The organism is Plantactinospora sp. B5E13, from assembly GCF_039871775.1.
GTDB lineage: Bacteria > Actinomycetota > Actinomycetes > Mycobacteriales > Micromonosporaceae > Plantactinospora.
Genome location: NZ_JBDPLT010000025.1, coordinates 1 through 55,170, shown reverse-complemented (window position 1 = coordinate 55,170; position 55,170 = coordinate 1). Strand labels below are relative to the sequence as shown.

Here is a 55,170-nt window from a genome sequence, read left to right as displayed (position 1 = left end):
TCGGAAGGTGGGAGCGCCGATGACGTCGCCACACGCCGCGGCGGTGCCGCAACGGTCCGGCGCAGAGTCGGAGCTGCTCGGCGACGTCGCCGTACCCCGGGCGGTGCCGCGCCGGCACCCGGCGGTGCCGCCGGCCCCGGACGAACCGCTCGCGGTGGTCGCCGTCGGCCCGGCCGGCGCCGACCGCCGGGCGGTCCTCGCCGGACTGCTGGGGGTCACGGTCACCCCCTCGGCGATGCGGCTGCCCCCGGAGAGCTTCCAGGTCTTCCGGTACGCGCCGACCCTCGACGTCACCGTCCAGGTGCCCGGGCTGGCCGGCGAGGCACCGGGGCGTCCACCGCGCCGGATCGACCTGGCCGGGCCGGAGCCGCTGCTCCGGCACTTCCACCTGGTCAACACGCCGGATCCGGAGACCCTGGGGGTGGCCGGCCGGCGGATCGTCCGGGACACCGTCCGGCGCGGCGGCGCCCTGCTGTTCGTCCTTCCGGCGGACCAGCAGGTCACCCCCGCCGACGTCGAACTGCTCGGCGAGGTGGCGGGCGAGGCGGCCATCTTCCTGGTCGGCACCCCCGGCGGCGACGACACCTGGCCGCCGCCGGCGGCCGCGTGCGGGGAAGTGCTTGTCGGTGAGGTGGTGGACGGGGACGACGGCGGTGCCGCCCTGGCCGCGTACTGGGCGGAGGTCGACCGGCGGCGGGCCGAACTCGTCGATCGGGTGCCGGCGCTCGCCGGGCTGTCCTGGCTCGACCTGGACCCGGCCGACCCCGCCTACCTGCGCCGGGCCCTGGTCGACTGGGCCAGCGCGGAGGGGCTGCGCCGGGCGAGCCGGGTCCCGCCGGTGGTGCCGGGCTTCGGGCGTACCGTCCGGGTGGCGCCGGAGGCGTCCGCCACCGGCTGGGCGGACCGGTTGGACCGCCGGGTCCGTACCTGCACACACCGGCTCCGTCGGGAGATCGCCCTGGAGGCGGCAAGCATCCACCTGCGCGGCGTTCAGGAGATCGTCGACGGGGCGGGGGTCGCCGGGCTTCCCGGATTCCTGGACCGTGAGCTGGAGTCGCTGGCGTTGGACGTGATGGCCGCCTGCGACACGGAGGTGGACCGGATCCTCGGCGAGTCGCTCGGGTTGGTCTTCGGCGAGGAGCCGGACGACGCCGTACGACTGCGTGCCGCCGCTGCGGTCGGCCAGGCGCTGACCGACCGGCCCGGCGGCGGGGCACCCCCACGTGTGCTGCTGCTCGGTCGGACCGCGGCGATCGAGCCGGTCGACGCCGCCGGCACCGCCCGGGCCCCGGCGAGTTATCCCGGCTGCACCGCCGCCGCGATCCTGCCGCCGCTCGGGCTCGGCCTGCGCGGGGAGTGCTACGGATACTGGCGGGAGCCGGGACACGCCGACCCGGGCAGTGCCCGCTCCTGGCTGCAGCGGGCACTGCGGGAGATCGAACTGGAAGTGTCCCGCGAGGTGACCGGACGGTTCGAGGCAGTCCGTGCCGCGCTCACGGTGGTCCTCACCGACGCGATCCGGCACGGCCGGCTGCGCGGCTGACCGGCGGATCCGGTGGTCGGCGACGGGGTGTGGTGGGCCACTCGGGCAGCCGCTGACGGGGCGTCGCGACGCGGCCGGGCGTCGATTCTCCGGTTCGGCGCCGACGGTGGCACGATGGGGGGCATGGCGGCTCCACAGGTTGCACCGGTCGAAACGCCGGACACCGACGAGGTGCCGGTCACCGACCGGGCATGGGTGACGATCGTCTGGGACGACCCGGTCAACCTGATGTCGTACGTGACCTGGGTGTTCCAGAAACTCTTCGGCTACAGCCACGAGAAGGCCGAGAAACTGATGCTCGACGTGCACCACAAGGGCAAGGCCGTGGTCTCCAGCGGCGCCCGGGAGCGGATGGAACACGACGCGTCCCGGCTGCACGCGTACGGGCTGTGGGCGACCGTGGAGCGCGCGTGAGTACCTTCCGCCGGCAGGGCGAGCACTGCGTGGCGACCTTCGCCGCCGACGAGGTACGGGTGCTCCGCAAGGTCGCCTCCGAGGTGGTGGGGCTGCTCACCGACGGTTTCGACCACTCCGACCCGGTTGTCGGGCGGCTCTTCCCGGACACCTACCCGGAGGATCCGGAGGAGTCGGCGGAGTTCCGGCGGTACACCGAGGGCGATCTCAAGACCGGCAAGATCGACCAGGCGGGTGCGGTACTGGCGGCCCTGCCGCCGGCCACCGGCGGGGAGGTACGCCTCGACGGCGAGGCGGCCGAGGCGTGGCTGCGCGCTCTCAACGACGCCCGGCTGGCGATGGGGGTACGCCTCGACATCTCCGCCGACACCGACCTCGGCGACGAACTCGACGACGCGGTGCTGCACGACCCGACCTCGACCCGGGTCTTCCAGCTCTCCGTCTACGCCTACCTCGGTTACCTGCAGGAGTCCCTGCTCCGCGCGTTGATCGTCGACCACTGAGCGGCCGCCGTGCACTGCGCGGTGGGGAAGGGGCCCGTCCGGAACGCCAGGACGGGCCCCTTCCCGACCGGTCAGGCCGTCTGGTTCAGCGTCGCCAGCTCGGCGGCGTCGAGGGTGAGGTCGACGGCGGCCACCGAGTCGCGGATGGTCTCCGGCCGGCTCGACCCCGGGATCGGGATCACCACCGGGGACTTCGCCAGCATCCAGGCCAGGCAGACCTGCTGCGGGCTGAACCCACGGGCGGCGGCCACCTCGGCGAACGGGGCGAACCGGTTGCCCAGCTCACCGGCCTGGGCGATGCCGCCCAGCGGTGACCAGGGCAGGAAGGCCAGGCCCAGCTCGTCGCAGAGTTCCAGCTCCGGCTCCGAGGAACGGAACGCCGGGGAGTACTGGTTCTGCACCGAGACGAGCCGGTCACCGAGGATCTCCCGGGCCTCGCGGATCTGGTCCGGGTTGGCGTTGGAGATGCCGGCCAGCCGGACCTTGCCGGCGTCGACCAGGTCCCGGACCGCGCCGATCGACTCGGCGTACGGGACCTTCGGGTCGGGGCGGTGGTGCTGGTAGAGCCCGATCGCCTCCACCCCGAGCCGCTTCAACGACGCGTCGCAGGCGGCTTTGATGTGGTCCGGCGAGCCGTCGATGGTCCAGCTGCCGTCGCCGGGACGCAGGTGCCCGCCCTTGGTGGCGACCAGCACCCCGGAGCTGTCCCCGCCGTAGCTGGCCAGAGCCCGGGCGATCAGCGTCTCGTTGTGTCCCACCTCACCCGCGTACAGGTGGTAGGCGTCCGCGGTGTCGATCAGGGTGACCCCGGCGTCGAGTGCCGCGTGGATGGTCCGGACGGAGCGGTCCTCGTCCGGACGCCCCTCGATCGACATCGGCATCGCGCCGAGCCCGATCGCGCTCACCTCGGTGTCACCGATGCGGCGGTGTTTCATCGCGTTGCCTCCTCAGTCTCGGGTTTCCCGCCCCACTCTGCACCGGGTACGGGCCCCCGAATGTCAACTTTCCCTTTCTGCCACATCGCGACCCCGATGGCCGGCGGACACCGGGTGAGGTCGGCCACTCCCGGGAGCCGAGACGGCCCGGGCGCGGTCGGCCGGACAGGCGGTAGGCTGGGCGTCGTGCTGAGCATCGACCGGTCGATAGTCGAGGCGATCGTCGCGCACGCCCGTCGGGACCATCCGGACGAGGCGTGCGGCGTGGTCGCCGGACCGGTGGGCTCCGACACCCCGACCCGGCACATCCCGATGGTGAACGCCGCCCGGTCGATGACGTTCTACGAGTTCGACTCGATGGAACAGCTGCGGCTGTGGCGGGAGATGGACGACCGCGACGAGGAGCCGGTGGTCATCTACCACTCGCACACCGCGACCGAGGCGTACCCGTCCCGCACCGACATCTCCTTCGCCGGTGAGCCGAACGCGCACTACCTGCTCGTCTCGACCCGGGATCCGGAGACCGAGGAGATCCGCTCGTTCCGGATCGTGGACGGTGTGGTGACCGAGGAGCCGGTCCGGGTCGTCGACGCCAGGGTGGACCCGAACGCGGTCCAGTCGTACATGTTCGGGCAGAGCCCGACGACGGTCGACTACGAGTGTTCGGGCAGCTGATCCTCCGGGATCCGGCAGCCGATCCGTAGTCCGTTCCCCCGAATCCGTCGTTCCCCGACTCCACACGTCACAAGGAGCATGTCCATCATGGCCATCGAAGTTCGTATCCCCACCATCCTGCGGAGCTACACCGGCGGCGCGAAGGTCGTCGAGGGGTCGGGCGACTCGCTCGGCGACCTGCTGTCCGACCTGGACAGCAGGTACTCCGGCCTGCGCGGCCGACTGATCACCGACCAGGGCGCGCTGCACCGTTTCGTCAACGTCTACGTCAACGACGAGGACGTCCGGTTCCTCGGCTCGCTCGACGCGAAGCTCTCCGACGGGGACACGGTGACCATCCTGCCGGCCGTCGCGGGTGGCGCGTTCGGCCTCGCCGCGGCAGCGGCGATCATCGGGCACAGCGCCGCGACCTCGGTGGTGGCCGGGCACAGCGCCGCGACCTCGGCGGTGGCCGGGCACGGTTCCGCGGCCTCGGCCCGCTGAGCAGGCCGCCATGACGCGGTACGAGAGCCTGCTCGACGCGTGCGGCGGTACTCCGCTGGTGGGGCTGCCCCGCCTGTCGCCGGTGGTGCCCGACGGGGCACCGCCGGTGCGGCTCTGGGCGAAGCTGGAGGACCGGAACCCGACCGGCAGCATCAAGGACCGGGCGGCCCTGTTCATGGTCCGGGAGGCGGAACGGAACGGCCGGCTCCGCGCCGGTGACACCATCCTGGAGCCGACCAGCGGCAACACCGGGATCTCGCTGGCCATGGTGGCGAAGCTGCGCGGTTACCGGCTGGTCTGCGTGATGCCGGAGAACGTCTCGACCGAGCGGGTGCAGCTGCTCCGGATGTACGGCGCGGAGATCATTTTTTCGCCGGCGGCCGGCGGCTCGAACCAGGCGGTGGCGACGGCGAAGCAGATCGCCGCCGAACACCCGGACTGGGTGATGCTCTACCAGTACGGCAACCAGGGCAACGCCCGGGCGCACTACGAGACGACCGGTCCCGAGCTGCTGCACGACCTGCCCACGATCACGCACTTCGTGGCCGGGCTGGGTACCACCGGCACCCTGATGGGGACCGGACGGTACCTGCGGGAGAAGGTCGAGGAGATCGAGATCATCGCCGCCGAGCCCCGGTACGGCGAGCTGGTCTACGGGCTGCGCAACATCGACGAGGGCTACGTCCCCGAGCTGTACGACGCCAGCGTGCTGACCCGCCGCTTCTCGGTTGGGACCCGGGACGCGGTGCTGCGTACCCGGCAGTTGGTGGAGGTGGAGGGGATCTTCGCCGGCTTCTCCACCGGGGCGATCCTGCACGCGGCGCTGGCGGTGGCGCACGAGGCGGTCAAGGCCGGCCGCCGCGCCGACGTCGCGTTCGTGGTCGCCGACGGCGGCTGGAAATACCTCTCGACCGGGGCGTACGGCGGCACCCTCTCCGACGCCGAGGACGCGCTGGAGGGCCAGCTCTGGGCCTGATCCGATCCGGTTCGGGGCCCGGGCCCCGAACCGGGCCGGACGGCCGCGCGGACCGACCCGGCATCCTTGCCACGAAGGTGACGGAACGTAACGGTAACGGCCGATTGCGGCGACCCGGTTCGTACCGGGCGGGGCGGTCACGACCCGGTGTCACGTTGGCGACAAAGGTCACGGGATCTTTCTTGTGCCCAGGTGTCGCGGCGTAGGCTGCGCACCGTGACAGACGTTTCGGCGATGATCGCCTACGCCTCGGCCGACCGACTGTCTGTGACCATCAGTGATGACGGGGCGACCGGATGCGACTGACGATTCTCGGCTGCGCGGGTAGTTTCCCCGGTCCGGAGGCGGCCTGCTCGGCCTACCTGGTCGAGGCGGAAGGCTTCCGTCTGCTCCTCGATTTCGGCTCGGGATCGCTCTCCGCCCTGCAGCGGTACGTCGGGCTCAACGTGGTGGACGCGATCCTCCTCACGCACCTGCACGGCGACCACATCCTCGACGCGGTGCCGTACATCGTGGTCCGTCGGTACGCCCCGGACGGCCCCTATCCACCGCTGCCGGTGTACGCCCCGAGCGGCGCCCCGGACCGGCTCGCCAACGCGTACAGCCTGGACGAGGGGGTGCTCGACGACGTCTACACCTTCTACGGCCTCCAGCCGGGCAGCTTCCCGATCGGGCCGTTCACGGTCACCGTCGACCGGGTCAACCACCCGGTGGAGACGTACGGCGTACGGCTGGAGCACGACGGCCGGAGCCTCTGCTACTCGTCCGACACCGCGCCCTGCGACTCCCTGCTCCGGCTGGCGCACCGTGCCGACCTGTTCCTGTGCGAGGCCAGTTACCTCGACGGCGTGGACAATCCGCCGGACCTGCACCTGACCGGCCGGGAGGCGGGCGAGATCGCGACCAAGGCGGAGGTGGGCCGGCTGCTGCTCACCCACCTGGTGGCGGCCTGGGGCAGTGAGGCGATGACGCACGAGGCGGCGCTCTCCGCGTTCGCCGGCCCGGTCGAGGTGGTCCGGCCCGGCTGCCGGTACGAGGTCTGACCGCTGCGCCGTGCCGGCTGACCGGCCCGGTTGTCGGTGGCCGGGACACCCTCGGGCGGGGCGATCCCGGCAACACATAGGCTGCGCACATGGCGCGACCTGACGGGCGGCGGCCCGACCAACTCCGACCGGTGACCCTGACCCGAGGCTGGAGCATGCATCCGGAGGGTTCGGTGCTCGTCGAGTTCGGCGACACCCGGGTGCTCTGCACGGCCAGCGTCACCGAGGGGGTGCCGCGCTGGCGCAAGGGATCCGGCCTGGGCTGGGTCACCGCCGAGTACTCGATGCTGCCCCGCTCGACCACCACCCGTTCCGACCGGGAGAGTGTCCGGGGCAAGGTCGGCGGCCGTACCCACGAGATCTCCCGGCTGATCGGGCGGAGCCTGCGGGCCTGTATCGACCTGAAGGCGCTCGGCGAGAACTCGATCGTGCTCGACTGCGACGTGCTGCAGGCCGACGGCGGCACCCGGACCGCCGCGATCACCGGGGCGTACGTCGCGTTGCACGACGCGGTCAGCTGGCTGGCCGACCGGAAGGCGCTGGCCGGCAAGCCGGACAAGGTGGTGCACCGGTCGATCGCGGCGGTCAGCGTAGGGATCATCGAGGGTGAGCCCCGGCTGGACCTGAACTACCTGGAGGACGTGGCGGCCGAGGTGGACATGAACGTGGTCTGCACCGGCACCGGGGACTTCGTCGAGGTGCAGGGTACGGGTGAGGCCGGTGTCTTCGCCCGCGAGCAGCTCGACGCGTTGCTCGACCTCGGCGTACTGGGCTGCGCCGAGCTGACCGAGGCCCAGCGGAAGGCGCTGGCCGGATGACGGCGGAGGGCACTGGCCGGATGACCAGGGTGCTGTTGGCGACCCGTAACGCCAAGAAGCTGACCGAGTTGCAGCGGATCCTCGACGGCGCGCTCGGCGCGCAGCGGATCCAGCTGGTCGGGCTGGCCGACGTGGCGCAGTACCAGGAGGTTCCGGAGACCGGGCTGACCTTCGGCGAGAACGCGCTGCTGAAGGCGCGTGAGGGCGTGAAATGGACCGGTCTGCCGACGATCGCCGACGACTCCGGCCTGGCGGTGGACGCGCTCAGCGGCATGCCGGGCGTGTTCAGCGCCCGCTGGTCGGGCCGGCACGGCGACGACCGGGCCAACCTGGAGCTGGTGTTGGCGCAGATCGGCGACGTACCGGACCAGCACCGGGGCGCGGCGTTCGTCTGCGCGGCGGCGCTGGTGCTGCCCGGCGGCAAGGAGCACCTGGTCGAGGGCCGGCAGGCCGGTCGGCTGCTGCGCGCCCCGCGCGGCGAGGGTGGCTTCGGGTACGACCCGATCTTCCTCGCCGAGGGGCAGGACCGGACCAACGCCGAGCTGTCACCGGAGGAGAAGGACGCGATCAGCCACCGGGGCAAGGCGTTGCGGGCGCTCGCCAAGGTGATCGCCAAGACCCTGCCGGTCGGCGACGCCGGCGGATGGGCCAACCGGTAGCCGCCCGGGACTGAAGCGCGACACCACCCCGGCCCGGGTGCTGGCGGTGGCGGAGGCGGCGGCCGCTCCGGACGTACGCGTCCCGGCGTTGGTCGCCGGCACCCGGCCCGGGCCGTCGACGCGCGACGAGAACCCCTACCCCCGGGGCCTGATGGTTTCGAGGGCGGCGGCCCGGCAGGTCGGCTCGTCCCGGGCCGGCTGTGCGGCGGTGGCGGTCAGTGTGTGGTCGCGTAGTCGAGCGCGGTGCGGACCAGGTCGGTGAGGGGCCGTTCCGGGTGGTCGACCCAGTGCTGGATGGCGGCGCGTACCGCGCTGAGCAGGGTTGCGGCCAGCACCTGGGCGTGTAGTGGGGTGTCCGGGTGCCGCGGCAGTCGACCGATGATCTCGGTGGTCAGTTCCCGCTCGATGGTGCCGTAGACGGCGATCTGGTGGGCCGCCAGGCTGGGGTGGCTGCGGACCAGTCGGCGTTGGGCGACCCAGAGCGGGTCGACGTCGCCGGTTTCCCGGACGAGTTGTTCGGTGGCCCGGGTGAGGGCGGTCCACGGCGGTACGTCGACCGGCTGGTCGTGCACGAGTTCCACCAGTCGGCGGATCCGGACCAGGTCGACGTAGAAGAGGGCCTCTTCCTTGTTCGCGAAGTAGTTGGAGAAGGTACGGCGGGAGACGTCGGCGGCGTCCGCGATCGCCTCGACGGTCACCTGGTCGGGCCCGTGTGCGACGGCGAGCCGGAGTGCCGCCTCGTGTAGCGCCTGTCGCGTCGCCGCCTTCTTGCGTTCGCGACGCCCCACCGTGTTCTCCATCGCACCCAGGGTACGCCCCGATGATCGTATGCTCAACGAGCAAACTTGCGCAATGTGCAAGATCGAGGGATGCTTGTGTGCGGCAAGCAATCTGTCCGGGGAGGCGGGATGGAGACCTCCGTACGGCACGGCGAACTTGTGCACCGGCTGCGGGATCTGACCCGGATCGTCCGGGCCATCCGGCAGCGGCGGGTGGCGGAGCGGCCGGGCGTGCCACTGGGCATGGTCGGCACCCTGATGCGCCTCGACGAGCTGGGCGACCGGGCGGTCGGCTGTCACGCCAGGGAACTGGCCGAGCATGCCGGGCTCGACCCGTCCACGGTCAGTCGGGTGGTCACCGGGTTGGTGACCCAGGGCCTGGCGGTACGCCGGGCCGACCCGGCCGACCGGCGGGCCAACCTGCTGGCCCTGACCGACGCCGGCCGGGCCGCGCTGGACGAGGCGCGGACCTGGTACGGCGACCTGCTCGCCGACGCGCTCGCCGGCTGGAACCCGACCGAGGTCGAGGCGTTCAGTGCAGCCCTCGGACGGTTCGCCGCCGACATCCAGGGTGCCCTGGACCGAGTCACCGGGGTCACCGGGTCCGCGGGATCCGCCGGGGCCGGCGAGCCGTCCGCCCGTACCGCCGTCTCCGGACGGACCGAATCCCAGAACACGCTGGAGGCCGCGCGATGAGCGCACCCACCATGACGACCACCGCGCCCGGCGCGGAGCCGATGAGCCATCGGCGGACCCTGGAGGCGCTCAGCGGCCTGCTCCTGGTCCTTTTTGTCGCGATGCTCAGCAGCACCGTGGTCTCGACCGCCCTGCCACAGATCATCGGCAAGCTGAACGGCTCGCAGACCCAGTACACCTGGGTGGTCACCGCCACCCTGCTCACCGCGACCGCGACCACCCCGATCTGGGGCAAGCTGGCCGACCTGTTCAACAAGAAGACGCTGGTGCAGACCGCCATCGTGATCTTCGTGCTCGGTTCGGTGGTCGCCGGGGCGAGCCAGAACGCCGGCCAGCTGATCGCCGCCCGGGCCTTCCAGGGCATCGGCGTCGGCGGGCTGCAGGCCCTGGTCCAGGTGGTGATCGCCGCGATGATCCCGCCCCGGGAGCGGGGCCGGTACAACGGTTACCTCGGCGGCGTGATGGCGCTGGCCACCGTCGGTGGCCCGCTGCTCGGCGGGGTCATCGTCGACACCTCGTGGCTCGGCTGGCGCTGGTGCTTCTTCGTCGGCGTGCCGATCGCGATCGTCGCGCTGCTGGTGCTCCAGGCCACCCTGCACCTGGTCACCGTCCGCCGGGAGAACGTGAAGATCGACTACCTGGGTGCGGCGCTGATCGCGGCCGGGGTCAGCGTGCTGCTGGTCTGGATCTCGTTCGTCGACGGCTCGTTCGCCTGGATCTCCTGGCAGACCGGGGTGATGCTCGGCGGGGCCCTGCTGCTGCTCGCCCTCGCCGTCCTGGTCGAGTCCCGGGCCGCCGAGCCGGTCGTCCCGCTGGAGATCGTCCGGGAGCGGACCACGGCGCTGGCCATCCTCGGCAGCCTCGCCGTCGGCATGGCCATGTTCGGCGGTGCGGTCTTCCTGGGCCAGTACTTCCAGATCGGTCGCGGCTACAGCCCGACCGAGGCAGGCCTGCTCACCATCCCGATGATGGTCGGCGTGCTCGGCTCCTCGATCGTCGCCGGCCGCATGATCACCCGGAGCGGCCGGATCAAGCCGTACATCATCGTCGGTTCGGTGATCCTGGTCGGCGGCTTCCTGATGCTCGGCTTCGTCGACCACGCCACCTCGCTGGTCTTCGTCGGCGCGGCGATGTTCCTGGTCGGGATCGGCGTCGGCATGACCATGCAGAACCTGGTGCTGGCGGTGCAGAACACCGTGGCGCTGCGGGACATCGGTGCGGCGAGTTCCAGCGTCGCCTTCTTCCGGTCCCTGGGCGGCACCATCGGGGTCTCGGTGCTCGGCGCGGTGCTGGCCCGCCGGGTCACCGACCAGATCACCACCGACCTGGCCGCCGCCGGCATCCCCACCTCGGGCTCCGGCGACGCCGGAGGCAGCCTGAACCTGGACGGACTGCCGGACGTCGTGGTGCACATCGTCCGGAACGCGTACGGCGACGCCACCGGGCACATCTTCCTGATCTCGGCCGCGATCGCGCTGGTCGGGGTGATCGCCGCCGTGCTGCTCCGGCCGGTGACCCTGCGGACCAGCCTCGACCTGCCGGCGGAGGCGACCGCGGCGGCCACGGCGGCGGGGGCGATCGACGGGGCGCCGGCCTGTCCGCGGGGGTACGTCGGCCGCCCGTGCCCGCCCTCCGAGTCGGCGTGAAGTACGTCATAGGAGCGCTCCCACGAGCGTGACCTGCGCAGCTGTCTCGATGGAAGATCCGCCTCGGCAGCTGGGACCAGACGGCGCGCCCGCAAGTATTGATCTTGAAACAAAAAGTCGGGAGTCTCGATCCTTCTGGTGCGGACCGGGGTCACGGCAACAGGGCCGTGGCTCCGGTCTGTCGTATCCGCAGAGGAGACTCCGTGCGACAACGCCACCTACTGGCGTACGGCGCGGCCGCCCTGACCCTGGCGGCCACACTCGTCGGTTCCAGCCCGACCGACGCGTCGGCACAACCCCAGCCCGTACCCACCGGGTCCGAGGCGGTCCGACAGAAGCTGCGGGAGCTGCGGCAGGCAGCCCAACAGGAACGGAAGGAGAACGAGCGGCAGGGCGCCCGGGTGGTGACCCTCTACACCGGAGACCGGGTGACGGTCGACGGCGCCACCGTCAGCGTCACGCCCCGCGCCGGCGTGCACTTCTACCGCTACCAGCGGGAGCAGGCCCAGTACGTCGTACCGTCCGACGCCGTGCCGCTGCTGCGGGCCGACCGGCTCGACGAACGGCTGTTCAACGTCACCGGCCTGCTCGAACACGACTTCGACAAGCTGGCGTACCTGCCACTTGTCGTCTCCGACGCCGACACCGTACGCGGACTCGCCGGCGGGCCGGCACTGGAGGCCGTCGACGGCTTCGCCACCCGGGTCCCGGTGACCGACCTGGCCAGCACCTGGCAGACCACCCGCACCTCGCTGACCAGCGGAAAGATCTGGCTCGACGGGGTACGCCAGTCCACCCTCGACGTCAGTGTGCCGCTGACCGGCGCCCCGACCGCCTGGTCGGCCGGCTACGACGGCACCGGCGTGAAGGTCGCGGTCCTCGACACCGGGATCGACGACAGCCACCCGGACCTGGCCGGCAAGGTCGTCGCCCGCCGCAACTTCGTCGCCGAACACGAGACCGGAACCGACCTCAACGGGCACGGCACCCACGTCTCCGGCACCATCGCCGGCACCGGCGCCGCCTCGGACGGCAGGTACCGGGGCGTCGCGCCCGGCGCCTCGCTGCTCGACGGCAAGGTCTGCTGGAACGACCAGGGGCGGGGCTTCTGCTCCGACTCGGCGATCATCGCCGCCATGCAGTGGGCGGTGGAGTCCGGCGCCAAGGTCGTCAACATGAGCCTCGGCGGCACCGACACCGAGGGCGTCGACCCGCTCGAGCAGGCGGTCAACGACCTGACCGCCGAGTACGGCACCCTCTTCGTCATCGCCGCCGGCAACGCCGACGGCTGGTCGCCGTACCGGGTCGCGTCGCCGTCGACCGCGGACGCCGCGCTCTCGGTGGCGAACTGGACCAAGACCGGCGAGCCGCACTGGTCGTCGCTGCCCGGCCCGCGGATCGGCGACTACGCCGTCAAGCCGGACATCTCCGCCCCCGGTACGGAGATCACCTCCGCGCGCAGCCCGAGCGCGCTCGACCACCTGCCGGCCGGCCCGTACTTCAGCGCGACCGGCACCTCGATGGCCGCCCCGCACGTCGCCGGCGCGGCCGCGCTGCTCTCCCAGGCGCACCCCGAGTGGCAGGCCGGACAGACCAAGGCGACCCTGATGGCCTCGGCCGCGCCCCGGGCCGACCTCGACGTGTTCAGCCAGGGCGCCGGGCACGTCCGGGTCGACCGGGCGCTGACCCAGCAGGTCACCGTCACCCCGCCGTCGTTGAGCATCGGCATGCTGGCGTACCCGCACACCGACGCCCCGGTGAGCCGGACCATGACGTACCACAACACCTCGGCGGCGCCGGTGACCCTGCACCTGACGGTGGACGGGAACGCACCGGACGGACTGCTGACGCTCAGCGCCGACACCCTGACCGTGCCGGCCGGCGGCACCGCCTCGGTCGAGGTGACCGCCGACGAGCGGGTCGGCGGCGAGACGTACGGCGTCTTCAGCGGTCGGCTCGTCGCCACCGCCGACGGGATCGACCTGCGGACCCCGTTCAGCGTCTTCCGGGAACCGCCGTCGGCGAGCCTGCACCTGACCGCCCTCGACCACGTCGGCAAGACGCCGGCCACCGTGGTCATGCTGCTGCGGGACCCGAACACCGGCGCCGAGTACACCGCGCTCGACCCGGACGAGACGTACCGGGTGCCGCTGAACAGCTCCTGGACCGTCACCGCCTTCGTCCAGAACGCGGACGGCACCGTCGACTTCATGGCGAACAACCAGGTGCTGGCCGACCGGAACCGGGACGTGCTGCTGGACGGCCGGAAGACGCGCGGGCTGGACATCACCCTGCCGACGAAGCAGGCGCAGCCGTACGCCGCCACGGTGCAGCTGAGCCGTGGCGGCGGCACGTACCTCTCCAGCGACGCGGTACAGGGCGACCCCCGGACCATCCGCACCGCCGACCTGGGAACGGCCGGCGTCGCCGGGGTCAGCACCCAGATCCAGGCCGTCTACCAGACCCCGCCGGGCCGCGGCGACGCGGAGCTCTACCAGCTCGGCTGGGTCGTCCCCGGCGCCTTCACCACCGGCTTTACCGCCCGGCTCAAGGCGAAGGACCTGGCCGAGGTGCGGGCCGAGTACGCCCGCAACGCCCGCGACGTGGTGGCGGTCCGGTACAACACGGCGATCGTCTCCGGCGACCCGTACCCGCTGGCGTCGCAGTTGCCGCCGGTGCCGACCCCGGGCCGGCGGACCGAGTACGTCGGCGGCAACGTCGAATGGCGGTCCGGGATCGTGGAGATGACCGCCGCCGAGGGCCTCTGGGTCACCGACCTCGACCAGGCCACCGAACCGGGCTACCGGGCCGGCCGGTCGTACCGGGAACGCTGGAACGCCGCCCCGCTCGGGATGACCCTCACCCCGCAGTATCCGGGCAGCGCGGCCGTGGTCCGGGACGGGGACACCGTCTACGGCAGCTTCACCCAGTTCGCCGACGCGTCCGGGCACGTCGGACTGCCGTACCAGATGAACAACCACCGGTTCACCCTGGAGACCGGGACGGAGACGCTCGGCGAGTTCGACTTCCTGTACGGCAGCTGGCAGGTCGGCGCCGAGGCCCGGACGTACCGGATGCGGTTCGGGTTCGACGTACCCACCCCGCTCGTCACCCACCTGGAGTCGGAGTGGACCTTCCGCAGCTCGGCGGCGCAGCAGGGTGAGCTGCCGCTGACCGCGGTCGGGTTCGCCCCCGAGCTGGCGCTGGACAACTCGGCCCGGCGCGGCAGCATCCTGCCGGTGCCGCTCACCGTCACCCGACAGGCCACCGCCGGCCGGGTGACGGACGCCGACGTCTCGGTCTCCTACGACGACGGCCGGACCTGGCGTTCCGTCCCGACCGTCAGCCTGCTCGGTCAGCACGTCGCCGTGGTGACGAACCCGTCCCGGGCCGGACACGTCTCGCTGCGGGCCCACCTGGTCGACTCGGCCGGCAACACGGTCACCACCACCGTGCTCCGGGCGTACGAGGTCAGGTAACACCCGCTCCGCTCGGTGGGGTCGTCGGAGGTGTTCCGGCGGCCCCACCGCACCAACGGGACCGGAAGCCGGCGGCGATCCGCCGGATCCCCTCCTCGACGTCGGCGGCCGTGATGCCGCCGTAGCCGAGGACCAGGCCGGCCTGGCCGGGGCGCTCGGCGCAGTAGCTGGCCAGGCTCTCCACCCCGACCCCGGCCGCCCGTGCCCGGTCGACCACCGAGGCGGCCAGTTCGGGACCGCCCTCGACCGCCAGCCGCGCGCAGAGGTGGAGCCCCGCGACCGAGGGCTCCGGCCGCAGCCGGTCCGCGAGGTGCCGGTCGAGCGCCGACAGCAGCCGCTCGCGCCGGGTCGCGTACTCCCGGCTGGCCCGACGGACGTGCCGGGCCAGCAGACCCTCGTTGATGAAGTCGGCCAGCGCACCCTGGGTCGGCAGGTCGCCGTGCCAGTCGGTCAACTGTCGCGCGGTGGCCAGCGCCGCGCCGAGCGAGGCCGGGGCGACCAGGAACCCGATCCGCAGCATCGGGAGCAGGGTCTTGGAGAACGATCCGACGTAGATCACCCGCCCGTGCCGGTCCAGGCTCTGCAACGGCTCCAGGGGACGGCCGGCGAACCGGTACTCGCTGTCGTAGTCGTCCTCGAGGACCACCGCGTCGTGCCGCCGGGCCCAGTCGAGCAGGGCCGACCGGCGGGCCAGGGACATCGGTACGCCGAGCGGGCTCTGGTGCGACGGGGTGACGTAGACCAGCCGGACGTCCGGCGGCAGCGCGGCGACCACCAGCCCCTCCGCGTCGACCGGTACCCCGGTGACCCGGGCACCGAGCGTCTGGAAGAGCCGGCGGACCGGTGGATAGCCCGGTTCCTCGACCGCGACCCGGTCACCCGGCTCCAGCAGCACCTTGCCGACCAGGTCGAACGCCTGCTGCGCGCCGTGGGTGACCAGGATGTCGTCGGCGCCGGCCCGGACCGAGCGGGCGACGCCGACGTGGCGGGCGATCGCCGCCCGCAGTCCGGGATGCCCGGCCGGATCCGGATAGCTGGTGCTCCGTACCGTCGAGTCGCGCAGCTGCCGGGTCACCAGCCGGCGCCAGGTCTCCAGCGGGAACAGCCCCGGGTCCGGTACGCCGACCCGGAAGTCGTAGCGCGGCGCGGGGGAGCGGGGCACCACCGGCACGGACCCCCACACCGCCCGGGGACGTACGCCACGGCCGGCCGGTGCGGACCGGGGGCGCGGCACGCCCGGGAACCGGTCGCCGACGTACGTGCCCGAACCGACCCGGCCGACCAGGAAGCCCTCGGCGGTGAGCCGCTCGTACGCCACCGCGACGGTGTTGCGGGCGACGGCGAGCCGCTGCGCCAGTTCACGGCTGGGCGGCAGCCGTTCGCCGGGCCGCAGCCGTCCGTCGAGCACCGCCTCGCGCAGCTGCCGGTAGATCTGGGCGGCCAGGTCGCCCCGGCCGACGAGTTGGACGTGGACCTCCACCACAGCCTCCGATTGGCCCAACGGAGTTGCCAGGAATTGGCGCTTACGTACAGCCAATGTGCCACCTAGCGTGGCTGGTGACCACCGAGCCACACCGGAAGGACAACGGGGATGACAGCGACTCTCGTCGACATGTGGTTCGACCCGATCTGCCCGTGGGCCTGGATCACCTCGCGCTGGCTGCACGAGGTCGAGCGGGTGCGGGACGTCACGGTGCGGTTCCACGTGATGAGCCTGTCGGTGCTCAACGAGGGCCGGACCGACCTGCCGCAGATCTACCGGGACCTCTTCGACGTCGGCTGGGGACCGGTCCGGATCGCCTTCTTCGGCCCGGTGGTCAGCCCGGCCCCGCGCGGCGAGGCCGCCGGCCGGCTCTGGGACGGCGTGCTGCTGGTCGCCGGCACCGACGGCTTCTTCGAACTGAAGCGGACCCGCGACCGCGACCCGCGGTTCCACCCGGCACCGTCCGCGGCGTGACCCGAGTTCCAGGAGGCGACGATGACCCGACGGGGTTGGCTGCTGTTCGCGCTGATGAGCGTGATCTGGGGGGTGCCGTACCTGTTGATCAAGGTGGCGGTCGAGGACGGTGTCTCCGTACCGGTGCTGGTCTTCGTCCGGACCGCCGTCGGGGCCGCGATACTGCTGCCGCTGGCGCTGCGGGGTCTCCGGGCCGCCCGGCTGCGACGGCACTGGCGACCGCTGGCCGCCTTCGCCGCCCTGGAGATCATCGTGCCGTGGTGGCTGCTCGCCGACGCCGAGCGCCAGATCAGCAGCTCGATGACCGGCCTGCTGATCGCCGCCTCGCCGATCATCGCGGTGCTGGTTGGGCGGTTGGCCGGGGGTGGTGAACGGCTCGGCGGGGCGCGGTGGACCGGACTGGCCGTCGGGCTCGCCGGGGTGACGGTGCTGGCCGCACCCGGGCTGCGCGGCGGGGACGTCCGGTCGATCGTCGAGGTGCTGCTCGCCGCCACCTGCTACTCGATCGCACCGCTGATCCTGGCCCGACGGTTGGCGGACGTCCCGGCGCTGCCGATGACCACCGTCTGCCTCGGCCTGGCCGCCGTGCTGTACGCGGTCCCGGCCGCGCTGACCTGGCCGCAGACCGTTCCCGGTGGCCCGGCGCTGGCCTCCCTCGCCGGCCTCGCAGTGCTCTGTACGGCGCTGGCGTTCCTGGTCTTCTTCGCGCTGATCCGGGAGGCCGGCCCGGCCCGGGCGCTGGTTTTCACGTACGTCAATCCGGCGGTCGCGGTCGTCGCGGGGGTGGTGCTGCTCGACGAGCCGCTCACCGTGGCGGTGGTGGTCGCGTTCACGCTGATCCTCGCCGGCGCGGTCCTGGCCACCGGCCGGGCGAAGGCCACCCCGGAGGGGTCGTCGGTCGGGACGCCGGACGAGTCGTCGGTCGGGTCGTCGGCCAACGGGGACCGGGTCGGGGCCGGGGCGGTCAACGGCGCCAGTTCGGGTCGCGGCCGGTGAGGCCGAGCACCCGGTCCAGGACCGGTGCGGTGTGTGACACCGGCACCTCCGGCCCGAAGACGCCCAGCTGCCGGCCCTGTTCGGCGAAGCCGCCGACCGCCCCGTGCACGTGGTGGAGCAGGTCGTCGTCCCAGCTCCGGTCCTGACCGGTGGCCCGGGCCAGGTCCCAGCCGTGCACCACCAGTTCGGTGACCACCATGCCGCCGACCAGCGCCGCCGGCAGCTCGGTCGGACCGCCCATGTGGGTGGCGCCCTGCCACGCCGCCGGCCGCCCCCAGGCTGACGCGATCCGGTCCAGCAGTGCCGGCAGCGCCGCCGACCAGTCGTCGCCGGTCAGGTCCAACTCACTCTCGGCGGCGGCGGGCGGCGGTACGGTCTCCTTCCGGGCCGCCCCCTCCAGCGACGGACCCCAGAACAGCAGGTGGTTGGCCAGCCGGCGGACGTCGTACCCGTCGCAGGGGGTCGGGTCGTCGAGCTGGTCGGGCTTGATGCAGGTCACGATCCCGATGAGCGTGGCGGCGGCCGGGGCCACCAGTCGTACGTCAGCCATGCCGGTCAGGAAACCACGTGAGCGTGTGGAGGTCTTGAACAAACGCGACATAGCCTGGTCCGGTGGTGATCAGGGACGAACGGGAACTCGCCGGCGCGTGGACCCGGTTCCAGCGGCACACCGTCGCCGCCCCGTCCCCGGACCTGGCCCGGTACGTCGAGCGGTACTGGATGGTCTCCTGGCACTACGAGAAGCCGTACCGGCAGTTGATCGTGCCGTACCCGAACGTGCACCTGACCTTCACCGGCGGCGCGGCGACCGTACGCGGGGTCAGCAGCCGGCACCAGCACCGGGTGTTGGCCGGGGACGGCAGTGTCTTCGGGGTGGTGTTCCGGCCGGGCGGCTTCCGGCCGTTCCTCGGCGCCCCGGTCTCGACCCTCACCGACCGGTCGGTGCCGGCCCGCGCGGTGTTTCCGGCCGAACCGCCGGCACGACCCGACGCGGTCACCGTCGAGCGCTACCTGCGGACCCGGCTTCCGGAACCGGACCCGAGGGCGGCGCAGGCGGCGGCGGTCGTCGCCGACATCGCCGCCACCCCCGGTCTGCACCGGGTGGACATGGTGGCCCGGACGGCCGGCCTGACCGTGCGCGGGCTGCAACGGCTCTTCGCCGAGTACGTCGGGATCGGGCCGAAGTGGGTGATCCGCCGCTACCGGCTGCACGAGGTGACCGAGCGGCTGGCCTCGGGCGGCCCGGTCGACTGGGCCGGCCTCGCCGCCGATCTCGGGTACGCCGACCAGGCACACCTGGTCCGGGACTTCACCAAGATGTTCGGCGAGCCGCCGACCTGGTACGCCGCCCGCTACTGAACCGCCGGCAGACCACGGTGGCGTGTCCCCGGGGAGACACGCCACCGTCACCCGGCGGATCAGGCCGTGGTCTGCGACATCGCGGCGACGAGGACGAGGACGAACCAGAGCGCGCCGAGCACGGTGAAGACGACGCCCAGCCAGAACCCCGCCTTGGCGAGCCCCTCGCCCTGCTCACCGGTCTGCCGGATCTGCTTCTTGGCGACGGCGCCGAACACGATGCCCAGTGGGGCGAAGATGAAGGCGAACACCAGCGAGAGGATCGCCATCACGTTCGTGCCGCGAACCTGACCGACCTGCCCGCCCGTACCGCCGGTTGCCTCGGTTGACATCTCTCCTCCTCGGGGTGACTGTGTGGCGGGGAGTTACCCAGGCCGATGCGCCGACCAACAACCGTCCGATGTGTTTTCGGGGGGTTCCGGCCAGGCCGTTCAGCCCAGCGGACCGACCTCGGCCTCGATCGCGGCCCGCAGCCGCGGCCCGGCGACCACGGCGCGGGCCGCCTCCATCGCCGGGGCGAGGAAGATGTCCGGCCCCGGCTCGCCGACGAATCCGCGTACCGCCGCCAGCGCGGCCCGACCGGCCGGCGACGGGGTGAGCGGGGCCCGCAACTGCAGCCCGCGTACGCCGGCGATCAGCTCGACCGCGAGCAGGCTGGTCAGGTTCTCCAGCACGGTCCGCAGCTTCTTCGTCGCCGCCCAGCCCATCGAGACGTGGTCCTCCTGCATGCCGCTGGTCGGCAGCGAGTCCACCGAGGCCGGCGAGGCGAGCCGACGGTTCTCCGCGACGATCCCGGCCGCGGTGTACTGGGCGATCATCAGCCCGGAGTTGACCCCGGCGTCGGGGGAGAGGAACGCCGGCAGCTCCCGGGACCGGGCCACGTCCAGCAGCCGGTCCACCCGACGCTCGGCGATCGCCCCGACCTCGGCGGCGGCGATCGCCAGGAAGTCGGCGGCGAACCCGAGCGGGGCGCCGTGGAAGTTGCCTGTCGACTCGACCCGACCGTCGGGCAGCACCACCGGGTTGTCCACCACCGACACCAGCTCCCGGGCCGCCACGTCGGTGACAAAACCGAGGGTGTCCCGGGCCGCGCCGGCCACCTGCGGCGCGCACCGCATCGAGTACGCGTCCTGCACCGCGTGCGACAGGTCGTCCCGGTGCGAGTCCATGATCTGCGAGCCCTGCAGCAGCCGGTGGATGTTCGCCGCCGACACCGCCTGACCCGGATGGGGGCGGATGGCGTGCAGCTCCGGCAGGAACGGCCGGTCCGAACCGAGCATCGCCTCGATCGCCAGCGCCGCCGTCACGTCCGCCATCGCGAACAGGTGCCCGGCGTCCGCGATCGCCAGCAGCAGCATGCCGAGCATGCCGTCGGTGCCGTTGACCAGCGCCAGCCCCTCCTTGGCGGCGAGCGTGACCGGGCGCAGCCCGGCCGACCGCAGCGCGTCGGCGGCGTCGAGCCGGCCACCGTCCGGGCCGAGCACCCAGCCCTCGCCGAGCAGCACCAGCGCGCAGTGCGCCAACGGCGCCAGGTCACCGGAGGCGCCGAGCGAGCCGTGTTCCGGCACCCACGGGGTCACGTCGGCGTTGAGCAGGTCGACCAGGGCCTGGACCAGCTCGGGACGTACCCCGGAGTGGCCGAGCGCCAGGGAGCGGATCCGCAGCAGCATCATCGCCCGGACCACCTCGCGGGGCATCGGGGCGCCGACCCCGGCGGCGTGCGAGCGGATCAGCGCGTGCTGCAGCTCGGCCCGACGGTCCGGGGCCACGAAGGTGGTGGCGAGTGCCCCGAACCCGGTCGACACCCCGTACACCGGGCGGCCGGTCTGTTCGATCCGGTCCACGATCGACCGGCTGGTCGCCATCGCGTCCAGGGTGGCGGGATCGAGGGTGACCGTGGCGTTGCCACGGGCCACCGCGATCAGGTCGGCCGGGGTGATCCCGGTGGGGGTGACGGTGACGACGGGTCGGGTCACGGTTGACATGCGGGTACTCCGTTGTGCAGGACCTGGCTGATCAGTGGAACCCCCGGCCGGTAGGCCAGGTGCAGATACGAGGGCGCGTCGAGGATGGTCAGGTCGGCCCGCGCCCCGGGCCGCAGCACCCCGACGTCGTCGCGGCGCAGCGCCCGGGCGCCGCCGGCGGTCGCCGCCCAGACCGCCTCCGCCGGGGTCATCCGCATCTCCCGGACGGCGAGCGCGACACAGAACGGCATCGACGAGGTGTACGACGAGCCGGGGTTGCAGTCCGTCGCCAGCGCCACCGTCACGCCCGCGTCGAGCAGGCGCCGGGCGTCCGGGTACGGCGACCGGGTGGAGAACTCGGCGCCGGGCAGCAGCGTCGCCACCGTGGTGCTGCCCGCCGGCTCGGAGACCCAGGTGATGGAGGTGGCGGCGAGTGCCTCGATGTCGTCGTCGTCGAGGTGGGTGCAGTGGTCCACGCTCGCCGCGCCCAGTTCCACCCCGAGCCGTACCCCCGGGCCGGGGCCGAGCTGGTTGGCGTGCACCCGTACGCCGAGACCGGCGGCCTGCCCGACGGTGAGGATCGCCCGGGCGTGGTCGGCGTCGAAGGCACCCCGCTCACAGAAGACGTCGATCCACTTCGCGTACGGCAGCGCGGCCCGGAGCATCGGCCCGCAGACCAGTCCGACGTAGTCGTCGGGGCGGTCGGCGTACTCGGCCGGGACGACGTGCGCGCCGAGGAACGTCGTCTCGGTGGTGAACTCGGCGGCGATCCGCAGCGACCTGGCCTCGTCGGCGACGGTGAGGCCGTACCCGCTCTTGATCTCGATCGTGGTGGTGCCCTGCCGCAGCGCCTCGGCACGCAGCCGCCCGACGGTGCCGCGCAGGGTGTTGTCGCCGGCCGCCCGGGTGGCGGCGACGGTGGTCCGGATCCCGCCTCCGGTGTACCGTTCGCCGGCCATCCGGGCGTTGAACTCGGCCGCCCGGTCCCCGGCGAAGACCAGGTGGGCGTGGCTGTCGACAAAACCGGGCAGGACGGCGCCGCCGCCGGCGTCGATCCGCCGGTCGGCGGCCGGGGCGTAGCGGGCCGGGCCGAGCCAGGCCACCTGGCCGTCCTCGACCAGCAGTGCCGCCCTGCGCCGGATGCCGAGCGGGCCGCCCTCGCCGGTGCCGGCCACGTTGGTGACCAGTTCGCCGATGTTGTCGATCAGAAGGTTCATGCCACCTCCTCGCTTCGCTCGTCGGCGTCGTGAGCTGGGAGACTGTGCTGACTGATTCGCTCGCTACGCTCGCTCACGCTGTCACCGCCTCGATCGCCGCGGTCAGCGCGGCCGGTACGTCGATCGTCGCGTGCCGGCCGTCCCGGACCACCACCCGACCGTCCACCAGGACGTCGGTCACCTCGGCGGCGGTCGCCGCGAAGAACACGCCGACCGGCGGCACCCCGGCGGTACGCGGACTGTCCAGCCGGACGGTGACCAGGTCGGCACGGGCGCCGACGCTGAGCGCGCCGGCGTCCGACCAGCCCAACGCGGCATGCCCGGCGGCGGACGCGGCGTGCCGCAACTCGGCGGCGGTGAAGTGGCCGCGCGCCCGGGTCGCCAACCGTTCGTCCAACTCCACCGCCCGGGCCTCCTCGAACAGGTCGATCACCGCGTGGCTGTCGCTGCCGAGACTGATCGGGCAGCCGGCGTCGGCCAGGTCGCGGGCCGGGCCGATCCCGTCGGCCAGGTCCCGTTCGGTGGTCGGGCAGAGGCAGACCCCGGTCCGGCTGTCGCCGAGCAGCTTGCGGTCGGCGTCGGTCAGGTGGGTGGCGTGCACCGCCGTCGTGGCCGGGCCGAGCGCGCCCGCGTCGGCCAGCAACCCGGTCGGGGTCCTGCCGTGGTACGCCAGACACGCCTCGTTCTCCGCCGGCTGCTCCGACAGGTGCACGTGCAGCGGCTCGCCGCGCTCGTCCGCCCAGCCGACCACCGTCGGCAGCTGCCCGGCGGGGACCGCCCGGACGGAGTGGACCGCCGCACCGACCCGGACGTGCCGGCCCTCGGGGGTGAACGCGGCGGCCCGCTCCGCCCAGCGGGCCGCGTCTCCGTCGCCGAACCGCCGCTGTGGGCCGGCCAGCGGCTGCCCGTCCACGGTCGCGGTCAGGTAGCAGGTGTCCAGCAGGGTGAGCCGGATCCCGGCCTGGGCGGCGGCCTCGACCAGCGCCGTACCCATCACGTTCGGATCGTGGTAGCGGCCCCCGTCCGGGCGGTGGTGCAGGTAGTGGAACTCGCCGACGCAGGTGATCCCGGCCAGCGCCATCTCGGCGTACGTGGCCCGGGCCAGCGCCAGGTAGCTGTCCGGGTCCAGCCGCCCGGCGACCGCGTACATCGTCTCGCGCCAGCTCCAGAAGTCACCGCGTCCGCCCTGGGCCCGCCCACGCAGCGCCCGGTGGAAGGCGTGCGAGTGGGCGTTGGCCAGCCCGGGCAGGGTCAGCCCGGGCAGTCGGCGGGCGTCCGGCGGGGCCGGTTCGCGCGGGACGATCCGGGTGAACCGGCCGTCGGCGACCTCGATCAGCACGTCCGCGTCCGGCTCCGCCCGGTCCGGCAGCCAGGCGTACTCGGCGTGGAACCGGGCCCGGCTCATCCGGCGACCGGATCGGTCGTGCCGGTGGGGGCGGAGTCGCCGGCCGGGCCGGATTCGCCGGCGAGGTCGGCGAGCAGGTCGGCGAGGTGTCGGATCCCGGCGGCGCAGTCGTCGTCGGTGGCCGCCTCGGCCGGCGAGTGCGACACCCCGGTCGGGTTCCGTACGAAGAGCATCGCGGTCGGCAGGTGCCCGGCGAGGATCCCGGCGTCGTGGCCGGCGGCGGTCGGCAGCACCGGCACCGTGTCGGCGTACACCCGCCGCACCGACGTGCTCAACGCGGCGTCGAACTCGACAAGCGGACTGAGCGACTCCCGGGTCACGGTCAGCGTCGTACCGTCCCGGGCGGCCCGGTCGGCGGCCTTGGCGCGTACCGCCTCGACCAGCGCGTCCAGGGTCTCCACCTCGGCGGCCCGGGCGTCCAGCCAGCCCCGGACCCGGGCCGGTACGGCGTTCGTCGCGTTCGGCTCCACCTCCACCCGGCCGATCGTGGCGTGGGCGCCGCGCAGCCGGGCCTCCTTGTTCGCCGCCAGCACCGTGAAGGCGTACGTCAGCATCGGGTCACGGCGGTCCGTCATCCGGGTGGTGCCGGCGTGGTTCGCCTCGCCGGTGAAGTCCAGCCGCCAGCGGCCGTGTGGCCAGATGCCGCTGGCCACCCCGACCGGGGCGTCGAGGTCGACAAGCGCCCGGCCCTGCTCGATGTGCAGCTCGACGAACGCGTCGACCCGGGCGAGGAGTTCGGGGCGTTTCCCGACCGGTCGGTCACCGAGCGCCTCGGCGAGGCTGACCCCGTCCCGGTCGGTCAACGTCGCCGCCCGGTCCGGGTCGAGCGCGCCGGTCAGCAGCCGCGAGCCGAGGCAGGGTACGCCGAACCGGGAGCCCTCCTCCTCGGCGAAGACCACCACGCCGACCGGGCGGCGGAACCCGGGTCCCCGCCGCAGCACCGCCCGGACGGCGAGCAGGGCGCTGACGATGCCGAGCGGTCCGTCGTAGCCGCCGCCGTACGGGACGGAGTCGAAGTGGCTGCCGAGCAGGACGGCGTGACCCTGGTCCGGCGGCGGCCCGTACCAGGCGATCAGGTTGCCGTTGCCGTCCTCGGTGACGGTGTGCGCGCCGAAGGCGACGGCGGTGGACCGGAACCACTGCTCCAGGTGACGTACCGGCCCGGTGAAGCCGTACCGGAGGTAGCCGCCGGTGCCCGGGTCACGGCCGATCGGCGCGAGCTCGTCCCAGAGCTGGCGGAACTGGCCCGCGTCCGGGGGGTCGGGAAGGAGTCCTTCCCCAACGGAATCCGCGAACAAGGCGCCCTTCCTCACACTTCGGCCATCGGGATGCGGAGGTCGCCTCGGCGGGCGGCCTCGACCGCCTCCGGGTAGCCGGCGTCGACGTGCCGGAGCACGCCGGTCGCCGGGTCGTTGCTCAGCACCCGTTCGATCTTCTGGCCGGCGAGCGGGGTGCCGTCGGCGACGGTGACCTGGCCGGCGTGGATGGAGCGGCCGATGCCGACCCCGCCGCCGTGGTGGATGCTGACCCAGGAGGCGCCGCTGGCCGTGTTGACCAGGGCGTTCAGCAGCGGCCAGTCGGCGATGGCGTCGGAGCCGTCGGCCATCGCCTCGGTTTCCCGGTAGGGGGAGGCGACCGAGCCGGAGTCCAGGTGGTCGCGGCCGATGACGACCGGGGCGGCCAGTTCGCCGCTGGCGACCATGTCGTTGAAGCGGACGCCGGCCAGGTGCCGTTCGCCGTGGCCGAGCCAGCAGATCCGGGCCGGCAGGCCCTGGAAGGCGACCCGTTCGCCGGCCAGCCGGATCCATCGGGCCAGCGACTCGTTCTCCGGGAAGAGGTCCAGGATCGCCCGGTCGGTGGCGGCGATGTCGGCCGGGTCGCCGCTCAGCGCCGCCCACCGGAACGGGCCCCTGCCCTCGCTGAACAGCGGCCGGATGTACGCCGGTACGAAGCCCGGGAAGGCGAACGCCCGGTCGTAGCCGCCGAGCTGCGCCTCGCCCCGGATCGAGTTGCCGTAGTCGAAGACCTCGGCGCCGTTGTCCTGGAAGCCGACCATCGCGGCGACGTGGGCGACCATCGAGGCCCGGGCCCGCTCGGTGTACTCGGCCGGCTTGCTGCGGGCCAGGTCGGCGGCGTCGGCCAGGTCGACCCCGTCCGGGACGTACGACAGCGGGTCGTGGGCACTGGTCTGGTCGGTGACGATGTCGATCTCGACGCCCCGGCGGAGCAGCTCGGGAAAGACGGTGGCGGCGTTGCCGACCACGCCGACCGAGAGCGCCCGGCGCTCCCGCTTCGCGGCCAGGGCCGTCTCGACCGCTTCGTCGAGCGAGTCGGCGACGGTGTCCAGGTAGCGGGTGGCGACCCGGCGGGCCAGCCGTTCCGGGTCGACGTCGACGATCAGGCAGACCCCGCCGTTCATGGTCACCGCGAGCGGCTGCGCCCCGCCCATGCCGCCGCAGCCGGCGGTCAGGGTCAGGGTGCCGGCCAGCGAACCGCCGAACCTCTTGGCGGCGACGGCGGCGAAGGTCTCGTACGTGCCCTGCAGGATGCCCTGGGTGCCGATGTAGATCCACGAGCCGGCGGTCATCTGGCCGTACATGGTGAGGCCGAGCTGCTCGAGGCGGCGGAACTCGGGCCAGGTCGCCCAGTCGCCGACCAGGTTGGAGTTGGCGATCAGCACCCGGGGCGCCCACTCGTGGGTCCGCAGCACCCCGACCGGCCGGCCCGACTGGACCAGCATGGTCTCGTCGTCGGCGAGCGTGGTCAGGGTCCGGACCAGGGCCTGGTACGACGGCCAGTCCCGGGCCGCCCGGCCGGTTCCGCCGTACACGACGAGGTCGTCGGGGCGCTCGGCGACCTCGGGGTCGAGGTTGTTCATGAGCATCCGCAGCGCGGCCTCCTGCGGCCACCCGGCGGCGGTCCGGGTGGTGCCACGGGCTGCGCGGATCGGCTCGGGCATGGAAACTCCGTTCTGTGGTGGTGGTTCGGCGGTGGCGGTCGGCCCCGGTGCTGTCCGACGGATCGGCGGGCGGCGCTACCCGACGAAGAGCTGTCGGCGGGCGGCGGACTGTTCGAATTCCTCCAGTCGGCGCTGGGCGTCGGCCGGCGCGGCGTCGCAGAGCGCCTGCAGCAGCACCATCGACATCGCCATCGGCGCGGTGTGCAGGTCGAAGACGAGTTGGGCGCCGACCGCGGCCGGCAGCACGATGTGGGCGTGTTCGGCGGCCGGGCTGACCGCCGAGTCGGTGATCACCACGACCGACATGCCCATCGCCCGGGCCTCGGCGAGGGCGTCCAGCACCTCGCGGGGATAGCGGGGGAGGACGATCGCGAGTACGGCGGAGGCGCCGGCCGTACGGGCCTGTTCGAGCCGGTCGGTCAGCAGGCTGCCGCCGGAGTCCAGGACCCGTACGTCGGGGTGCACCTTCGCCGCGAAGTAGGCGAAGTACGCGGCCAGCGGGGCGGCGGCGCGCAGTCCGAGGACGACGAGTGGCCGGCTGTTGGCGAGCAGGGTGCCGGCGGTGGTCACCCCGTCCCGGTCGGCGAGCTGCTCAGCGAGTTTGTCGAGGTTGTGCGCCTCGGCCCGGACCGCCCGCTGCATCTCGTTGCCGACCGGCTTCTCCGGATCGGGTCGGCTGTGCCCGGCGGCGGCGATCTCTCGGAGCCGCCGGCGCAGCGCGGGGTAGCCGTCGTAGCCGAGGGCCATCGCGAACCGGGTCACCGAGGGCTGGCTGACCTTGGCGAGTTCGGCGACCTCGGCGGCGGAGAGGTAGGCCGCGGAGGCGGCGTTCTGGACCAGGCTGTGCGCGATCCGCCGCTGGGTCGGCGTCAACCGGATGCCCTGGAAGAGATCGAGTACGCGGTCCGTGGTCGGCGCCGCGATGACAGCGCTGTCATTCACAACAAGACTGTATGCATAAAATAATTCAGTAGGCAACAGGGCGCCGGGGACGTGATAAAACCATCGGGGTGGATGCTACGAAGCTCCGGCGCGCGATCGCCCGGACCCGGCTCGCCCCCGTCGCGACCTTTCCCAAGCGGTTCCTGCGGGTCGCCCGGCACGACGCCCGGGTGCTCACCGTCTCGGCGAAGTGGCTCTTCACCTCCCGGGAGCACCACAACTACACCTACGACCTGACCAGACTCAGCCGGGAACACCTGGCCTGGTTCGTCAGCGTCACCTGCGACGTGCCGATCAAGCAGGTGCGGGCGTACCTCGACGAGATCGAGCACGACGACACGCTGCGCCAGCACATCCAGCGGGCCACCGCCGCCGCCGACCGCCGTGGTCTGGCCGACCGCCACGTCCGGTACGCCCGCCGGATCGGCTGGTACGCGATCGTCCGGGCCACCCGGCCGAAGCACGTCGTGGAGACCGGCGTCGACAAGGGGCTCGGCACCTGTGTGATCGCCTCGGCCCTGCTCCGCAACGCGGCCGAGGGCGACCCCGGCCGGGTCACCTCGTTGGACATCAACCCGGAGGCCGGCTACCTGGCGAAGGCCGAGCCCTGGTCGACCGTGGTCGACCTGGTGATCGGCGACTCGATCGCCTCGATCAGGGCGCTGGACCGTCCGGTCGACCTCTTCCTGCACGACAGCAACCACAGCACCGGCCACGAACGGCGGGAGTTCCAGACCGTGGAGCCGAAGCTCGCCCCGGGCGCCCGGCTGCTGACCGACAACGTCACGGTCACCAACGTGCTGGCCGAGCACGCCGAGAAGACCGGCCGCCGGTTCCTCGCCTACCGGGAGACCCCCGCCCGGCACTGGTATCCCGGCGACGGCATCGGCCTGGCCTGGTAGCCGGGGCAGAGCCGGCCGAGCGGGTCGGGGACCGGCACCGCGACGGCGGCGGCTCCCCGGAAACCGGCTACTGCCGGTGAGGGCCGGTGTGGCACCGTTGGCGCATGCGATTGGCTTCGGTGCAGACGTACCCGGTCAAGGGGTGTCGCCGGATCGAGCACGACGCGGCGCGGGTCGAGCCGTGGGGCCTGGCCGGTGACCGGCGGTGGATGATCGTGGACGACGAGGGCGTCGGGGTCACCCAGCGCCAACTGCCCACGCTGACCGCCGTACACCCCGAGCCGACGCCGGGCGGGCTCCGCCTCCGTGCCGCCGGCTGGGCCGCGACCGAGGTCGCCGAACCGACCGACGGCGAACCGGTCGAGGTACGGGTCTTCACGAACCAGCCGGCCGCGCCGGGCCGGGTCGCGGACCCGGCGGCGAACGACTGGCTGTCCCGGGTCCTCGACCGGAAGGTACGCCTGGTCTGGCAGGCCGACCCGGTCGGGCGGCCGATCCCGGACAGCGCCGGTGTCGAGTCCGCCGACCGGGTCACCTTCGCCGACGGGTACCCGTTGCTGCTGGCCAACCGGGCCTCGCTGGACGCGGTCAACGAGTGGCTGCTCGAGGCCGGCAGCCCGGAGGGGCCGCTGCCGATGACCCGGTTCCGGCCCAACCTGGTGGTCGGCGGGGCGACGCCGTGGGCCGAGGACGACTGGACCGGCCGGCGGCTGCGGATCGGCCCGGTGGTCTTCCGGGTCGCCAAGCCGTGCGGCCGCTGCCTGGTCACCACCACCGACCAGGAGACCGGGGTACGCGGCCACGAGCCGCTGCGCACCCTCGGCCGGCACCGCAACGTCAACCGGAAGCTGCTCTTCGGGCAGAACCTGGTACCGCTGCTCGACCTTCCCGGCACCGGCGACACGGTCACCGTCGGCGACCCGGTCGAGCTGCTCCCCGACTAACTCGACAACACCTCGGCGGCGGTCACCAACCCGGCCAGCGGCCCGCCGGAGAGGTGGCGTGTTGCGCACGTCGAGGGCACTCCGGCAACATGCCCGGATGATCGACCCGGAGATCCCCGACCACACCCGTCCCAGTTCCGTCCGCGAGCCTGGCGGTGCGCCGGAACCGGCAGCGGCGGCACGACCGGGTGGGGTGGCGGGCCGACGCCGATGGTCGGGTCGGTGGCTCGCCGGCGGCGGGGCGGCCCTGCTCGCCGCGGTCCTCGGCGTTGTCCTGTTCTGGGTCTCCGGCGAGTCCGCCGCCTGCGCCGCCGCCGTCCCGGTCCCCGGCCGGCCCGCCGCCCCGGTCGGCGAACCGGCCGCGCTCGCAGCCCCGCCGGCCGCGCTTGCCGCTCCACCCGTCGCGCTCGCCGCCCCGCCGACCAGCGGCAGGGTCTACAAGGGAAAGGCGTCGCACTACGACGGTGGCAACTCGGGCGGCAACTGTTCCTTCCCCGGCCCGCCGGCCAACCGGCTCTACGCCGCGGTGGGCTCCACCAGGTACGCCGGATCGGCCGCCTGTGGCAGTTTTCTCGACGTCACCGGCCCGAAGGGCACGGTACGGGTGATGGTGCTGGACCGCTGCGCCGGCTGTACCGGCAACAAGATCGACCTGTCCAAGCAGGCGTTCAAGAAGATCGCCGACCTTTCCCAGGGCATCGTGTCGGTGTCCTACCGGCTCGTGGTGGACCCGCCGGTCTCCGGTCCGCTCACCTTCCGGGTCAAGGGCGGCGCCTCGCAGTACTGGTTCGCCGTGCAGGTGGGCAACCACGGCAACCCGCTGAAGTCGGTGGCCGTACGCCGGGCCGGTGCCGGGTGGCGGAACGCGAAGCGGCAGCCCGACAACTACTGGGTGATCGACGGCGGGCTCGGCAAGGGGCCGTACGAGATCCGGGTCACCGACGTGCACGGTAACCAGGCGGTGGCCACCGGCATCACGCTCGAGCCCCGAAAGCAGCAGCGCAGCCGCGTCCGGCTGTACGGCGACGGTACCGGCCCCACCCCGACCCCGTCGGCCTCCGCCAGCGCCGGCCCCGGCACAGCCGGGTCACCGACCCCGCCGACGCCGAACACCCCGGCACCGGGAACCGCCACCGCACCCGTGGTCGGTGCCGCGGCGGGCGGCGGTGCGCCCTGCCGGTAGCGGCCGGGTTCGCCCCCGGCGGACCGGCGACTCAGCGGCCGAGCGGCAGCCACATCAGGATCTCGTCGCGGTCGTCGTCGGGGCCGAGCCGGAGCGCGCCGGGGAGTCGGCCGACCTCCTGGTAGCCGAGCCGCTGGTAGAACTTCTCGATGCCGGTACCGCCGCGTACGGTCAGGTGCAGTGCCGCCCAGCCGAGTTCCCGGGCGACCTGTTCGGCGTGTCGCATCAGCGCGGCGCCGTGGCCGTACCCCTGCCGGTCGGGGTGCACCATCACCCGCTTGAGCACACCCCAGTGTGCCTTGAGCCGGAAGCGGTTGTCGGTGAGGAAGAGCATCGCGACCGGCCGCCCGTCCTCCTCGTACCCGACCAACAGCCGGTCCGGGCCGTTCCCCGCCTCCGCGAGGGTGGTGAGCGCGAGCGGACGTACGTCGTCCTCGGTGACCGGGCCGACGAAGCCGACGGCGCCGCCGGCGTTGGTCACCGCGGTCCAGAGCGTGACGATCTGGTCACGGAGTTCGGCGGTGAGGGGAGGATCGACCACGAAGCGGATGCCCACCCGGCTGATCCTCGTCGGTGTCGACCCGTCCGCCGATCCGGCCGGCATCGTCGTGACGGCGCTAACAGGCGCCGACGTGTTCGGTGCGGGAGAGGGGAGTCGAACCCCTACGCCCGAAGGCACAGGAACCTAAATCCTGCGTGGCTGCCATTACACCACTCCCGCTCGGACGTGAGTCTAGACCGACAACGCGCACCCGTTGGCAACCCGCCCGAGTCACCGGTTCCGGCCGGCTCCCGGCCCCGCCGGCAGCTACGGCGTCTCGGGCTGCGCGGACGTCGGGTGGCCGGTGTTGCCGGTGCCGGACCGGGCCAGCTGCGCGTTCACCGTGATCGAGTAACCGATCATGATCGCGGTGGTCAGGGCCAGCGTCACGGCCGGGACGACCGACCCGGCGGCGACCCCGGCGACCAGCACGACCCCGAGTGCGGTGGCCACCGCCCGGGCCCGGGGCACCGCACCGAGGAGGAACCACTGCAGGACGACCCCGGTGAGCATCCAGATCACGAGTGACCCGGCCAGGACCGCACGCAGGATGCCGGGCAGTCGCCCGGCATCCTGCGTGATCTGCGCCACGACCTGACCCGACGTCCAGCCGAGGAAGAGGACCGCGATCCCGGCCGGTACGTGGATGAGGCCGTAGACCTGACCGCTGCCGAGCCGGCGTCGGATGGGCAGACCGGCGGCCAGGAAACTGGTGTAGGTCCACCAGAAACAGACCGACACCACGAAGGCGGCCGCTGCCGCGAGCAGTGCCCGGACCGGCGGGTCGGGCAGCGGCACCCGACCGAGCACGGTGGTCAGCATGGCGCCGAGCAGAATGATCAGGAGTTGCCCGATCCGTTCGGGCAGGTGCCCGGCGTGCACCGGACTACGGGCCAGCCAGCGTCGGCCCAGCCACAGGGCGGCGAGCTCGCCGACCAGCCCGGTGATCCACAGCACCGGGCGGACCGCCGGGTCGACCGCGAGCGAGCCGAGCCAGCACAGCCAGCCGAACCCGAAACCGGTCAGGTAGACGCCGGCCACCTGACGGGATCCGGGCCGGCTGGCGAGCACCCGCAGGTACATCAGCAGCAGCATGGCCCGCACAGCCAGGTAACCGAGCGGAAAGAGCAGCCCGTCGGGTACGTCGTGGGCACCGAGGCCGAGCACGCCCACCCCGGCCGCCGCCGTCAGGACGAGGATCCGGTGTGGTGTGTCGTCCGGGTCGAAGCGGTTGTCGTAGAAGGCCTGGGTGTACCAGATCCACTCGGCGAGCAGGAAGATCGCGAACGTGCTGGCGAGCCGGTTCAGGGACGGCTCGGCGGGGTCGCCGAGCCGGGCCGCGACCGAGGTGAGCAGCAGCGCGAAGACCAGGTCGAAGAAGAGTTCGAGCCAGGTCGCGTGCCGTTCCCCGCCCTGCCCGGCCGGGCCCTCGGTCGCTATCCGGAGCAGGTGGGCGATCCCGGACAGCCCGGGGTGACGCCGCTTCCGGGCGGCGCCGGTTCCCGCGTCGTCTTCGGCCACCACCGACCATCATCCGATCGGCGGGTACCGGCCGGGGCCTGATCGCGGGAAGCCCCGGCCTCGGCTGGCCTTCCTCGGTCCGGCCCCGGGCCGACTTCCTCAGGTCGGCTTTTCGGGGTCGGCTCAGTCCAGGCCCAGGTCGCGGCGGAGCTTCGCGACGTGGCCGGTGGCCTTGACGTTGTAGAGCGCCCGCTCGATCCGCCCCTCCTCGTCGATGACAAACGTCGACCGGATCACGCCGGTGACCGTGCGACCGTACGACTGCTTCTCCCCGTACGCCCCGTACGCGGTGAGCACCGCCTTGTCGGCGTCGGACACCAGCGGGAAGGTGATCGCGTCCCGCTCCCGGAACTTCGCCAGCCGCTCCGGCTTGTCCGGGGAGATGCCGACCACCTCGTAGCCGGCGACCTGCAGCGAGGCCAGCGAGTCACGGAAGTCACACGCCTGCTTGGTGCAACCCGGGGTCATCGCGGCCGGGTACGCGTACAGGATCACCTTGCGGCCACGCAGCTCCTTGAGGGTGAGCGTGGTGCCGGTGTCGGTGGGGAGCGCGAAGTCCGGCGCGGTGTCGCCGGCGTCGAGACGGGTTGGCGAGGTCATGGACCCGACCCTAGCGCCAGGTATACCCGAGGTTGCGCTTGGCGTACAGCTCTTGCCAATCCTTGGCAACAACATCGCCTTGCCCATAGGCTGAGCCGGCCGAGTGGGCGGGACCCGCCCTGGCTGGAGGAGGTGGCGTGGAGACCCTGGCGATGCACATCTCGAACGGGATCATCAACGGTCCCGTGGCGGCGGCGTTCGCGGCGTTCGCCCTGGCGGCACTGGCGTTCTGCGTGGCCCGCGGCCGGCAGGACCTGGACGACCGGCTGGCGCCGATGGCCGGTCTGGTCGCCGCGTTCATCTTCGCCGTGCAGATGCTCAACTTTCCGATCTTCACCGGCGCGGTCAGCGGCCACCTGCTCGGCGGCGCGCTTGCCGCGATGCTGGTCGGCCCCTGGGTCGGTGCGCTCTGCGTCGCCGTGGTGCTGATCGTCCAGGCGCTGGTTTTCGGGGACGGCGGCGTCGCCATGCTCGGCCTCAACATCACCAACATGGCGGTCATCGGTACGGCGGTCGGATACCTGCTGATCGCGCTCCTGCTGCGGGTCCTGCCCCGCAACCCCGGCGGACTCGCGGCCACCGCCTTCGTCGCCTCGGTGGTCAGCGTGCTGATCGCCTCGCAGGGCTTCGTCCTGCAGTACTGGCTCGGCGGCACCACCGACGTGGGCAGCAGCCTCGGCGGCCTGGCCGGCACGATGGCCGTCGCCCACCTGCTGATCGGCATCGGCGAGGGCCTGATCACCGCGACCACCGTGGTGACCGTGGCGAAGGTCCGCCCCGACCTGGTGTACGCGCTGCGCGGTCTGCGTACCCCCGCCGCCGCCCCGGTGCCGGCCGCCGGAGGTCTCCGGTGAGCCGCGCGACGACCCCGGCGAACGCAAGCCCCGACACGGTGATCGCGAGCGGCGGAGGAGGACGGATGACCCGGCGGACCGGTGCCTTCATTCTCGGCGGGCTGCTGGTGGCCCTGCTGCTCGCCGGAGTGGTGAGCAACTTCGCCTCCAGCCACCCCGACGGGCTCGACTCGTCGCTGCGGCAGGGCTGCACCTTCGACGCCGACGACAACATCATCGGCGGCAGCTGCCCGGCTCAGGAGACCAGAGACCACGAACTGGCCGACTCGCCGCTGGCCGACTACGGGGTACGCGGAATCGACAACACGTTCCTCTCCACCGGCCTGTCCGGGGTGCTCGGCGTCCTGCTCACCTTCGCCGTCGGCGGCGGGCTGTTCTGGCTGGCCCGCCGGCGTACCGGTGGCGGGGGACCGGTCAGCGACGAGCCGGCGGCCGGACAGCCCGCCGGGTCCGTCCCCGCGCCGGTCGACGGCGCGCGGTAGCCGAAGGAGTTCGCCTCAGATGGGTGCCGGTCACGCGCACGTCCTCTACCGGGACCGGACGTCGCCGGTGCACCGGCTCCCGCCCGAGGTCAAGATCACGGCGATGGTGCTCTTCAGCATCGCCGTGGTCGCCACCCCCCGGGAGGCGTTCTGGGCGTTCGGCGGGTACGCCGTACTGGTCCTGCTGGTCGCCGCGCCGGCCCGGATCGGCCTGCGCTGGCTGCTCAGCCGGGCCCTGATCGAGCTGCCGTTTGTCGTCTTCGCGTTCGCGCTGCCGTTCCTCGGACACGGTGAACGGGTCGTCTGGCTCGGCCTGGAGCTCTCCGTCGACGGGCTGTACGGCGGCTGGAACATCCTGGCCAAGGGCACCCTCGGGGTCCTCGCCTCGCTGCTGCTGGCCGGGACCACCACGATGCGGGACCTGCTCCTCGGGCTGGACCGGTTGCACTGCCCGCAGATCATCACCCAGATCGCCACCTTCATGCTGCGCTACCTCGACGTCCTCGTCGGTGAGGCCCGGCGGATGCGGGTCGCCCGGATCTCCCGGGGCGACGACCCGCGGTTCGTCTGGCAGTTGCGCGGCTTCGCCGTCGGCGTCGGCGCCCTCTTCCTCCGCGCGTTCGAACGCGGCGAGCGGGTCTACCTGGCCATGGTCGCCCGTGGCTACCAGGGCCGGATGCCCGCCGCCTGGCGGACCGCCGGCGCGGCGACGGTACGGCACTGGCTGGTCGCGGCGACGGTGCCGCTCGCCGCGACCGGCATCGCCGCCACCGCCCTGGTGCTGGGATGATCGGGTACGTGGACAGCCTCCCCGCCGCCGACCCGCCCTCCCTCGACGTACGCGGGGTGCACTACAGCTACCCCGACGGACACGTCGCGCTGCGCGGGGTCGACCTGACCGTGCCCCGGGGCGGGCGGCTGGCGCTGCTCGGCCCGAACGGGGCCGGCAAGACCACCCTGGTGCTGCACCTCAACGGGATCCTCTCCGGCGGCGCCGGCACGGTCACCGTCGGCGGGCTCACCGTGGACCGGGACCGGGCCACCCTCGCCGAGATCCGCCGCCGGGTCGGCATCGTCTTCCAGGACCCCGACGACCAACTCTTCCTGCCGACCGTCGCCGAGGACGTGGCGTTCGGCCCGGCGAACCTCGGGCTGCGCGGCGCCGAACTGGAGGCCCGGGTCGTCGAGGCGCTGGACGCGGTCGGCATGACCGAGCACCGGGACCGGGCACCGCAGCACCTGTCGTTCGGGCAGCGCCGCCGGGTGGCGGTGGCGACCGTACTCGCCATGCACCCGGAGATCCTGGTCCTCGACGAACCCTCGTCGAACCTCGACCCGGCCGCCCGGCGGGAACTGGCCGCGATCCTGCGCCGGCTGCCGGTGACTCTGCTGATGGTCACCCACGACCTGCCGTACGCCCTGGAACTCTGTGACCGGTCGGTGATCCTGGACGCCGGACGGATCGTCGCCGACGGGACCACCGTCGACCTGCTCACCGACCAGGAACTGCTCGCCCGGCACCGGCTGGAGCTGCCGTACGGCTTCGACCCGACCCTGGCCGCCCGCCAGCTCGCCGCCCAGGGCTGAGCCGTCAGGCCGGCTTCCGTCCTAACGCCGGCCGGCCGGTTCACCCTCCAGGCCGGTGCCGGCCGACCAGCGGGCCCGGGTGGGCGGGACCGGCCGACCGTGCCGGGCGGCGGTGTGCAGCCGCAGCGCGCCGGCGGCCGCCAGCCCGAACCCGGCCGCGAGCACGATCGCGACCAGCACCCGGGCGTACCCCGCCGGCCACGGCACCGGAAGCACCGAACGGAGGAAGACCGAGGCGTTCGTCACCCCGGCGAACAGGGCCAGGCAGGTCCCGGCCAGGGTCAGCACGAAGTCGGCGGCCGGTCGCTGCCGGGTCAGGACGTGGACCGCCGTGACGAGCGCCGCCACCCCGGTGAGGGTCGGCCAGAGCTGGTTCGTGACCAGCCCGGCCAGCATCCCGCCGAACCCGGCGTCGGCACCCCGGGCCAGCGCGTAGGCCAGCGCGGCGAGCCCACCGGTGCCGGCCACCCCGGCCAGTACGACGGTGGCCCGTCGACCGGGCCGGGATGCCCGGGGGAGCAGCCCGAGTCCACCGACCACGAGTGCCCCGAAGACGACCCCGGCCCACCAGGGCAGCGGGTCCGGGGGCGGAACCCAGTCGAGGGTGCCCCGTACCTGCACCGTCGTGCCGCCGTCGCGCAGTGGCACGGTCCAGTCCCGTACCCGCTGTGGCCGGTCCGGGGCGGCGGCGACCCGCGCCGGCGGCCCGTCCTCCAGCCAGCGGGTGCGCTGGTCGTGCCAGCGGACGACCGGCTCGGTGCCGATCCGGCGCCACTGCGGCGGCCGGGTCGGGTCGGTGCCAATCGGCGGTGTCTCGCCGGCCAGCGTCCGGTTGAGGTATGTCGCCGGGGAGTTGCCGTTCTCGTAGACGCCGTCGGACCGGACCTCCAGGTACGGCTCACCGGCGTAGCCGAGCACCTCGATCGTCCGGCCGGTCCGGTTCTCCAGTTCCAGCCGGGCACCGCCCTCGACCAGGCGTACCCGCAGGCCCGGCACAGCCGGGGTGAGGCCGCGCACGGCGCTGGCGTAGTTGCTGCCGTCCGGGGTGTCGGCGGCGTGCGCGGCGGCCGGCGCGGCGGTGGCCAACGCCCCGAGCAGGCCGGCGACGACCGCCAGCAGCATCCGCCGGTACGTCATCCGCCGGTGCCCGCCCCGCTGGTACGCCGCCCGGTCCGTCATCCGCCGGCCGCGGTCACCGCCGCGGTGACCGCCTCGGCGCTCGCCTGCACCTGCTTGCCGTTGACCAGGACCGTCGGGGTGCCGTTGATGCCCGCCCGGCTCGCCTCCTCGGTCACGTGGTCGGTCCATTTCTTGAACGTATTCTCTCGGACGCAGTTGGCAAAACTGTCCCTGGCCAGACCCACCCCGACGGCCACGTCGACGAGTTGGGTGTCACTCAGCCCGGCACTGCCCTCCGGCGGCTGCCGGTCGAAGAGCGCCCGGGAGTACTCCCGGAACTTGCCGCTCTGCGCGGCGCAGCCGGAGGCGGCGGAGGACCGGGTCGAGTAGTCGGTGCTGGAGAAACGGTTGAGGAACGCGACCGGGTGGTACGTGATCCGGGCCTTGCCCTGTGCGACGAGCTGGTCCAGGGTGCCGCCGGCCTGCTGCTCGAACTGCTTGCAGAAGGGGCAGATGAAGTCCGCGTAGACGTCGATGTTGACCGGCCCCGTGCCGAACACGATGCCGGTGCCCTCCGGGTTGGCGCCGCCGGGCGGGGTGAAGTCGCCGGCGTCCTTGCTGGCCGAGACGGCCCAGCCGATCAGGCCGGCGGCGACCAGCACCACCACCGCGCCGATCGAGGCCCAGAGGGTCCGGCGGCGGCGTCGTTCCCGGGCCCGCTGCTCGCGTACCACCCGGGCCGGCCGGCTGTCCGCCCGGCCGGGGCGGGACTCCCCGCCGCGGGCGGCCCGCGACTCCCCGTTCCGCGGGGTCCGCGACTCCCCGTTCCGGCCGGCCCGCGCCTCCTCGGCCCGACCCGGGCCGGGCTCTCCCGGCCGGGTGGCCCGGCGGCGACCCTTCCTGTTGTTCATCTCCGCTGCCCCTCCGTATCCGCCGGCGGGTCGTCGTCCGCCGTCTCCGCCGGGTCGTCGTCCGGCTCTTCCCACCGGTCCCTGAGCACGCCGTCGACCGAGAAGGGCGTCCGGGGCCAGGCGAGGAGGAACCCGGCGAGCACCAGGAAGCCGACGTCCCGGAGGACCTCGGTGCCGTACGTCGGATCCTGGCCGGCGGCGAGGTTGCCGCCGCTGCCGAAGCAGCCGCAGTCGATGGAGAGCCCGCGTGCCCAGGCCGAGGCGATGCCGGCGACGAAGACCACCAGCAGCACCGCGGAGATCCCGGCGGCCAGCCGGGTGGCGAGGCCGAGCAGCAGGATCACCCCGAGGGCGATCTCGACGAACGGCAGGGCCGCGCCGATCACCACCGCCAGGTCGTACGGGAAGATCTGGTAGGCGTTGACCGCCCGCCCGGAGGCGGCCAGATCACCGATCTTGGAGCCGCCGGCCACCAGCCACACCGCGGCGAGCCCCAGTCGGGCGGCGGTGCCGAGCCAGGGCCGGACGACGAGCCAGCGGCTGCGCCCCGGGGCCCGGATGTCTCCTGCGGTCCGTTCGGTCACGGTCATTGTGTCGTCGTGCTCGGCGGCACGGTTCCGGCCGGCCGGAGTGTCGTCCATGGCATTGCGTACGGTGGGATCACGCTCACTTACGGTACGCGGACAATCTCGGCGACACGGGAGCATTGACCGGCAGACCGGGTTGACCACGACCGGCCCGGTGGGACGTATCACAACGGGAACTTTTCCGCCGGGGATGCCGACCATTGCTACGTGGCAGGGGACTGGACCAGCGGTGGGAGCGGGGCCACGTGACCGGAGGTCGCGCGGGGCGGGCCCGGTCGGCCACCATGTCCGGCATGACTGCTGCGAATCCCCCTCGGAATGTCGCGGGTCGCCGCCACCGGACCGGTGGTGAACCCGGCCGCCCGTTGACCCGGATCGGCGCCGGCCTCGGCCTGCTGCTGGCCTGGCTCGCCCTGCTGTTCGGCCCGGCCACCCCGGCCAGCGCACACGCCGTACTGGTGAGCAGCAGTCCGGCCGCCGAGTCGGTGCTGGGCAGCGCCCCGACCGAGGTGGTGCTCACGTTCAGCGAGGGCGTCCGCGAGGTGGCGGACAAGATCCGCGTGCTCGGTCCGGACGGCAGTCGGGTCAACCGGGGCAAGCCGACCTTCAACGGCGCCGTCGTCACCATCCCGGTCGACCCCGGCGGGCCACGCGGGACGTACCTGGTGAGCTACCGGGTGATCTCGGCGGACAGCCATCCGGTCGCCGGGGCGTACACCTATTCGGTCGGCGCTCCGTCGACACCGCCGACCGACAGCGGCGCCGACGAGGTCCATCCGACGGTGGGCGTCGCGGTCCGGGTCGCCAAGTTCCTCGGGTACGCCGGACTGCTCCTGCTGATCGGCCCGGTGCTGGTGCTCAGCCTGCTCTGGCCCCGACGTCTGGACCGGGCCGGCCCGGCGCGGCTGATCTGGGCCGGGATCGGACTGGTCGCGCTCTCCACGGTCGGCGCGATCTGGCTCCAGGTGCCGTACACCGGCGGTGGCGGGCTCTTCGCGGTCAGCGGCAGCGCCCTCGGCGACGTGCTCGGCAGCACGTTCGGCGCGGCGCACCTGGTCCGGTTGGGGATCCTGGCGGCGACGGCGATCCTGGTCCGGCCCCTGGTCACCGGGCGGGCCGGTCGCGGCGACCAGATCCTGCTGGTCGTCCTCGGGGTGGCCGGCCTGTTCACCTGGCCGATCGCCGGGCACGCCAGCGCCTCGCCGGTGCCGGCGGTCTCGGTGGTCGTCGACGCCGCGCACCTGGCCGGCATGGCGGTCTGGCTCGGTGGCCTGGTCATGCTCGTGGGCTTCCTGCTCCGCCGGGCGACCGAGCGGGAACTCGACGCGATCCTTCCGGTCTGGTCCCGCTGGGCCACCCTCGCGGTCTCCGCGCTGCTGCTGGCGGGTGTGGTGCAGGCGTTGATCGAGGTCGGTACGCCGAGCGCGCTGGTCTCGACCACCTACGGCCGGCTGCTGATCGCCAAGATCGTCCTTTTCGTGCTGGTCATCGCGGCCGCCGCGTACTCCCGGCAACTGGTACGTCGTCGGTTTCTGGACGAGGACGGGGCCGACGACGGGGACGGGCGCCTCGACGAGGACGAGGACGCCGGGGAGCTGGCGGAGAGCGCGGAGCCGGACGACGCGGCGCAGGAGCCGGAACCGGCCACGGTTCCGTCCGGCGCAGGAGCCGCCGCCGGCACTGCCGCCGGCCCGTCGGTCGGGACGACGCGAATCCGGCGGGCGGTCTGGGCGGAGTTGGCCATCACCGCGGTCGTACTGGCGATCTCCGCCGTCCTGGTGCAGACCCCGCCCGCCCGGACCGCCGAGGGCTACGGCACGAACGGCACCGCCGCCTACTACAGCACGACGCTGACCAGTTCCCTGTACTCGCTGCAGGTCGAGATAGACCCGGCGAAGCGGGGCGGCAACTCGGTGCACCTGTACGCGTACACCCTGGACAACAAGCCGCTGCCGGTGGTCGAGTGGCGGGCCACCGCCGCCCTGCCGGAGAAGGGCATCGAACCGATCGAGATTCCGCTGCTGCCGCTCACCGACAGTCACGCCACCGGTGAGATCAGCCTGCCGTCGGCGGGCAACTGGCAGCTCAGTTTCACCGTCCGGCTCTCGGACATCGACCAGGCCACGGTGACCAGCGCCGTGCCGATCACCTAGAAAGGTACCCCCATGATCCGTCACCGTCGGGCGGCGTCCACCACCGTCGCCCTCGTTCTCGGTGCCACCGCGGTCGGCGTGTTCGGGCTGGCCGCGCCGGCGTCCGCGCACGTCACGGTGAACCCCCGGGAGGCGACCCAGGGCGGCTACGGCCGGCTCGCCTTCCGGGTGCCGACCGAGAGTGACACCGCGTCCACGGTCAAGCTGGAGGTGACGATGCCGGACGACGCGCCGGTGGCGTCGGTCTCCACCATGCCCGTGCCGGGGTGGACGGTGGCGATCGAGAGGCGCACGGTCAACCCGCCCCTGGAGGTGCACGGCAGCCAGGTCACCGAGGTGGTATCAAAGATCACCTGGACCGCGTCGGCGAACGCCGGGATCAAGCCGGGTGAGTTCCAGGAGTTCCCGGTCTCGATGGGTCCGCTGCCGGAGAAGGACCGGATGGTGTTCCGGGTGCTCCAGCACTACTCGGACGGCAACGTGGCGCGCTGGATCGAACCGCCGGCGGCGGACGGTGCGGAGCCGGAGAACGACCCGGCGCCGGTGCTGGCGTTGGCTCCGGCGGCTCCGGAGGGTGGCGCGGCCCCGGCCAGCCCGCCCGCCCAGGCACCCGGGTCGAACAGTGCCGCCTCGTCCGAAGACGACGGTGACTCGGGCGCCCTGGCGCTCGGCATCGCCGGGCTGGTCGCCGGACTCGCCGGTCTGGTACTGGGCGGCCTGGCCCTGGTCCGCACCCGCCGGGTGACCACTCCGCCGACCAGCTGAGCAGAGGTACGTCGCTGGCCCGTCGGCAGTTGCCGGCGGGCCAGCGGCGTTTTCAGGCAATAATCCGTGTTGGAGCGATTTCACTCGGTATGGTCGGCGAGTACTCCGGCCCCCCGGGTCGGTGGGTACACCGACCCACGAGGGAGATGCGCGGATGCGGTTCGTACGGCTCGCCGCAGGTTTGCTTCTGGTCACGATCGGACTGCCGGTGCTGCTCGCCGGCGTTGCACTGTGGACGGTGGGCCAGCAGCGCGGTCCGAACGGCGGGTTCGGTGGCCCGTTGGAGCGGGTCGGCACCGAGGGGTACGCGGTTGTCGTACCGGACCTGGCCGTGCTGCTGGACCGGGACGCGCCCTTCGTCACCGCCGGCCGGACCGGGTTGCGGGTTGTCGCCCGTGACGGTTCCGATCCGGCGTTCATCGGGTTGGCGCCGGCGGCCGAGGTCCGGACCTACCTCTCCGAGGTCCCGTACGCCCGGGTCGACCGGGTCAGCGTGACCAGAGGGGTGCTGCCGGTGCAGGTCAGCCCGGCCGAGGCGCCCACCGCCGCCGCCCAGGGATCGTCGGCCCCGGTCCGACGGGTGACTGGTGGATCGTCCACCGGCTCCGGGCAGCCGCCCGGGGACGGACGGTCCGCCACCGAACGCCCGTCGGCGGAGCGCCCGTCGGGGGAGGTGCCGTCGGCGCAGTCCGGGGTGGGGCGGCCGGGAGAACAGAGCCTCTGGATCCGGCAGGGGGTGGGGGTGCTGGATCTCAGCCCCGACGACGTACGCGGGCATCGGCTAAGCCTGGTGGTGATGCGTCCCGACGCGCGGCCCGGAATCGCGGCCGACCTGCGGACCGAGATCCGTCCCGGCTGGCTCGACCAGGCCACCTGGGCGCTGCTCGTCGCCGGTGGTCTGCTGGCCCTGCTGGGCGTCGGCCTGCTGGCCCGACCGGTCCGCCCCCGTGAGGTGGTCTTTGTCGTCGAGCCTGAGCAGGTTCCCGCGTTCGCGGCCCGGCTCGGCGTCACCGCCCTGAACGCCCTCGGTCGGAAGTCGCGCCGATCCGGCGAGGCCGAGCCGCAGTACACCTCCGTGCCGTCCGCCACCGCCCAGCCCGCCACGGTCTCGGCCTCGGCTGCCACGGTCCCGGCTGCCACGGTCCCGGCCGCCACGGTCCCGGCCGCCCGACCAGAATCGGTACGCCGGATGACGGCTACCCCGCAGGTCACGACCAACCTGGAGACCACGGGTACGACCGTCCCGGTGTCCGGTGTCGGAGCCTCGGCGCGGCCCGCGACGCTGGCGGACCTGGTGCGGCCGACGGGCACCACGGGTCCCGCGTCGCCGGTACGTGGATCCGAGGTGGTGCGGGTCGACTCCGGGCGCGCCCCGGCCCCGGCCCCGGCCCCGGCCCCCGCCCCCGCGCCGGCGCCGATGCCCGCCCCACCACCCGCCCCGGTGCCGGCCCCCTCACCGACCCCGCCGCTGCCGACGCCACCGATCCCGACCCCACCCCGGCCGGCCGCCCCGGTGCCGGCCGCGGCAGCCCGCCTCCGGACGGCCGTCCCGGCGGGCCGCTACGACCTGAACCAGCCCCGATCGGGCCGATCGCCGGTGAATGCGGGGAAGGGCTATTCCAACCCCACACTGCGCCAACTGGACCCGACAGTCCGGCAATCCGACCTCACGCTGCGCCAGTCCGACCCGACGGCAGGTCAGGTGCCCGCTCGGGGTACGGCGTCGCGACCCCACCCGGCAGAGCCGGAACTCGACGAGCACGACGACCGACTCCCCGAGGTGATCCGGCGACCGACGCCAACCCACTGAGCGTCGCGGCCACCGTTCCGGGCCGGGTACACGCCCGACTCGCACGTCACGTAGCGGCGTGGCGCGGCGAGCGGGGTCCCGCCGGCCGGACCAGACGCCCCGCCGGCCGGAACCCGGCCCCGCCGGACGATCCCCGGCGGGTGGCACGGCCGCTCCGGGGGCGGGACGCGAGTGGCCCCCCGCGCTGCCGACACGGGGGGCCACTCTCACCGGGGGATCGGTGTACCGAAGGGACGTTTTCTGATGTGTCCCCAGATTAGCTGCCTGGAGCCAGACTAGATACATCTGTCCATTTGGCGCAAGTTCTGACGCTACCTGATACTTGGTTCATGTTTTGCGGGGTGATCCGTTGCCCGCGTGTCCGCCGAGCCGCCCCGGATCGGCAGCACGACCAGCAGCACCAACGCGAACAGCACGTACGTGTTCCGGAGCAGGAACTCGTGCGGCGCATCGGTACGGACGAAGTCGTCACCCCAGTCGTAGAAGGAGACCACGCCGTACACCATCGCGGCGGCGAGCAGCACCGCGAGGACCAGCAGGGCGATCCGGCGTCGTCGTCCGACGCCACGGACCGCCGGGTCACCGGGTCGGCGCAGGACGACGTCGACCAGCACCACCAGGGCCGGGATGAACCAGTACGCGTGGTGGGTCCAGGTGATCGGGCTCACCAGCACCCCGACCAACCCGGTCAGCGCCAGCCCGGCCAGGTGGTCGCCGGCCCGGGCGGCCCGGGCCGCCCGCCACAGTCCGTACCCGGCGATCATCAGGACCAGGAGCAGCCAGAGCAGTTGGTTGGGCTCTCCCGGCGTGGTGAACCGGTGAAGCAGTCCGAACAGCGACTGGTTGCCGGTGTAGTCGGTCCGTCCGACCCGATCGGTCAGCCACAGCTCGTGCGTCCAGAACCGCCACGAGTCGCCGGGGGCGACGGCCGCCGCCAGCAGGGTCGCCACGGTCGCGGCCACGCTGGCGCCGATCGCCGCCCGCCACCGCCGGGCCGCGAGCAGGTAGATGATGAAAATCCCCGGATACAACTTGAGCGCCGTCGCCAGCCCGATCCCGACGCCGGCCCAGCGTGACCCCCGGGGTACGGCGAACAGCAGGTCGGCCAGGATCAGGATCACGAGCAGCATGTTGATCTGCCCGAAGGCGAGGGTCTCGCGGGTGCTCTCCATGGCGAGCACCAGCGACACCCCGAAACCCAGGGCGAACCAGCGGGGCAGTCGGTGCCGTTCGACCAGGGGCGCCACCAGCCACCAGGTGGTCACCACCAGCGCGACCAGACTGAGCACGGTGAAGATCGTGATCGTGGCGACGAGCCGCAGCCCGGCGAACGGCCGGAGCAGCAGGGCCGCGAACGGCGGGTAGGTGAAGTACAACTCACCCTGCACCCTGTCGGCCTGCACGTAGTCGTACAGCGGGTTGCCCTCGGCCCACCACCGCGTCGCGCTCATGTAGATCTTGAGGTCGAAGAAGTTGTGCGGGGTGTCCAGCAGGTAGAGGAACGGAAGCAGGGCGACGATCAGTGCCACGCCGACGATCTGGCGTACGGTCCGGCCGCCGGGGTCGTCCTCGACGACGGCGGGTGGGGTGGGAGGCTCGGCAGGCACGGGAAAACCCTAGCGGGCCGTTCTGTCCGCAGCGCTGAGGCGCGGGTCCCCCGGTGGCGCGTAGTCTGAGCGGCGTGGCTGATCTTCTCGTCTGGGTCGACTGTGAGATGACCGGGCTTGACCTCGGCAAGGATGCGCTGATCGAGGTCGCCGCTCTGGTCACCGACCGTAACCTCAACGTGCTCGGCGACGGTGTCGACGTGGTCATCCACGCCGACGAGCCGGCGTTGGAGGCTATGCCGGAGATCGTCCGGGCGATGCACCAGAAGTCCGGGTTGACCGAGGAGGTACGCCGGTCGACGGTCAGTCTCCGCGAGGCCGAGGACCTGGTGCTGGAGTACGTGACCACGTACGTCAAGGATCCCCGTACCGCGCCGCTGTGCGGGAACTCGATCGCCACCGACCGGGGCTTCCTGGCCCGGGACATGCCGCGGCTCGACGCGCACCTGCACTACCGCATGATCGACGTCTCCTCGATCAAGGAGTTGTGCCGCCGCTGGTACCCCCGGGTGTACTTCGGGCAGCCGGCGAAGGGGCTGGCCCACCGGGCCCTGGCCGACGTCCGGGAGAGCATCCGGGAACTGGAGTACTACCGGCGGACCATCTTCGTACCCCTGCCCGGGCCCGACGTCGAGGCCGCCAAGGCGATCGCCGCCGAGCTGTAGGCCGACCGGCGCCCGACGTCCCGACGCGGCGCCCGGCGGACCGCCGTCGGTCGGGGCGGCCGGCCGCCGGCCGGGCAACCCGGTCGACGGCGGGGGTGGGGGTGTGGCTATCATTGGTCGGCACCCCAGCCGGGTCTGATGATCCGGAGGGTGTGATTGTGTACCAAGCATGGTGGCTGTAGCTCAGTTGGCAGAGCACCGGGTTGTGGTCCCGGGTGTCGTGGGTTCAAATCCCATCAGTCACCCCATCGCCCGATCTTCGGATCGGCACAGGTCAAGGCCTCTCCGCTCGGAGGGGCCTTGTTCCGTTTCCGCGGTCGTTGCCGCGGTCGACGTCGACGAGAACGAGGGGCCGGCCGGGGGTTGTTTCCCCCGGTCCGACCCCTCGGTCAGATTCCGTGGTCGGCTCGGCGCCTGCCGCCGGCTGCCTATTCGTTCGAGGCCGGCTCGTACGGGATGGCGCTGCCCTTGACGTACTCGTCCCAGCTCATGTTCCAGTCGGTCCAGCCGTTGCCGTTCTGCAGCTTCGTCTCGGTGCCCTTGACCACGATCGGGTCGCCGATCCTGGTCTGGTCGAACAGCCACTTGGCGTTCGCGGTGGACATGTTGACGCAGCCGTGCGACACGTTGCGTCGGCCCTGGTCGGCGACGGACCAGGGTGCGGCGTGGATGAACTCGCCGCCCCAGGTGAGCCGCTGGGCGTACTCGATGTCCGTGATGTAGCGGTTCTCCGGGTTCGGGTCGTCCATCGTGTCGAAGACGGTTTCCTTCTTCTTCTCGATGATCACCATCGTGCCGCTGGAGGACGGGGTGCTCTTCTTGCCGAGGCTGATCGGGATGGTCTTGATGGTCTTGCCGTCCCGGGTGACCGTCATCTTCTTGGTCTTGTTGTCCACCGTCATCAGCAGCGAGGTGCCGGTCTTGATGTCGACGGTCAGATCGGCCCGGCCGTAGTAGCCGTCACCCATCGGCAGGCCGCCGGCCTGGATCCTGTAGAAAATCTTGCTGTTGGCCTTCCAGTACGTCTTCGGCCGGTACCGCACCTCGGTCGGGCTGACCCAGTGCCAGATCCCCTCCTGGGCCGGCGTCGCCTGCACCGTCATCCGGCGCTGCACGTCGTCCCGGTAGTCCTGCGGGATCGCCCGGCTGAACTTGACGATCAGCGGCATGCCGACCCCGACCGTCTGGCCGTCGCCGAGGAAGCTGGTCACCCGGACCTGCTTGCCGGGCTTGGCCATCGTGGTGAAGGTGCTGGTCGCCGTCGCCGGCTTGCCGTCGTCGCCGGTCGCCGTCACCGTCGCGGTGTACGTCGTGGCGTAGTCGAGCTGCTTCTCCGGCAGCCACGTGCCGTCGCCGGTGAGCTTGCCCTTGACGGCCGTTCCGGCGGCGTCCTTGACCTCGACCTTGGTGTCGGTGGCGTCCTTGCTGGTGAAAGTGATCTCCGCCGAGGCGGGCACGTCCTTGGCGTCCGCCGCCGGAGCGGTGATCGCGGCCGACGCCTTCGGCTTCTGCTCGGCCTCGTTGCCACTCTGCCAGGCCGGGCCGCCGCCGTCCTTGCCGCCGCCACTGGTGCAGGCGGTGGCGGTGACCGCGAGAGCGCCGGCGAGCAGGACCGAGGCGACCGCCCGAACCGGCGAGAGCCGGCCCGACGCCGTCGGCCGCCGCCCGGACGTACGACGTGTCAACTGAGTACGACGCACTCGCATGATCCCCTCACAGTGCTGTCCCACGAGCATCCCAGGTCTGAATACCCCGGGCCATCCTCCCCTAATGACGCCAGTCGACAAGCTTTCGTTTCCCGTCGTGCCAAAGAACACCACGGGCCGTGGCTAATGCGGTGGAAAGCGCGAATTGTCGACGTGGCGGGAGAAGGTTGTCGCCGGCCTTTCCGTCACGCTCCGAGATCGTCCGGTACCGGCAGCGCGCTGCCCTTGACGAATTCCTTCCAGGGAAGGTTCCAGGCGGTCCAGCCGTTGCCGTTGGTCAGCTTCACCTCGGTGCCGGTGATCGTCACCGGGTCGCCGGTCTTGGTCCGCTCGAAGAGCCACCGGGCGTTCGGGGTGGACATGTTGATGCAGCCGTGCGACACGTTGCGTCGTCCCTGGTCACCGACGGACCACGGGGCCGCGTGGATGTACTCGCCACCCCAGGTGAGCCGCTGGGCGAAGTCGATGTCGGTGACGTACCGGTTCGCCGGGTTCGGGTCGTCCCGGGTGTCGAAGACGGTCTGCTCCTTCTTCTCCATGATCACCATGGTGCCGCTCGATGACGGGGTGCTCTTCTTGCCGAGGCTCACCGGGATGGTCCGGACCGCTTTACCGTCGTCGTAGACGGTCATCTTCTTCGTCGCGTTGTCGACCTTCATCTCGAACCGGCTGCCGATCTTCGCGGTCGCCTTCCGGTCGACGTTGCCGTAGCGGCCGTTGCTGAGCGGAATGCCCTCCAGGCCGATCCGTACCTTGAGCGTGGTGCCCGGCTGCCAGTACTCCGGGGCCCGGTAGTAGGCCTGGGTGCCGTTCTCCACCCAGTGCCAGGCGCCCGGCTGCGGCGGGTCGGACTCGACGAACAGTCGCCGCTGCACCTTGGCCCGGTCCTTCTTGGCGATCCCCGGCGAGAACTCGACCACCACCGGCATCGCCACGCCGTACGTCTTGTCGTCGAAGAGGTAGAGGCCCGAGCCGATCACCGACCTCGGCTTCGCCATGGTGGTGAAGGTGGTCTTCCGGGTCGCGGTCTGGCCGGCCGGGTCCGTCGCGGTGACCTCGGCGGTGTACGTCTTCGAGTACTTCAGCGGGCTCGCCGGCACCCAGGACGAACCGTCCTCTCGGAGTGCGCCCTTCACCGCGCCGCCCCCGTCGGCGGTGAGGGTCACAGCGGTGATCTTCCCGCCCTTGATGCTGGTGCCGATCTCCGTGCTGACCGGCTGCTTCTTGGCGCCGTCCGCCGGGGTGACCTTCAACTCCAGCGCCTCGGCCGGCGGAGCCGGCGACGAACCGGGCTCACCCGCCGTGCCGCCCACGAACTGCGGCTTCTCGCTGCTGCCACCGCCACCGCACGCCGCCGTCCCGAGCGGCGCGACAACCGCCAGGGCGACGACGATCGCCCAGGCCCGTGCCTTCCTGCCCATCCCCACCTCAGTCCACTCGATCCCGGAGACATCGTGCCGTATGACTGCCATCCTGTTGTGCCCGGAGCCTGGAAGTTTCGCGACGTTCAGGCCGGTATGTCGGGCTGATCCGACCGAACGGGGGGACCGGGGTATCTGATTGGAGACCGCCGTCGGGTGCGTGTTAAGGTTTTCCCCGTTGCCGGCGAGCGCCGCTAGCTCAACTGGCAGAGCAGCGGACTCTTAATCCGCGGGTTCGGGGTTCGAGTCCCTGGCGGCGCACCAACGATCAAGGCCTTGACCTAGTAGTTCTCTGCCGGTCAGGGCCTTTTTCGCGTAGGCCAGTGGTGGCTGGTCGCTCGGTGGGTGCTCGGGAGCCGTTGGACCGGGGCGGCGTGGCCGGGACGCGATGTACTCGCGAGCCACCCCTTCCGGGCCCGTCGTGGGCAGTTACCCTGGCCGCGTGGGGGCGCAGTCACGGGTTCGAGTGCAGGGGGACCTCTACCACCCGGTGGTGCCGTCCGGCGCCGTCTATGTCGGGCGGCAAGGGTTCGGGTTGCGGCGTTCTCCCTGGGCCAATCCGTTCAGTCTTCGCAGGCATGATCGGGCTGAGGCGTTGCGCCTGTATAGGCAGTGGCTTGTGGGGCAGCCGGCGCTTGTTGAGCGGGCGCGGCGGGAACTCGCCGGAAAGCAGTTGGCGTGTTGGTGCCGCGTTGAGGATGCCTGCCACGCTGATGTGCTGACCGAGATCATCGGTTGACGTGTAGTCAGTATCGAGCGGCGGGTCGTTTGGGTGCGTAGACGCCGCCGATGCTGAAGGATTGCGGTCTTGCCGCTTGGTTACCGACATAGAAGGCGACGTCGCGGTCGGCGGCGCAGAGCTGGGTGAGGAACTTGTGTCTCAGCTGATCCGTAGCCTCGGCGTCGGTGAGCTGGCTCAGGCGACGTTGTAGGGCGACGAACTCCCAGTCCCAGAGTGTCTGCTGGTGACCGCGGCAACGGCGGTCTGCGCATCGGTAGCGGTAGGCGCCGGTGAACCGTGGTGCCTGAAGAGGGCTGCGCTTGGACGGCTCCAGTAGGTCGAGCTGGTTGAGGTAGCCAACTATCTTCTTACGATCCTCCACCGACCAGCCGGGATGTCGCTTGACCTGTAAGGCCGAGATGTCGGCGACGCGAATCAGTGCGATCGATTGTGCGCTCGGGTCGTCGCGGGTCTGCTCGTTGAGCCGGCACATAGAGTCTTCGACGAGTGGATCGAGAAGATTTCGACGTGATTGCTGGTTGGTCAGGTGCTGCTCGGTGGTGATGGTGTCCACGATCGGCTTCCAGCTCTCACGGCGCTGGTCCTGCCTGGCCGGCAGCGCATCGAGGTTGACGATGTCGTACTTGCGGAACTTGCTGTTGTCGGCCAGATCTCGAAAGTGGATCGGGTAGAGCCGAATCCAGCCTGTCCAGGGCGTGTCCAAGCCGAGCGCGCCGACGCAGACTGTCTCTCCGTAGCGGGCGGACGGGTTGGGAGCCGCCTTCACGGTGATCAGGAGTCGGAGGGTCGCTGGTCGTGTCAGTACTGGCTTCGACGGCGGATTCTCGTCCGCGCCCGGTCCCCACAACGGAAGTTGTCCCAACGGAACCACCAACATCGCTGAATGTGGCTTCCTGTGCACTCCTCGTTACATAGATAGCTTCGCATCTAAATCGATGACGCGCTAGCCATCGGAGGCGATCTGGCCGTTGCCTGAGTTCATCTGAGGGTTGTGGTGACCAAGGCCGTCAGGGCATCAAGGTGCGCGCAGTGTTCCAGGAGCTCGCGGTCGACTACGCTGAGCTGGCCGTATTCGTCGAGGAAGCTGCCGCGTAGGTCCGGGCGGAGAGGCCAGATGCGGGTGGCGAGGCGTACGAGGTCGCGGGCAGGCAGGTCGTAGCGGCTGTGCTCGAAGTCGATCAGGCGAACGGTCCCGTCGTCGCCGTAGATCATGTTTCGGGGCATGAAGTCGAGGTGACACGGCACGGCCGGTAGCGGAGCGAGGTCTTGAAGGGCTCGCATGTGGGCGCGTACTTCGGCGCGGTCGTTGGATGTAATGCGGTCTCCGGCTTGGTGGATCCAGTACTCGGCGCGTTCGGCGAGCCAGGCCGTCCAGTCCGGTTCCAGTCTTGGCGGTCCGGCGGCGTGGAGCGTCCGCAGTAGCTGCCCCGCTTGGCGGTAGCTGTTCCGCTCAGCCTCGGGATCGAGCTTCCGCTGGTCGAGTGGGATACCCGGCACGGCGGTGATGACGATCGCGGGCGGGTCGTCGGTTGCCGCGAGTAGGCGGGGCGCCCGGTCCCCGAAGGCTGAGATCCAGGTCCGGTAGGCATGTAGTTCCTGCGTGTGCCGTTCTTGGCTGCGGTGTTGTTTGACGATCACCTCACCGTGCTCTGCGGTCGAGGCACGGAGCACCTGAGTGCCGGCGTGGCCTGGGTGCCACGTGACGGGCACCCCGTCGGTGTCGAGGAGGCGCCGGCAGAGTTCGAGAAGATCGATGCTCATCGTCGGGGTTCGAGGTGTCGGGTGTCGTTGTGGGTGACGAGTTGCCAGATGGTGCGGCCGAACCGGTTGGTTGGGTGTTGCCATCGGGTGATCGAGGCGTGATCGGTGACGAAGCCGAGCCGTAGGCAGGCGTTCTGGGGGAGTGCGAGGAGGAGGTTGTTGGCCGCCTCGATGGTCTCGCCGTGGGCGGCGATGAGGATCCTCTCGCCGTCGTGCCGGGCGAGGATCTTCTGTAGGACTCTGGTTGCCCGATCGAGGTACTGGTTCCAGGTTTCGGAGCCGTCGGCGTACGGCGTGTCCGGACTGTGTTGTGGCGGGCCCTGGAAGGCAGTCTTGATGTCTGCCCACGGACGGCCGTCGGCGTCGCCGTGGTCGGGACCGCGAAGGTCCGGCTCGACCGTGGTTGGCAGGCGGAGTGCCTCAGTGATGATCTCGGCGGTCTCGACCACCCGTCGTCGGGGCGTGGAGTAGAAAACGGCGTAGGGGCGATCGTCGTGTTCAGCGGCCAGCCGAGCAGCGAGCCGGCTGACCTGATGGCGTCCCCGGTCGGTCAGTCCGGTGCAGCCGTGTTCGCCGCCGACGATTCCGGTGACGTTGCAGGCGGCTTCGCCGTGGCGGGCGATGACGAGTTCGGTGGTTGGGGCCATCGACAGGGCTCCTTCGGGGTGGTCAGGTCGGTGTGAACGGGTCGGGCCAGGGCCGGACGGTGGGCCACGGGTGCCGGTATCCGTTGGTGCCGAGGTACCGGAGCGTCAAGAGGTGGTGCAGTTCGGCGTACTGCCGGAGTTCGTCAAGGTCGCAGGAGTTCGGCGCGATCGCGGCCCGGTAGGCATCGGCGCAGCCCATGAGGGTTCGCTGGCTGAGGCGGCCGTACGTCATCGAGGCGGTGACGAGCAGGCCGGCCAGGTCGTAGCCGATAGGGGCGAGGGTGAGGTCATCGAAGTCGACGATGGCGACAATCTCTCCCTTAAGGAGGTAGTTGCGGACGTTTGGGTCCTTGTAAAAGGCCGTGGGCCGGCCAGGCCGTTCGAGAATGGCGTCGAGCGCGGCCAGGTCGATTCCGGTGACGCGGGCGGCCCGATGTAGCGCCTCGCGACGCGGCGCGGTGAAGTCGGGGAGCGTCAGCCCGGTCGACGTGGTGTGTGGTTGGTCGAGGCGCGCGGAGTGCAGTTCTCTGCGGTACGCGGCGTCGTTCAGTCGACCGAGTACGGACGCCACGCGAGGCAGGTCGGCCACCTCGGGTGTCCGGCCCGGCAGCCGCTCGAAGGCCAGGTGACGATCCGTCCGTGTGACCAGGTGCGGGAGGCGGACCCCGGACTCCAGCGAAGTGAGCCAGGCGTGGTGGGCCGCCGCTGCCAAACAACGTTGTGGGTCGTCGTACCACTTGAGGAAGAGGTTGCTGGTCATGGCCGTACTGCCAGGGCGTAGCTGACGGTGGATTGGGTCAGGTACGGCGGCACCGGTAGCCGTTCTCGGAGGATCGCGGCCAGGCCGGCTGGCCCGCCCGCCGGGTGGATCCGGTATTTCGGGGTCGTGGCGAGGTATCGGGCGAGGTGCGTGGCGTCGGCAAACTCGAAGACGTGCCGCTCGTGTCGGACGTCGAGCACGGTGAGATGGGTGGCGGCGAGATCGAGCAGGTTGTCGCTGTGGAAGCTCTCGTAGAGGCTCGGCCGCCTGGCAGTGCCGGGATCGAGGTTTGCTGCTTGGACGAGCAGGTCGAGTTCGGCGTAGCTGTCCAGCGACTTCGTCACCAGCACGGCGACACCTCCGGGACGGAGGCAGCGGGCGATCTCCGCGACTACGGCGGCCGGTGTGGCCGAGTGATAGAGACAGAAGGCGGCTACCGCCGCGTCGGCCATCGCATCGGGCAACGGCAGGTGGTGGAAGTCGGCGCAGACCGTCGAGCCGACCTCGTTGACCTCGGCCAGTCGGGTACGGACGGTGTTCAGAAGTGCGGCCGAGGCGTCAACCGCGATAAGCCGTCGAGGGCGGAGACCGGCGGCGATGCGGAGCGTGGTGGTGCCCCGTCCGCAGCCGATGTCGAGCACGACCGCACCGGGTGAGATCCGCTGGGCGAGCAGGTCGACGATGACTTGGGCGGCGTCTCGTCCGGCGATCTTGGCCTGGTGTAGCGCGCGGGTGCGTTCCGCGAGCCGGCCGTCGGTGCGGTACAGGTCGCCGTGGACCAGCGCGGGGTCGAGGAACGGGTTAGCCGACACCGGCCGTCTCCCGTCCCCGCCCGGTTACGCCATCGGCTGGGCCTCTCGCCGTACTCGGTCGACCAGCTGGTTGGCTTGTCGGCGGCTGCGCAGCGAGATCAGCCGGACGTGCGGCCCGTACTCCTGAATGAGGGTCTCGACCCGGGGCCGCATGGTGCGTCGGTAGCCGAGGATGTAGCGGACGAAGTTCCAGGTGATTCGGTCGTAGACACCGTCGGCCTGGTGCTGGCCGCCCCGGTAGCGCCGGCGTCGCTGAATGATGCCCCAGAGACAGGTCAGCGCGGGTAGGTCGAGGAAGATCACGGTGTCGGCGGCGGCAAGCCGGATGGGCAGGGTGCAGGCGTAGTTGCCCTCGATGATCCACCGCTCGCCGGCGACGAGTTTCTCCTGCTTGCCGGCGAACTCGTCCTGGGGCAGCGGGTTCCACTGCTCGTCGTAGTAGATCGCGTCGAGGTGGGTCAGGGGTACGTCGAGGATCCCGGCCAGCTGCCGGGCGACGGTGGACTTGCCGCTGCCGCCGCAGCCGATGATGGCGATCCTGTCCATGGTTCTCCAGAGTAGGTGCAACACCTGACGCGGTCGGTCGGACACGGTAGGTCATCGCCGTGTCGCTTTCGCGCGGCGCAGCAGACGATCGAGAACGTCGAGTTGGGTGGAAAGCCGGAACGGGTCGAGGCGGTGCAGGCACTCGCCGATCAGCGTGGCGTGTTCGCTGGTACCGGCGATCTCGGTGAGCCAGCCGACCCGGTCCCGTACGTCGGCAGCGTCGCTGACTCGCAGGCTCGCCGGTACGAGGCCGGCGGCGCCTCGGACGGTGGTGGGCAGGAGCGGAGCGCAGCCGGCAAGCACCGCCTCGAAGATCCGTTGGGTGACTTGGCCGGCGCGGGCGTAGCGGTCGGGTAGCAGCAGTACGGTGGCGAGCGCGCCCGAATGGATCTCGGCGACCCGTAGGAACGGAATCCGGCCGACGAAGTTGAGGCCGGGCCACCGGCTGGTGTCGGGCCACTTGCCGGCGATCAGGTGAGGCACCTGCGCGGCGGCGGGCGCGAAGAAAGTGTCGAAGGCGTCGTCTCGGTCGTACTGATTGCCGACATAGACGAGCGGTGTCGGCCGCTGGCAGGCGGCGAGCGCAGTGGGGTCGGCGTTGTCGAGCGCTGTGTCGGGGACGGGAAAGAGCAGCGGCACGGCGCCCGGGCTCGGGTGGAGGGCCGGCTCGCAGACGGTGACGTTGTCGGCGCGGCGGAGGGGATCGGTCGGGGCAAGTCGGCGGTCCTTGTCCCACAGGATCGTCGGAGTGGTGAGCCGTTCGGTGTAGTAGGCGACGAGTTCCGCTTGGCGGTGCAGGTCGCAGGTGTGTCCGGGCGGGCCGCAGGGGTTGGTGTTTCGGCCCGGGATGGGCCAACGCCATTCGAGGAACAGGGCGTCGAGGTCGGGCAGGCCGGCGTCCCACCGGTAGCGGTCGGTGAGGTCGAGGCCCGCTTCGTCCAGGTCGCGGTTGGCTTGGAGAAAGACTATACGAGTTGTTCCGAATCCCGGTCAGTGGTCGTAGGCGATCAGTGACCGGGTGACGGGTGCACCGGTCTTGTTGTTGTGCCAGATCGCGGCGGTCATCGCGAGGAGGCGTTGGGCCACCCGTACGGCG

General features: G+C 71.9%; 53 protein-coding genes, 3 tRNA genes and 2 pseudogenes. 29 read left to right on the top strand and 29 right to left on the bottom strand.

All coding sequences use genetic code 11. From position 1 onward, the window contains the following. Window positions 1–19 precede the first annotated feature (19 nt). From ABGB05_RS22260 to ABGB05_RS22250, 3 genes are all read left to right on the top strand, one after another. Window positions 20–1,543 (top strand): hypothetical protein, encoded by a 1,524-nt coding sequence (locus ABGB05_RS22260; RefSeq protein WP_347655392.1) that lies wholly within the window; start codon window positions 20–22, stop codon window positions 1,541–1,543. A gap of 123 nt (window positions 1,544–1,666) precedes the next feature. Next, window positions 1,667–1,957, top strand: a complete 291-nt coding sequence (gene clpS / locus ABGB05_RS22255) for an ATP-dependent Clp protease adapter ClpS (protein WP_331213031.1) — start codon at window positions 1,667–1,669, stop codon at window positions 1,955–1,957. Then, window positions 1,933–2,460, top strand: a complete 528-nt coding sequence (locus ABGB05_RS22250; RefSeq protein WP_347655391.1) for a DUF2017 domain-containing protein — start codon at window positions 1,933–1,935, stop codon at window positions 2,458–2,460. Before clpS ends, ABGB05_RS22250 begins: the two co-directional genes overlap by 25 nt. Window positions 2,461–2,531: 71 nt before the next feature. Here the strand turns inward: ABGB05_RS22250 and ABGB05_RS22245 are convergent, their stop codons facing one another. Beyond that, window positions 2,532–3,395, bottom strand: a complete 864-nt coding sequence (locus ABGB05_RS22245) for an aldo/keto reductase (RefSeq protein WP_347655390.1) — start codon at window positions 3,393–3,395, stop codon at window positions 2,532–2,534. 186 nt (window positions 3,396–3,581) lie between these two features. On the opposite strand from ABGB05_RS22245, the gene ABGB05_RS22240 reads away from it, so the two are divergent. The 6 genes from ABGB05_RS22240 to rdgB all read left to right on the top strand — a co-directional run bounded on the left by ABGB05_RS22240 (window position 3,582) and on the right by rdgB (window position 8,049). Next, window positions 3,582–4,070, top strand: a complete 489-nt coding sequence (locus ABGB05_RS22240; protein WP_347655389.1) for a M67 family metallopeptidase — start codon at window positions 3,582–3,584, stop codon at window positions 4,068–4,070. 87 nt (window positions 4,071–4,157) lie between these two features. After that, window positions 4,158–4,553, top strand: coding sequence for a MoaD family protein (locus ABGB05_RS22235; RefSeq protein ID WP_347655388.1), 396 nt, complete (start codon window positions 4,158–4,160; stop codon window positions 4,551–4,553). A gap of 10 nt (window positions 4,554–4,563) precedes the next feature. Continuing rightward, entirely contained in the window at window positions 4,564–5,529 is a 966-nt protein-coding gene (locus ABGB05_RS22230) for a pyridoxal-phosphate dependent enzyme (RefSeq protein WP_347655387.1), read from the top strand. A 296-nt stretch (window positions 5,530–5,825) separates the two neighbouring features. Further along, on the top strand, window positions 5,826–6,572 hold the full coding sequence (locus ABGB05_RS22225; RefSeq protein ID WP_347655386.1) for an MBL fold metallo-hydrolase: 747 nt from the start codon (window positions 5,826–5,828) through the stop codon (window positions 6,570–6,572). A gap of 89 nt (window positions 6,573–6,661) precedes the next feature. Next, a complete protein-coding gene (rph, locus tag ABGB05_RS22220; protein ID WP_347655385.1) occupies window positions 6,662–7,390 on the top strand; it encodes a ribonuclease PH in 729 nt (242 codons plus the stop codon). A 20-nt stretch (window positions 7,391–7,410) separates the two neighbouring features. Continuing rightward, a complete protein-coding gene (gene rdgB, locus ABGB05_RS22215; protein WP_347655384.1) occupies window positions 7,411–8,049 on the top strand; it encodes an RdgB/HAM1 family non-canonical purine NTP pyrophosphatase in 639 nt (212 codons plus the stop codon). A gap of 215 nt (window positions 8,050–8,264) precedes the next feature. On the opposite strand, the gene ABGB05_RS22210 is transcribed toward rdgB, so the two are convergent. Then, window positions 8,265–8,849 (bottom strand): TetR/AcrR family transcriptional regulator, encoded by a 585-nt coding sequence (locus tag ABGB05_RS22210; RefSeq protein WP_347655383.1) that lies wholly within the window; start codon window positions 8,847–8,849, stop codon window positions 8,265–8,267. Window positions 8,850–8,957: 108 nt separating this feature from the next. Between ABGB05_RS22210 and ABGB05_RS22205 the strand changes: the two genes are divergently transcribed. The 3 genes from ABGB05_RS22205 to ABGB05_RS22195 all read left to right on the top strand — a co-directional run bounded on the left by ABGB05_RS22205 (window position 8,958) and on the right by ABGB05_RS22195 (window position 14,649). Then, window positions 8,958–9,524 (top strand): MarR family winged helix-turn-helix transcriptional regulator, encoded by a 567-nt coding sequence (locus tag ABGB05_RS22205; RefSeq protein WP_347655382.1) that lies wholly within the window; start codon window positions 8,958–8,960, stop codon window positions 9,522–9,524. Next, window positions 9,521–11,170 carry an MDR family MFS transporter gene (locus ABGB05_RS22200; RefSeq protein ID WP_347655381.1) on the top strand — a complete coding sequence of 550 codons (1,650 nt, stop codon included), beginning with the start codon at window positions 9,521–9,523 and terminating at the stop codon, window positions 11,168–11,170. Before ABGB05_RS22205 ends, ABGB05_RS22200 begins: the two co-directional genes overlap by 4 nt. Window positions 11,171–11,373: 203 nt before the next feature. Then, entirely contained in the window at window positions 11,374–14,649 is a 3,276-nt protein-coding gene (locus ABGB05_RS22195) for a S8 family serine peptidase (RefSeq protein ID WP_347655380.1), read from the top strand. On the opposite strand, the gene ABGB05_RS22190 is transcribed toward ABGB05_RS22195, so the two are convergent. Next, window positions 14,642–16,129, bottom strand: a complete 1,488-nt coding sequence (locus ABGB05_RS22190) for a PLP-dependent aminotransferase family protein (protein ID WP_347655379.1) — start codon at window positions 16,127–16,129, stop codon at window positions 14,642–14,644. The two genes, ABGB05_RS22195 and ABGB05_RS22190, sit on opposite strands and share 8 nt — an antisense overlap. Window positions 16,130–16,240: 111 nt before the next feature. Here ABGB05_RS22190 and ABGB05_RS22185 point away from each other — a divergent pair, with 111 nt between their 5' ends. Further along, window positions 16,241–16,606, top strand: a complete 366-nt coding sequence (locus ABGB05_RS22185; RefSeq protein WP_347655378.1) for a DsbA family protein — start codon at window positions 16,241–16,243, stop codon at window positions 16,604–16,606. 21 nt (window positions 16,607–16,627) lie between these two features. Beyond that, a complete protein-coding gene (locus ABGB05_RS22180) occupies window positions 16,628–17,602 on the top strand; it encodes a DMT family transporter (protein ID WP_347655377.1) in 975 nt (324 codons plus the stop codon). Here the strand turns inward: ABGB05_RS22180 and ABGB05_RS22175 are convergent. Further along, the gene (locus ABGB05_RS22175; RefSeq protein WP_347655376.1) at window positions 17,571–18,152 is read right to left on the bottom strand and encodes a TIGR03086 family metal-binding protein; all 582 of its coding nucleotides are present in this window, start codon (window positions 18,150–18,152) and stop codon (window positions 17,571–17,573) included. The two genes, ABGB05_RS22180 and ABGB05_RS22175, sit on opposite strands and share 32 nt — an antisense overlap. Window positions 18,153–18,214: 62 nt before the next feature. Here ABGB05_RS22175 and ABGB05_RS22170 point away from each other — a divergent pair, with 62 nt between their 5' ends. Further along, window positions 18,215–18,961 carry a helix-turn-helix domain-containing protein gene (locus ABGB05_RS22170; protein WP_347655375.1) on the top strand — a complete coding sequence of 249 codons (747 nt, stop codon included), beginning with the start codon at window positions 18,215–18,217 and terminating at the stop codon, window positions 18,959–18,961. A gap of 59 nt (window positions 18,962–19,020) precedes the next feature. On the opposite strand, the gene ABGB05_RS22165 is transcribed toward ABGB05_RS22170, so the two are convergent. The 7 genes from ABGB05_RS22165 to ABGB05_RS22135 all read right to left on the bottom strand — a co-directional run bounded on the left by ABGB05_RS22165 (window position 19,021) and on the right by ABGB05_RS22135 (window position 27,448). Continuing rightward, a complete protein-coding gene (locus ABGB05_RS22165; RefSeq protein ID WP_347655374.1) occupies window positions 19,021–19,293 on the bottom strand; it encodes a DUF4190 domain-containing protein in 273 nt (90 codons plus the stop codon). A gap of 99 nt (window positions 19,294–19,392) precedes the next feature. After that, window positions 19,393–20,946, bottom strand: a complete 1,554-nt coding sequence (gene hutH, locus ABGB05_RS22160) for a histidine ammonia-lyase (RefSeq protein WP_347655373.1) — start codon at window positions 20,944–20,946, stop codon at window positions 19,393–19,395. Beyond that, window positions 20,934–22,142, bottom strand: coding sequence for an imidazolonepropionase (gene hutI, locus ABGB05_RS22155; protein WP_347655372.1), 1,209 nt, complete (start codon window positions 22,140–22,142; stop codon window positions 20,934–20,936). Before hutI ends, hutH begins: the two co-directional genes overlap by 13 nt. 73 nt (window positions 22,143–22,215) lie before the next feature. Beyond that, a complete protein-coding gene (locus ABGB05_RS22150) occupies window positions 22,216–23,547 on the bottom strand; it encodes a formimidoylglutamate deiminase (RefSeq protein ID WP_347655371.1) in 1,332 nt (443 codons plus the stop codon). After that, window positions 23,544–24,845 (bottom strand): allantoate amidohydrolase, encoded by a 1,302-nt coding sequence (locus tag ABGB05_RS22145; RefSeq protein ID WP_347655370.1) that lies wholly within the window; start codon window positions 24,843–24,845, stop codon window positions 23,544–23,546. Before ABGB05_RS22145 ends, ABGB05_RS22150 begins: the two co-directional genes overlap by 4 nt. A gap of 11 nt (window positions 24,846–24,856) precedes the next feature. Then, entirely contained in the window at window positions 24,857–26,506 is a 1,650-nt protein-coding gene (hutU, locus tag ABGB05_RS22140; RefSeq protein ID WP_347655369.1) for a urocanate hydratase, read from the bottom strand. Window positions 26,507–26,581: 75 nt separating this feature from the next. Continuing rightward, a complete protein-coding gene (locus tag ABGB05_RS22135) occupies window positions 26,582–27,448 on the bottom strand; it encodes a MurR/RpiR family transcriptional regulator (RefSeq protein WP_347655368.1) in 867 nt (288 codons plus the stop codon). Window positions 27,449–27,516: 68 nt separating this feature from the next. Between ABGB05_RS22135 and ABGB05_RS22130 the strand changes: the two genes are divergently transcribed. From ABGB05_RS22130 to ABGB05_RS22120, 3 genes are all read left to right on the top strand, one after another. Next, window positions 27,517–28,350 (top strand): class I SAM-dependent methyltransferase, encoded by an 834-nt coding sequence (locus ABGB05_RS22130; protein WP_347655367.1) that lies wholly within the window; start codon window positions 27,517–27,519, stop codon window positions 28,348–28,350. A gap of 104 nt (window positions 28,351–28,454) precedes the next feature. After that, entirely contained in the window at window positions 28,455–29,294 is an 840-nt protein-coding gene (locus tag ABGB05_RS22125) for an MOSC N-terminal beta barrel domain-containing protein (RefSeq protein ID WP_347655366.1), read from the top strand. A gap of 97 nt (window positions 29,295–29,391) precedes the next feature. Next, on the top strand, window positions 29,392–30,477 hold the full coding sequence (locus ABGB05_RS22120; protein WP_347655365.1) for an expansin EXLX1 family cellulose-binding protein: 1,086 nt from the start codon (window positions 29,392–29,394) through the stop codon (window positions 30,475–30,477). Window positions 30,478–30,508: 31 nt separating this feature from the next. Here the strand turns inward: ABGB05_RS22120 and ABGB05_RS22115 are convergent, their stop codons facing one another. The 4 genes from ABGB05_RS22115 to bcp all read right to left on the bottom strand — a co-directional run bounded on the left by ABGB05_RS22115 (window position 30,509) and on the right by bcp (window position 33,139). Continuing rightward, window positions 30,509–31,033: a GNAT family N-acetyltransferase gene (locus ABGB05_RS22115; protein ID WP_347655364.1), complete on the bottom strand. Its 525-nt coding sequence runs from the start codon at window positions 31,031–31,033 to the stop codon at window positions 30,509–30,511. Window positions 31,034–31,117: 84 nt separating this feature from the next. Next, window positions 31,118–31,198: transfer RNA gene (locus ABGB05_RS22110), tRNA-Leu, on the bottom strand. Window positions 31,199–31,285: 87 nt separating this feature from the next. Next, window positions 31,286–32,539, bottom strand: coding sequence for a low temperature requirement protein A (locus ABGB05_RS22105; RefSeq protein WP_347655363.1), 1,254 nt, complete (start codon window positions 32,537–32,539; stop codon window positions 31,286–31,288). 123 nt (window positions 32,540–32,662) lie between these two features. Beyond that, window positions 32,663–33,139, bottom strand: a complete 477-nt coding sequence (gene bcp / locus ABGB05_RS22100) for a thioredoxin-dependent thiol peroxidase (protein ID WP_347655362.1) — start codon at window positions 33,137–33,139, stop codon at window positions 32,663–32,665. 137 nt (window positions 33,140–33,276) lie between these two features. On the opposite strand from bcp, the gene ABGB05_RS22095 reads away from it, so the two are divergent. The 4 genes from ABGB05_RS22095 to ABGB05_RS22080 all read left to right on the top strand — a co-directional run bounded on the left by ABGB05_RS22095 (window position 33,277) and on the right by ABGB05_RS22080 (window position 36,062). Continuing rightward, window positions 33,277–33,993, top strand: a complete 717-nt coding sequence (locus ABGB05_RS22095) for an energy-coupling factor ABC transporter permease (protein ID WP_347655361.1) — start codon at window positions 33,277–33,279, stop codon at window positions 33,991–33,993. Window positions 33,994–34,058: 65 nt separating this feature from the next. Next, window positions 34,059–34,475, top strand: coding sequence for a PDGLE domain-containing protein (locus ABGB05_RS22090; protein ID WP_347655360.1), 417 nt, complete (start codon window positions 34,059–34,061; stop codon window positions 34,473–34,475). Between the two features lie 19 nt (window positions 34,476–34,494). Next, entirely contained in the window at window positions 34,495–35,265 is a 771-nt protein-coding gene (gene cbiQ, locus ABGB05_RS22085; RefSeq protein ID WP_347655359.1) for a cobalt ECF transporter T component CbiQ, read from the top strand. After that, entirely contained in the window at window positions 35,262–36,062 is an 801-nt protein-coding gene (locus ABGB05_RS22080) for an ATP-binding cassette domain-containing protein (protein WP_347655358.1), read from the top strand. The genes cbiQ and ABGB05_RS22080 overlap by 4 nt, the downstream gene beginning before the upstream one ends. A 21-nt stretch (window positions 36,063–36,083) precedes the next feature. Here ABGB05_RS22080 and ABGB05_RS22075 read toward each other — a convergent pair whose 3' ends face one another. From ABGB05_RS22075 to ABGB05_RS22065, 3 genes are read right to left on the bottom strand one after another with little or no spacing between them, the layout of a single operon-like run. Further along, window positions 36,084–37,241 carry a hypothetical protein gene (locus tag ABGB05_RS22075; RefSeq protein WP_347655357.1) on the bottom strand — a complete coding sequence of 386 codons (1,158 nt, stop codon included), beginning with the start codon at window positions 37,239–37,241 and terminating at the stop codon, window positions 36,084–36,086. After that, window positions 37,238–38,092 (bottom strand): thioredoxin domain-containing protein, encoded by an 855-nt coding sequence (locus tag ABGB05_RS22070; RefSeq protein ID WP_347655356.1) that lies wholly within the window; start codon window positions 38,090–38,092, stop codon window positions 37,238–37,240. The genes ABGB05_RS22075 and ABGB05_RS22070 overlap by 4 nt, the downstream gene beginning before the upstream one ends. Further along, window positions 38,089–38,682 (bottom strand): MauE/DoxX family redox-associated membrane protein, encoded by a 594-nt coding sequence (locus ABGB05_RS22065; protein ID WP_347655430.1) that lies wholly within the window; start codon window positions 38,680–38,682, stop codon window positions 38,089–38,091. Before ABGB05_RS22065 ends, ABGB05_RS22070 begins: the two co-directional genes overlap by 4 nt. Window positions 38,683–38,972: 290 nt before the next feature. On the opposite strand from ABGB05_RS22065, the gene ABGB05_RS22060 reads away from it, so the two are divergent. The 3 genes from ABGB05_RS22060 to ABGB05_RS22050 all read left to right on the top strand — a co-directional run bounded on the left by ABGB05_RS22060 (window position 38,973) and on the right by ABGB05_RS22050 (window position 43,407). Continuing rightward, on the top strand, window positions 38,973–40,832 hold the full coding sequence (locus ABGB05_RS22060; protein WP_347655355.1) for a copper resistance protein CopC: 1,860 nt from the start codon (window positions 38,973–38,975) through the stop codon (window positions 40,830–40,832). Between the two features lie 12 nt (window positions 40,833–40,844). After that, window positions 40,845–41,597, top strand: coding sequence for a YcnI family protein (locus ABGB05_RS22055; RefSeq protein WP_347655354.1), 753 nt, complete (start codon window positions 40,845–40,847; stop codon window positions 41,595–41,597). A gap of 154 nt (window positions 41,598–41,751) precedes the next feature. Beyond that, window positions 41,752–43,407, top strand: coding sequence for a hypothetical protein (locus ABGB05_RS22050; protein WP_347655353.1), 1,656 nt, complete (start codon window positions 41,752–41,754; stop codon window positions 43,405–43,407). 311 nt (window positions 43,408–43,718) lie between these two features. On the opposite strand, the gene ABGB05_RS22045 is transcribed toward ABGB05_RS22050, so the two are convergent. After that, window positions 43,719–45,014 carry a glycosyltransferase family 87 protein gene (locus ABGB05_RS22045; protein ID WP_347655352.1) on the bottom strand — a complete coding sequence of 432 codons (1,296 nt, stop codon included), beginning with the start codon at window positions 45,012–45,014 and terminating at the stop codon, window positions 43,719–43,721. Window positions 45,015–45,088: 74 nt separating this feature from the next. Between ABGB05_RS22045 and orn the strand changes: the two genes are divergently transcribed. Beyond that, window positions 45,089–45,679: an oligoribonuclease gene (gene orn / locus ABGB05_RS22040; RefSeq protein ID WP_347655351.1), complete on the top strand. Its 591-nt coding sequence runs from the start codon at window positions 45,089–45,091 to the stop codon at window positions 45,677–45,679. A gap of 172 nt (window positions 45,680–45,851) precedes the next feature. Then, window positions 45,852–45,927, top strand: a tRNA-His gene (locus ABGB05_RS22035). Between the two features lie 180 nt (window positions 45,928–46,107). Here ABGB05_RS22035 and ABGB05_RS22030 read toward each other — a convergent pair. After that, on the bottom strand, window positions 46,108–47,289 hold the full coding sequence (locus ABGB05_RS22030; protein WP_347655429.1) for an Ig-like domain-containing protein: 1,182 nt from the start codon (window positions 47,287–47,289) through the stop codon (window positions 46,108–46,110). Window positions 47,290–47,570: 281 nt separating this feature from the next. Further along, entirely contained in the window at window positions 47,571–48,806 is a 1,236-nt protein-coding gene (locus ABGB05_RS22025; protein ID WP_347655350.1) for an Ig-like domain-containing protein, read from the bottom strand. Between the two features lie 188 nt (window positions 48,807–48,994). Here ABGB05_RS22025 and ABGB05_RS22020 point away from each other — a divergent pair. Further along, window positions 48,995–49,070, top strand: a tRNA-Lys gene (locus tag ABGB05_RS22020). Window positions 49,071–49,194: 124 nt separating this feature from the next. Then, window positions 49,195–49,545 (top strand): DUF4326 domain-containing protein, encoded by a 351-nt coding sequence (locus ABGB05_RS22015; RefSeq protein WP_347655349.1) that lies wholly within the window; start codon window positions 49,195–49,197, stop codon window positions 49,543–49,545. Between the two features lie 7 nt (window positions 49,546–49,552). On the opposite strand, the gene ABGB05_RS22010 is transcribed toward ABGB05_RS22015, so the two are convergent. From ABGB05_RS22010 to ABGB05_RS21975, 8 genes and pseudogenes are all read right to left on the bottom strand, one after another. Beyond that, window positions 49,553–50,425, bottom strand: coding sequence for a hypothetical protein (locus ABGB05_RS22010; protein ID WP_347655348.1), 873 nt, complete (start codon window positions 50,423–50,425; stop codon window positions 49,553–49,555). Window positions 50,426–50,526: 101 nt separating this feature from the next. Then, window positions 50,527–51,309 carry an aminoglycoside phosphotransferase family protein gene (locus ABGB05_RS22005; protein ID WP_347655347.1) on the bottom strand — a complete coding sequence of 261 codons (783 nt, stop codon included), beginning with the start codon at window positions 51,307–51,309 and terminating at the stop codon, window positions 50,527–50,529. After that, the gene (locus tag ABGB05_RS22000) at window positions 51,306–51,956 is read right to left on the bottom strand and encodes a histidine phosphatase family protein (protein ID WP_347655346.1); all 651 of its coding nucleotides are present in this window, start codon (window positions 51,954–51,956) and stop codon (window positions 51,306–51,308) included. The genes ABGB05_RS22005 and ABGB05_RS22000 overlap by 4 nt, the downstream gene beginning before the upstream one ends. 22 nt (window positions 51,957–51,978) lie before the next feature. Next, window positions 51,979–52,716 carry a phosphotransferase gene (locus ABGB05_RS21995; RefSeq protein WP_347655345.1) on the bottom strand — a complete coding sequence of 246 codons (738 nt, stop codon included), beginning with the start codon at window positions 52,714–52,716 and terminating at the stop codon, window positions 51,979–51,981. Continuing rightward, on the bottom strand, window positions 52,713–53,528 hold the full coding sequence (locus ABGB05_RS21990; RefSeq protein ID WP_347655344.1) for a class I SAM-dependent methyltransferase: 816 nt from the start codon (window positions 53,526–53,528) through the stop codon (window positions 52,713–52,715). The genes ABGB05_RS21995 and ABGB05_RS21990 overlap by 4 nt, the downstream gene beginning before the upstream one ends. A 24-nt stretch (window positions 53,529–53,552) precedes the next feature. After that, a complete protein-coding gene (locus ABGB05_RS21985; protein ID WP_347655343.1) occupies window positions 53,553–54,074 on the bottom strand; it encodes a topology modulation protein in 522 nt (173 codons plus the stop codon). 51 nt (window positions 54,075–54,125) lie between these two features. After that, window positions 54,126–55,043, bottom strand: a pseudogene (locus tag ABGB05_RS21980) (hypothetical protein); the annotation flags it as partial. A gap of 21 nt (window positions 55,044–55,064) precedes the next feature. After that, window positions 55,065–55,170, bottom strand: a pseudogene (locus ABGB05_RS21975) (IS982 family transposase); the annotation flags it as partial.

Excerpts from the sequence above, each read along its gene's own strand:
- ABGB05_RS22150 (WP_347655371.1), bottom strand. The coding sequence starts at position 23,547 with ATGAGCCGGGCCCGGTTCCACGCCGAGTACGCCTGGCTGCCGGACCGG.
- ABGB05_RS22060 (WP_347655355.1), top strand. The coding sequence starts at position 38,973 with ATGACTGCTGCGAATCCCCCTCGGAATGTCGCGGGTCGCCGCCACCGG.
- ABGB05_RS22235 (WP_347655388.1), top strand. The coding sequence starts at position 4,158 with ATGGCCATCGAAGTTCGTATCCCCACCATCCTGCGGAGCTACACCGGC.
- ABGB05_RS22080 (WP_347655358.1), top strand. The coding sequence starts at position 35,262 with ATGATCGGGTACGTGGACAGCCTCCCCGCCGCCGACCCGCCCTCCCTC.
- ABGB05_RS22210 (WP_347655383.1), bottom strand. The coding sequence starts at position 8,849 with ATGGAGAACACGGTGGGGCGTCGCGAACGCAAGAAGGCGGCGACGCGA.
- ABGB05_RS22010 (WP_347655348.1), bottom strand. The coding sequence starts at position 50,425 with ATGTTGGTGGTTCCGTTGGGACAACTTCCGTTGTGGGGACCGGGCGCG.
- hutI (WP_347655372.1), bottom strand. The coding sequence starts at position 22,142 with ATGAACCTTCTGATCGACAACATCGGCGAACTGGTCACCAACGTGGCC.
- ABGB05_RS22015 (WP_347655349.1), top strand. The coding sequence starts at position 49,195 with ATGTACTCGCGAGCCACCCCTTCCGGGCCCGTCGTGGGCAGTTACCCT.
- rdgB (WP_347655384.1), top strand. The coding sequence starts at position 7,411 with ATGACCAGGGTGCTGTTGGCGACCCGTAACGCCAAGAAGCTGACCGAG.
- ABGB05_RS22175 (WP_347655376.1), bottom strand. The coding sequence starts at position 18,152 with ATGGCTGACGTACGACTGGTGGCCCCGGCCGCCGCCACGCTCATCGGG.
- cbiQ (WP_347655359.1), top strand. The coding sequence starts at position 34,495 with ATGGGTGCCGGTCACGCGCACGTCCTCTACCGGGACCGGACGTCGCCG.
- ABGB05_RS22185 (WP_347655378.1), top strand. The coding sequence starts at position 16,241 with ATGACAGCGACTCTCGTCGACATGTGGTTCGACCCGATCTGCCCGTGG.
- ABGB05_RS22000 (WP_347655346.1), bottom strand. The coding sequence starts at position 51,956 with ATGGCCCCAACCACCGAACTCGTCATCGCCCGCCACGGCGAAGCCGCC.
- clpS (WP_331213031.1), top strand. The coding sequence starts at position 1,667 with ATGGCGGCTCCACAGGTTGCACCGGTCGAAACGCCGGACACCGACGAG.
- ABGB05_RS22245 (WP_347655390.1), bottom strand. The coding sequence starts at position 3,395 with ATGAAACACCGCCGCATCGGTGACACCGAGGTGAGCGCGATCGGGCTC.
- hutU (WP_347655369.1), bottom strand. The coding sequence starts at position 26,506 with ATGCCCGAGCCGATCCGCGCAGCCCGTGGCACCACCCGGACCGCCGCC.
- ABGB05_RS22055 (WP_347655354.1), top strand. The coding sequence starts at position 40,845 with ATGATCCGTCACCGTCGGGCGGCGTCCACCACCGTCGCCCTCGTTCTC.
- ABGB05_RS22050 (WP_347655353.1), top strand. The coding sequence starts at position 41,752 with ATGCGGTTCGTACGGCTCGCCGCAGGTTTGCTTCTGGTCACGATCGGA.
- ABGB05_RS22230 (WP_347655387.1), top strand. The coding sequence starts at position 4,564 with ATGACGCGGTACGAGAGCCTGCTCGACGCGTGCGGCGGTACTCCGCTG.
- ABGB05_RS22075 (WP_347655357.1), bottom strand. The coding sequence starts at position 37,241 with ATGACGGACCGGGCGGCGTACCAGCGGGGCGGGCACCGGCGGATGACG.
- hutH (WP_347655373.1), bottom strand. The coding sequence starts at position 20,946 with ATGTCAACCGTGACCCGACCCGTCGTCACCGTCACCCCCACCGGGATC.
- rph (WP_347655385.1), top strand. The coding sequence starts at position 6,662 with ATGGCGCGACCTGACGGGCGGCGGCCCGACCAACTCCGACCGGTGACC.
- ABGB05_RS22165 (WP_347655374.1), bottom strand. The coding sequence starts at position 19,293 with ATGTCAACCGAGGCAACCGGCGGTACGGGCGGGCAGGTCGGTCAGGTT.
- bcp (WP_347655362.1), bottom strand. The coding sequence starts at position 33,139 with ATGACCTCGCCAACCCGTCTCGACGCCGGCGACACCGCGCCGGACTTC.
- ABGB05_RS21995 (WP_347655345.1), bottom strand. The coding sequence starts at position 52,716 with ATGACCAGCAACCTCTTCCTCAAGTGGTACGACGACCCACAACGTTGT.
- ABGB05_RS22065 (WP_347655430.1), bottom strand. The coding sequence starts at position 38,682 with ATGACCGTGACCGAACGGACCGCAGGAGACATCCGGGCCCCGGGGCGC.
- ABGB05_RS22260 (WP_347655392.1), top strand. The coding sequence starts at position 20 with ATGACGTCGCCACACGCCGCGGCGGTGCCGCAACGGTCCGGCGCAGAG.
- ABGB05_RS22125 (WP_347655366.1), top strand. The coding sequence starts at position 28,455 with ATGCGATTGGCTTCGGTGCAGACGTACCCGGTCAAGGGGTGTCGCCGG.
- ABGB05_RS21985 (WP_347655343.1), bottom strand. The coding sequence starts at position 54,074 with ATGGACAGGATCGCCATCATCGGCTGCGGCGGCAGCGGCAAGTCCACC.
- ABGB05_RS22070 (WP_347655356.1), bottom strand. The coding sequence starts at position 38,092 with ATGAACAACAGGAAGGGTCGCCGCCGGGCCACCCGGCCGGGAGAGCCC.
- ABGB05_RS22025 (WP_347655350.1), bottom strand. The coding sequence starts at position 48,806 with ATGGGCAGGAAGGCACGGGCCTGGGCGATCGTCGTCGCCCTGGCGGTT.
- ABGB05_RS22225 (WP_347655386.1), top strand. The coding sequence starts at position 5,826 with ATGCGACTGACGATTCTCGGCTGCGCGGGTAGTTTCCCCGGTCCGGAG.
- ABGB05_RS22200 (WP_347655381.1), top strand. The coding sequence starts at position 9,521 with ATGAGCGCACCCACCATGACGACCACCGCGCCCGGCGCGGAGCCGATG.
- ABGB05_RS22090 (WP_347655360.1), top strand. The coding sequence starts at position 34,059 with ATGACCCGGCGGACCGGTGCCTTCATTCTCGGCGGGCTGCTGGTGGCC.
- ABGB05_RS22180 (WP_347655377.1), top strand. The coding sequence starts at position 16,628 with ATGACCCGACGGGGTTGGCTGCTGTTCGCGCTGATGAGCGTGATCTGG.
- ABGB05_RS22205 (WP_347655382.1), top strand. The coding sequence starts at position 8,958 with ATGGAGACCTCCGTACGGCACGGCGAACTTGTGCACCGGCTGCGGGAT.
- ABGB05_RS22120 (WP_347655365.1), top strand. The coding sequence starts at position 29,392 with ATGATCGACCCGGAGATCCCCGACCACACCCGTCCCAGTTCCGTCCGC.
- ABGB05_RS22005 (WP_347655347.1), bottom strand. The coding sequence starts at position 51,309 with ATGAGCATCGATCTTCTCGAACTCTGCCGGCGCCTCCTCGACACCGAC.